A 48,981-nucleotide genomic window follows, 5' to 3' on the forward strand; every position below is an offset into this window, starting at 1 on the left:
TCCCCCGCCTCTCCCACGTCCTCCCTGGCCCCGCTGACCGACCTGCTCGCCGAGCGGCTGCTGGTGGCCGACAAGGTCGCCGCGGCCAAGTACGGCACCGACAGGCCGATCGACGATCCGGTGCGCGAGCAGCAGATCCTGGACGATGTCTCCGCGCGGGCCGTCGGGCTCGGGCTCGACCCGGTGGCGGTGGCCGCCGTGTTCCGGGACCAGATCGAGGCGAACAAGCTGGTCCAGCGTGGGCTGTACGCCCGCTGGGACGCGCATCCCGAGCTGCGGCCGACCGAGCGGCCCGATCTGGTCAAGGAGGTTCGGCCGATCCTGGATCGGATCACCACCGAGTTGCTGGACGCGCTGAAGGAGACGGAGGGGGTTCGGGCCGGGTACGGGTGCGAGCCTCGGCTGCTGGCTGCCGCGGGGCGCTCCGCTTATGGGTTCCGATTGGACGGGTTGCACTTGGAGGGGCTCGGGCGGGCTGTCCGGTCTGTGTGCTGACCGTTCAGCCGTCTGAGCGGTTCGCTTGTTCTATCGCCTCGGCCAGCCGGCCGACCGCCTTGTCCTCGGTCTTGTCCGCCAACTCGTCGGCCTTGTGCGCCAGTTCGCTCAGGGACGGGGCGCCGGGAAGCCTGGTCCAGTGGTCGTCGCCCCTGCGCAGGGCGTCGGCGAAGTAGGCGGCCACCGCGGTGACCTGGAGGCGGGGCGGGGCGTCCCAGAGGGCTTTGTCGACCGACTCCGCCTCCAACTGGCCTGATTCCTCGTGGGGTTGGCGGGTCTTGGGGTCGAGCCAGCGGACCGTTGCCGTGGCCAGGTGGCCCGAGGCGGACTGCTTGGTGCGGACGGCGTAGAGCGCGGTGACCGTGTGGCCGGGGCCCACTTCTCCCCCGTCCACGCGGTCGTCGCGGAAGTCGTCGTCGGCGACGCGGCGGTTGTCGTAGCCGATCAGACGGAACTCGGCGACCGTCTGCGGGTCGAAGGCGACCTGGGCCTTCGCGTCGCGGGCCGTGAGGTCGATGTTGCGAGGGAGCTGCTCGCAGAAGACCTTGCGGGCGTCGGCCTCGTTCGAGACGTAGGTGGTGTTGCCGTCGCCCTTGTCGGCGAGCTGTTCCATCAGGGCGTCGCCGTAGTCGCTGCCGACGCCGACGCCGAAGAGGGTGATGCCGTGTTCGCGGCGGGCGTCGGAGATACGGTCGAGGATCGAGTCGGCTTCGGTGTCACCGGTGTTGGCCAACGCGTCCGAGACGAGCACGACCCGGTTGGTGGCGCCCTCGCGCAGGCCTTCGACGGCGGTGGCGTAGCCGGTGCTCACCCCTGCGCCGAGGTTGGTCGAGTCGGTCGGTTCCAGTTCGTCGATCGCGTCGTGGACCCGGTCGCGGTCGCGGTCGTCGTCGAGGCGGGTCATCGGCAGGACCGTCTCGGCCTCGTCGCTGAAGGTGACGATCGCTACCGAGTCGTCGTCGCGCAGCTGGTCCGTCATCACGCCGAGGGAGTCCTTGGCGAGGTCGAGGCGGCCGGGTTCGGCCATGGAACCAGAAATGTCGATGACGAAGGTGAGGGCGGCCGGAGGGCGTTCGCCCTTCTGCCCGGCGGTGCGGGTGGCGAGGCCGACGCGCACCAGGGACCAGTCCTCGCGGTCGGTGCGGGCGCCGTCGACGGTGACCGAGAAGCCGTTGCCGTCGGGGCGTTCGTAGTCCTGGCGGAAGCTGTTGACGAATTCCTCCGGCCGGATCGTCGACGGGTCGGGGCGGTGGCCGTCGGCGAGGGTGCGGCGCGCATAGCCGTACGAGGCGGTGTCGACGTCGAGGGCGAAGGTGGAGAGGAAGTCGGGGGGTGGGGCGAAGTCCCTTTCGCCTTCTCCTTCCCCTTCACCTTCCGTCTCGCGTTCGCCCTGTTCGCCGTCCCACTGTTCTCCGGAGCCGTTGCCCTCGGCGGGCGCGGGTGCGTAGCCCGAGCCGCCGCCGGAGTTCTGGCGACTGTCCGCTTTGCTGCTCTGGCCGCTGCCGCCGCTGTCTCCGCTGCATCCGGTGAGCAGCAGGCCGGTCGCGGCCGTCAGCGCGATCAGCGTGCCCCGCAGGTGTCGTACTCGGTGGATCCGGGTCGTCCGCTCCATCTGCCGTGCCCCCTCCGTCCGTTGACGTCGGACGACGTCAACTTCTGTGACTGTGACGGCGGAGAGAGCCGGAATGTGCGGTACGGGGTGTTGCGGATGGATCTCGAAGTGGCCACAGCGGGCGGTCGTCGAGACCGGTAGGTGATCTTCCGGTGACCTAGGAGACGACGTCCTTGCGGGCGAAACCCCGGAAGGCCAGGGCGAACAGGACCAGGGCGTACGTTATGGAGACGGCTGTCCCCTGGATCATGCCGCCCCACTCCGGGCGGGGCTGGATGGCGTCGGCCCAGGCGAACTGCCAGTGCGCGGGCAGGAAGTCGCGCCAGTCGCCGAGGGCGGTCACGGCGTCCAGGACGTTGCCGACGATGGTCAGGCCGACGGCGCCGCCGACCGCTCCGAGGGGGGCGTCCGTCTTCGTCGACAGCCAGAACGCCAGGCCGGCGGTGACCAGTTGGGACACGAAGAGGTATCCCACGACGACCACGAGTCTCTGGGCGGCCGTGCCCGCGGCGAGCGAACCGCCGGTGGGGATCTCCAGTGGTCCCCAGCCGTAGGCCGCCGTGCCGACCGCGAGGGCCACGACCGGCAGCAGGATCATCGCGGCCAGGCTCGTGCCGAGGGCGACGGCCAGTTTGGACCAGAGGAGGCGGGCGCGTGGCACGGGCGCCGCGAGCAGATAGCGCAGGGAGGACCAGCTCGCCTCCGAGGCGACCGTGTCCCCGCAGAACAGGGCGACGGGGATGACGAGCAGGAAGCCCGCGGAGACGAAGAGGTTGACGGCGACGAAGTTGGCGCCGGACGCGGTGGCCGTGTCCATCAGGGTGACCTGGCCGTTGCGCGCGCCGGGGTCGCCGCCGATCGCGAAGGCGACGACGAGGACGAACGGCAGCGCGGCGAGGATGCCGCCCATGACGAGCGTACGGCGGCGCTTGAGCTGGCGGGCCAGCTCGACGCGCAGCGGCAGTGTCCGCCGGGCGCGGTACCCGTCGGCGGTCTCCGCCCGCTCCACGAGCGCACTGGCCGTGTTCGTCGCGTCTGTCGTGCCCTGCGTGGTCATGCGGATCCTCCGATCAGGGTGAGGAAGGCGTCTTCGAGGCGTCGGTGGGGGCCCACCGACTCCACGGGCACTTCGAGGCGGACGAGTTCGACGACGAGGCGCTGGGCGCTGCCGTCCTCGGGGGCGAGGCGGATCAGGAGGCCGTCGTCGGCGCGTACGGCGGATTCGACGCCGGGCAGGGCGGCGATCTTCTCGACGACCGGTTCCTCCACCGGGGTGGTGGTGCCGACGAGCAGGGTGTCGCCCGAGCCGATGATCTCGCTGACCGGGCCCGCCTGGACGAGCTTGCCCCGGTCCATGACGACGAGGTGGGTGCAGGACTGCTCGACCTCGGCCAGGAGATGGCTGGAGACGATGACCGTGCGGCCGGCCGCCGCGTACCGGATCATGACCTCGCGCATCTCGCGGATCTGGGGCGGGTCGAGGCCGTTGGTCGGTTCGTCGAGGATGAGGAGGTCGGGCAGGCCGAGCATGGCCTGGGCGATGGCGAGGCGCTGGCGCATGCCCTGGGAGTACGTGCGGACGGCGCGCGCGAGTGCGTCGCCGAGGCCGGCGATCTCCAGGGCCTCGGCCATGTGGGCGTCCTCGGCCGGGCGGCCCGTGGCCTGCCAGTACAGCTCCAGGTTCTCGCGTCCGGAGAGGTGCGGGAGGAAGCCGGCGCCCTCGACGAAGGCGCCGACGCGGGAGAGGACGGGGGCGCCGGGGCGGATGGCGTGCCCGAAGACGCGGATCTCGCCGCCGTCGGGCTTGATGAGGCCCATCAGCATGCGCAGGGTGGTGGTCTTGCCCGCGCCGTTGGGGCCGAGGAGTCCGAGGACCTGGCCTTTCTCGACGCGGAACGACAGGTCCCGTACGGCGTACCGGTCGGCGGACTTGGCGTACCGCTTGCTCAGGTCGGTGATCTGGAGCGGGACTTCGGCCAGTTCGGGGTCGGGGGCGGCCGGTGCGGCCGTACGCCTGCGTCCGCTGAGCAGCAGGGCCAGGGCGGTCGCGGCGCCCGCGAGGGGCAGCCACCACACCCAGGCGGGCAGCCCGGCCGAGGCCGTGGTGACGCCGGGGGCGGTGGGGATCGTCAGGTCGCTCTTGACCGAGACGGTGTACGTGGCCGGGGCGACCGGGGAGGCGTAGCCGAGGTCCGTGGAGGCGAGGACCAGGCGGAGGCGGTGGCCCTGTTCGACCTCGTGGTCGATGGCCGGGAGGGTGATGGTGACGTCCTTGCCCTCCTTGGCGCCCTCGACGCGGAGGGGGGTGACGAGCTGGCCGGGCAGGACCTGCTGTCTGCCGTTGGCCGAGACGTCGTACAGCTTGGCGAAGAGGACGGCGTCGTCGCTGGTCGACTTGACGTGGACGGTGACCGTGGGGGCCCCGGTGATCCATACATCGTCAATGACCGGCGCCGATTCGAAGCGGGCGTTCTGGCCCGGGAAGTCGAGCGAGAGGCCGACGCCGAAGGAGGAGAGCTGGGACAGGCCGCCGCCCGCCGCGCCCAGACCGGGCAGGGCGGAGACGGCGGGCGGGGCGGCGCCGGCCGGGTTGTCGAACGACTGTTCCTTGCCGGTCAGGCGGAGTGCGTACTGTCCGCTCTCCAGTCCCGGGTAGGCGTTGGAGGTGGCGCCGCGCAGGGTCGTCGTCCCGTTGGTGGAGTCGATGCCGCCGACGCGGGTGACCCGGAAGGCGGGCCCGGTGTCGGCGCTCTTGTCGCCCTTCAGATACCGGTCGAACCAGGAGGCGACCCGGGACTGGACCCGGCCGGTCTCCAGGTCGCCACCGTCATGGCCGCCCGCGATCCAGTCGACGTCCACGGGGGCGCCGTTGGCCCGGATCGCCTTCGCGGCGGCGTCGGCCTGGCCGAGCGGGAAGAGGGAGTCGGTCTGGCCCTGGATGAGGAGGGTGGGCACCTTGATGCGGGCGCCGACGGCGGACGGTGACCTCGCGGTGAGGAGTTCGGTGGCCGCCGGGTCCGGCTTACCGGCCTCGGCGACCCGGTCGTACATCCGGCAGAGCGTGGGCTCGAACCGGTCGCAGCCGCCGCCGGTGTTGATGAAGATGCCGGCCCACTGTTTCTTGAAGACGCCGCCCGGGAACAGGGCGTCCGCGAGGTTCCAGTAGGTGATCGCGGGTGCGATGGCGTCGACGCGGTGGTCGTATCCGGCGGCCAGGAGGGAGATCGCCCCGCCGTAGGACCCGCCGGCCATGCCCACGCGCGGGTCACCCTTCTTGTCGAGCTGGACCTCGGGACGGGTGGCAAGCCAGTCGATGAGTCTCGAAACGTCGGCGACCTCGGCCTTGGGGTCGTTCAGCCCGATCTTCCCGGTCGAGCGGCCGAAGCCACGCGCGGACCAGGTCAGCACCGCGTACCCGTCGCGGGCGAGGTCTTGTGCCTGGGCCCGTACGTCGTCCTTGCTGCCTCCGAAGCCGTGGGCGAGGAGGACGGCGGGGCGGCGGTGGGATGCGGGACCGGAGGTGAAGTACGAGGTGTCGACGCGCACCCCGCCCCCCATGTCCATGACCCGGTCGACGCGGTGCACCGAGGGCGCGTCGTCGGAGGCGACGGCCGACCACGTACCGGCACCGGCGAGCAGGACGACGGCGGCCACGACGGCGATCAGCCACCGTGGCCGCCGGAGCCGCGCTCCCCTCGTTCCGGTCAGCCCGGGCGTTCGAAGATCCATGTGTCAACGGTACGGGCCACCACTGACATCCGGGGCAGCCGCTGGTCGGAACCTGCGGCCATCCTGGCGGAGTAGGGCACGGGGGCGACGTACAGCAGGCGCGGTAGGAGCGGGCCCTATGGGTGTGTTGAGAGTTCGGTCAAAGGTACGAAAACCATTCGCACTGATGTCAGTACTTCGACCTACAGTTCAGTAATTCCATGTCTACAAGGGACATAAATCACTGGGTGGGGACAAATGAAGCTGCGGTACACCGCTGCCTGGGTAGGGTTCACGGCGGTGACACTGGTCTCGGCCTCCGCGTGCGGCACACAGACCGTCAAGCACGCCGCCGCCAACAAGGTGGACGACAACGGCACGATCGCGGCGGCGCTGGCCCGGGCGACCGACCGGACCGAGAAACTGGGGTCCGCCGAGATCTCCGCGAGCACCGACCTGGGCACGGGCCCGATTCGCATGGAGGGCACGTTCTCCTGGGACCACGGGTTCACGTACGACGTCGAGATGGCCACCAAGGGCACGCAGATGCAACTGGTCGCGCACAGCCCGACCGTCCACGCGCTGCTCGTGGGCGGTGCCTACTACTACAGCGTCGGCCCACGGGCCTCCGGCCCCTTCAAGGGCAAGCACTGGCTGAAGATCGACGGGTCGGTCCTGCTCGGCAAGAAGGGCGCCCAGGCGATGAGCGGGGTCGAGAGTGGCGACCCGTCGGCCGTCATGGGCAGCCTCAAGTACGCGCAGGACACGAAGAACCTCGGTGAGCAGACCCTGAACGGCCGGCGCACGACCCACTACCGGGCCGTGATCGACACCGCCCGGCTGGGCAAGCTGAAGGACGTCTACGGCGACAAGGACAGCCTCCTCAACTCGATGTCCGGCGGCGCGACCTCCATCGACGTGGATCTCTGGATCGGCGCCGACGACCTGCCGGTCCGGGTCAAACAGGTGATCGGGAAGGCGACGGTCACCATGGACTTCCGGAAGTACGGAACCGCGGTCAAGGTCACACCGCCGCCGGTGGCGGAGGTCGCGGACTTGAGTGCGCTGATCAAGCGGAGGGCGGGCGGGCAGCACTGAATGAAGAAGACGGTCTTCGGACTCCGCACCTCACCGCTGCCACCGCGACGTACGAGTGCCTCGGTCTCGCTCCAGTCCCGATGAAGCCGTGCACCGTGCCGCCGGAGGTTAGCTCGTCGAGTCCCCGAGTCTCCCTCGGCTGACGTCGCGGCTCTCGCTGCGCCGCAACAGACGCTCAAGATCTCAAAAAGTGCGCATCTTAACGGTCACTTACCAGGTAGTAACTCAGGTCAGAGACAACACCCTCGAAAGAGAAGTGCCGCTTGGTCTGCCCTCGCCCAGACGACTACCAACGAAAGCAGGACGGCCTCGGCCGGTGTTTCGAATGCCGACCGAAGCCCGTTGCCATACCTTTCGGGCCAAGGAGCAAGACCGTGACACAGAACCACATCTCCACCACGACGGCCGTTGACGACGGTGCCTGTGAGAGCAACGAGCAGCCACTCACCGCTGCCCGGCGCGGCCCCGAGTGGATGACCTACTGGGGCTGCACCCCATGGTGCGTCGAAGACCACACCGACCCCGTCGCAGCGGAGTGGCACACCAGCATTCCGGTCGAAACGGAAATACGGGCCGCGAACCTCGACTCCAACAGCTACACCGCCAAAGACAACGACCTGCCGTGGCTGGCCGCGCGGATCGTCGTCTCGAACTACCTGCCTCAAGCCTACGGCCGAAAAACCCAGGTGTGGTTGGACTACGGCAAGCAAATAGCCGAGTTGTCCCCGGCCCAGGCACGGAAAGCCCTGACCGAGATGCAAGGCTTCGTTGCCCAACTGCAGGCTGTGGTCGAGCAGGCAGAGGGAATCGCGGCTGACGACTTCGAAGGTGACCCCGAGATCGCCCGCCTCGACCGTGAGGCGAGCGACCGCCGGTTCAAAGCCCGCACCGCCGAACTACGCACCGCCAAGGCGTAGGCACAACGCAGCCCCCGGGTCGGCGTCACCAATGCTGACCCGGGATCGCGATGGGTGCTCCCCGGGGACGCGATCCCCTCTTCCCGGGGTTGGCGGTGGAGGTGAGCGCCTGCCCCGAGCTCATGTGCGTCTACGCCGAGCTTCCTTGTACGCCTGCCAGAGCTCGGTTGCCTGCTCGCACTGGAACTGCCCGTACCCACAGTCCGCGCACCCCGTCAGGTGTCGCATGAAGGTCCCGTACGCCTCCTCCCCGGGAAGATGGTCGGGGACCATAAACCGCTGCGGGCGACGGATGCTGGTGCCGGAGCTGCCGCGCTTCCCCGGCTCGTTGTTCGTCATGACGCGCCGTCGCGGTGGTTGGGGTGGCGGCGCATCTCGACCTCGAACATGGTGGCGCGTCGGGTGTCCGCGGCCTCCTCCGCTTGAGCGCGCTGCCTGTCGAGGGCTGCACACACGTCACAGCCGGACGCGGGCCGTGGCGGCCTGGTCGGGTCGGGCAGTGTGATGGGCGGCCCAGGTGTCGTCTGCTGAGGTCTCATGCCCTCAGACTCCCGGACGTGCCCTGCCGCACATCAGGACAGAAGCACGGCAGTTACCGACAGCGGACAGGACAGTTTGACCGGACGGGCCACAACGGTAGGACTACCGTCGAGGGCACGCGCACGAGGGGGCACGGCCATGCCGAAGCAGCGGAACACCGTTTTGGAGTCTCTGCTCAGCGAGTTCGGCTACACGCACGAGCAACTCGCCTACGAGGTCAACCGCATCGCCCTCGACAAGTTCGGCACATCCGCGAACTGCACCGACCGGCATGTGCGCCGGTGGATCGCAGGCGAGGTGCGGTGGCCTTGGGCCAGGTACCTTCGCCCGCTCCAGGAGATCTTCGGTCGCGCCCCGGAGGCCATGGGGTTCGTTCCGCGCAAGAACACGCAGAGCACCGGCACAACTCGTCGGCCGGAACCTGCCGAGGAACACCATGCCGTGCAGCGCCGCACCTTCATCGCCGGTGCCCTCATCGCCGCGCTCGGCACCGACCAGGCGCCCCAGCGGGGGCGCCTGGGCATGGCCGACGTCGACCGGGTCCAGGGCACCATCACTCGACTCGACGCCCACTTCAACGGGCTCGGCGGCGGAGCGCTCTTCGAGGTCGCCACCGACTATCTGGTCCGGCTCCAACGCGCCCTGGATCGCTGCACGTTCGGCGAGCGCGTCGAGCGTGCCCTGTTGAAGGCCGTGGCCGACGTGGCGGCTTGCGCCGGATGGTCGGCCCACGACTGCGGGGACTACGCGAAGGCAGCGCAACTGCGCAACCAAGCCCTGCAAGCCGCCCTGTTGGCACGCGATCCGGTCGCCGTGACCCGCGCCTGGTCCGACCTCGCCGCGCAGGCCGGGCATTCCGGACGCGCAGCCGAGGCCGCACGGATCAACAAGGCCGCGCTGTCCGAGCGCCACCTGCGCACTCAGCCTCTGATCTCCGCGCTCCTCCACGCACGGCTGGCCGACTGCCTCGCGCAGATCGACGACCGGTCGGGCATGGGCCGTCAACTCGCCGCCGCCGAACGTGTCTACGACCGCGCGGACCCCGAAGGCGCCCCGAGCTGGCTGGCGTTCCTGACACCGGCGGAGCTGTCCGGACTCGGCGCGATCGCCCACCGGAGCGCCGGTCAATACACCCGCGCGGAATCACAGACAGCGCAGGCTCTCAGCCTCCTCGACGGCCGTTTCAGCCGAAATCGCGTCTACTACACGGTGCTCCTGGCCGAACTGCAACTCGCACAGGGCGACATCGAGAGGACCGCGGCGACTGTCGCGGCCGTGCCCGCGTCCGGGGTGGCGAGCAGCCGTATCGCCGCCCGTCTCGACCGGGTGGCCCAAGCGGCCCGGCAGCAGGAAGGAAACCTGTGACCACACCCACCCGACTCGGCCTCCAGAAGTACGGCCACGCGGACGCACCCGAGATCCGTGAACTTCTCCTCGACATCCACGACGAGGTGTACGAGGGCTTGGACGACCCGCTCGCCGGACGGGACGCTTTCGCCAGGTTTGTCGACCATTGGTCCGCACACCCCGGCTTCGTCTGTCTCGTCGCCTACGACGAGGGCCGGCCTGTCGGCTACGCCTACGGCGCGCCCTTGGGCCCGGCAACGACGTGGTGGGCCAAGGTGGTTCCAGCCCTGCCCCGGGCGTTCACCGAGGAGACCGGCGGAGCACGCACTTTCGCCCTGTCCGAGCTGATGGTCCGGACGCCTTGGCGGCGCACGGGGGCCTCGCGCCGGATCCACGATGCGCTGTTGGACGGCCGCCCCGAGGACCGGGTGACGCTGCTGGTGCACAAGGAACACGGCAAGGTGCGTGCGCTGTACGAGGATTGGGGCTATCGGACGGTCGGTGAGGCTGTGCCGTTCGACGGCGCCCCTGAGCTGTGCGCCATGGTGTTGGACCTGGCGTCGAAGCGCTGATCGGGTCTCCGCGGCACTCACAGGCCGCAAGAACCACCGAGGGCCCTCCGGCTCCGCAACTATCCGATTATCGGCCGCCGTTTCGTTTGCGCTCGCTGCGGCGCAGTTCGCGACGCTGTTTTCCCGGCAGTGTTGCGGCCAACTCGCCCACCAGGGAGACGTCGTGGAAAATGCCGCCCTGGCCGCCTCGGCACCACCACACCGGTGGGCCGGCGTCGTCCGGTGGGTCCTCGTAGAAGTCGGCGGTGGCCGCTGGCCAACGAACGTGCGTCCCGGTCTTGTGTTCCCAGCAGACCGGCCAGGCCTGCCAGAGCAGTTCCATGATGGTCGACTGCGCCGCGTCCGCGACCGTGGCCAGGACTGTCTCCGCGTCGTGCGGCTCCGGCGGGTCGTCCTCTTCCGGGTCCCACACGTTCACCTGATTGCCGTGCCAGCGGCCGTCGGGCATGGCCACGTAGACCTGACCCCGGTCGATTCCGCCCGGGGGCGAATGCTGCCCAGGAGGGACAACCATCAGTATCAGCGCGTCCTGGCCCGGCAGGGTCGCCATCACGTCACGGTTGACCACCGCGAGCGCGGCCTCCAGCTTCGGCCACTGGCCGGGCTCTGCCGGCCGGGGCTCCGGGTGATGGTGCCGGTCGCGACCAGGGCCGGTACTGAAATACGAAGAGTGGTTCACGGGAGCATCATTCCAGCCAACGAAGGCGTGGCTGTATCGACGAGTTGCTCCGCAACATCGCCGACGACAAGGTGGGGGGCATCCTGATCAGCGACACCGGGATGCGGCGCGTCCACCACCCCTACGACGGTGGCGCCGACGTCTTCCTCACCACGTCCGAGGAGCGGGACCGGATGCGCGATCGGCATGCCGACTGGCTTTCCCGTCATCCGTCGGGTCTCTGACCGGTGTCGGATCGCTGACTGGTTCGGATCACCGCTCCACGTTGGAGCCTTCAGGGGGACGGGAATCGCCATGGACATGAACAAGGCCGCCAGGACCGAGTGGTGGGAGAACCTGCCTGCCGGGATCCGCGACGAGATAGACGGATACGTCCTCCAGGACTCCCTGCTCATGGCGGTGAAGGTCATCACCGACATTGGCCGCGTTCCTCACGGCATTGGGGTCGGCACCGCTCAGCTGATCGCCAACGAGCGCTATGTCCACTACGGGGATCAGATTGCCCGCGCACCGGAGAGCCCTCTCGACCTCGAGTCTCTGGCGTATCGGGCGGCCGGGTGCGGGGGTCGCATCGTGGCGGTCGAGGCGATCTGGGACGGTGACACCGTCCACGACTGGTTTGTGCAGCTGCTGGCCGTCACCGCCGACCGGCCGGGAGAGGTTCAGCTGGCCACCGTCTATTGGTCGACGGCTCAGCGATATCTAGGTGAGGAAGAGACTCGCGACCCGCGCCACCCCGTAGCGGTGGCCGCCGAGCGGGCTGGTCGGGCGCTTGCCGACCATCTCTCAGTACCCTTCCACTTCGCGAGTCCTGACACCCCCGATGACGAGGCCCCGCGCTGGCAGCCCTGAGCGACGATGAGTGGCCGCCGTCTCACCCTGCGCCGCACAGCAATGCCCGCCGACCAGGAAAGTCCAGGTCAGCGGGCACGCCTAGGGGATTCTCAGTGGTTGCGCGGGAAGCCCAGGTCCACGCCCGACGGGCCGTCCGCCGGGTCGGGCCAGCGGGTCGTGATGACCTTGCCGCGGGTGTAGAAGTGGGTGCCGTCGTTGCCGTAGATGTGGTGGTCGCCGAACAACGAGTCCTTCCAGCCGCCGAAGGAGTGGTAGCCCACCGGGACGGGGATCGGGACGTTGACGCCGACCATGCCGGCCTCGATCTCCAGCTGGAAGCGGCGGGCGGCGCCGCCGTCACGGGTGAAGATCGCCGTGCCGTTGCCGAAGGGGGAGCCGTTGATCAGCGCCACGCCCTCGTCGTACGTGTCCACGCGGAGCACGCACAGCACCGGGCCGAAGATCTCGTCCTGGTAGGCCTTCGCCGACGTGGGCACCTTGTCGAGGAGCGAGATGCCGATCCAGTGGCCGTCCTCGAAGCCGTCGACCGTGTAGCCGCTGCCGTCGAGGACGACCTCCGCGCCCTCGGCCGCCGCGCCCGTGACGTACGACGCCACCTTGTCGCGGTGGGCGGCAGTGATCAGCGGGCCCATCTCCGACGTCGGGTCGTTGCCGGGGCCGATCTTGATCTTTTCCGCGCGCTCGCGGATCTTCTCCACCAGCTCGTCGCCGATCGCGCCCACCGCGACCACGGCCGAGATCGCCATGCAGCGCTCGCCCGCCGAGCCGTAGGCGGCGGAGACGGCGGCGTCGGCCGCCGCGTCCAGGTCCGCGTCCGGGAGGACCAGCATGTGGTTCTTGGCGCCGCCCAGGGCCTGGACGCGCTTGCCGTTCGCCGAGGCCGTGGTGTGGATGTAGCGGGCGATGGGAGTTGAGCCGACGAATGAGACCGCCTTTACGTCCGGGTGGTCGAGAAGGCGGTCGACCGCCACCTTGTCGCCGTGGACGATGTTGAAGACGCCGTCCGGCAGTCCCGCCTCGGCGAGCAGCTCGGCGAGCTTCATGGCCGCCGACGGGTCCTTCTCGGACGGCTTCAGCACGAAGGTGTTGCCGCACGCGATGGCCAGCGGGAACATCCACATCGGGACCATCGCCGGGAAGTTGAACGGCGTGATGCCCGCGACGACACCGAGGGGCTGGCGGATCGACGAGACGTCGACGCGCCCCGCCACCTCCGTCGACAGCTCGCCCTTCAGCTGCACGGTGATACCGCACGCCAGTTCTACGATCTCCAGGCCTCGGGCTACTTCACCCAGCGCGTCGCTGTGCACCTTGCCGTGCTCCGCCGTGATCAGCTCGGCGATCGCGTCGCGGTTGGCGTCGAGCAGCGCGCGGAACTTGAAGAGGATGGTGCTCCGCTTGGCGAGCGACGAGGTGCCCCAGGTCGCGTACGCGTCCTTGGCCGCGGCCACCGCCGCGTCGACCTCGTCGACCGTCGCGAAGGCGACCTTCGTGGTGACCGCGCCGGTCGCGGGGTCGGTGACCGGCCCGTACGTGCCCGACGCGCCCTCGACGGTCTTGCCGCCGATCCAGTGGTTGACGATCTTCGTCATGCCCAGGTTCTCCTTCACAGATGGCGGCGTCGGGTAGAGACGTGCCGTTCGTACAGCTCACGTGCCTTGACCGCCGACGGGCGGGTCGCGGTCTCGGCCACAGGAACATCCCACCAGGCCTGCGCCGGGGGCGCGCCCGACACTGTGTCTGCCGTTTGCGTCTCGACGTAGACACAAGTGGGAGTGTCGGCGGCACGGGCCTCGGCGAGCGCCGCCCGCAGCTCCCGTACCGTCTTCGCGCGCAGGACGCGCATGCCCAGGCTCGCCACGTTGGCGGCCAGGTCCACGGGCAGTGGGGCACCCGTGTACGTACCGTCGTCGGCCTGGTAGCGGTAGGCGGTGCCGAAGCGCTCGCCGCCGACCGATTCCGACAGGCCGCCGATGGACGCGTAGCCGTGGTTCTGGATGAGGAGGAGCTTGATCGCGATCCCCTCCTGTACGGCCGTCACGATCTCCGTCGGCATCATCAGGTACGTGCCGTCGCCCACCAGCGCCCATACGTGACGCTCCGGCGCCGCCAGTTTCACACCGATCGCGGCCGGTATCTCGTATCCCATGCAGGAATAACCGTATTCGAGGTGGTACTGGTCCTGCGACCTCGCACGCCAGAGTTTGTGCAGGTCACCGGGGAGGGAACCGGCCGCGTTGATGACGATGTCCGACTCGTCGGCGATCGCGTCCAGCGCGCCCAGCACCTGCGGCTGCGTCGGGCGTACGTCCGGCTCGTCGGCCTCGTAGGCGGCGTCGACGCGCTGCTCCCAGCTGTCCTTGTCCACGGCGTACTCGGCCGCGTACGTGTCCGTGACCCGGTGGTCGTGGAGAGCCAGGGCCTCAGTCAGTTGTTCCAGGGCGCTGCGGGCGTCCGCGATCAGCGGGGTGGCGGACAGCTTGTGGCCGTCGTACGGGGCGATGTTGAGGTTCAGGAAACGGACGTCCGGCGTCTCGAACAGGGTGTTGGAGGCGGTGGTGAAGTCCGTGTAGCGGGTGCCGATGCCGATCACCAGATCTGCCAGGCGGGCGAGTTCGTCGGCTGTCGCCGTTCCCGTGTGGCCTATGCCGCCCACGTCCTGGGGGTGCAGGTAGTGGAGGGAGCCCTTGCCCGCCTGGGTGGAGGCCACCGGGATACCGGTCGCCGTCGCGAACTCCGCCAACGCCTCCTCGGCTCGGCTGTGGTGGACTCCGCCGCCCGCGACGATCAGGGGGCGGCGGGCGGTACGGATCGCCCGTACGGCTTCCGCGAGTTCGTCGGGGTCGGCGGCCGGGCGGCGTACGTGCCAGACGCGGTCGGCGAAGAACTCGTCCGGCCAGTCGTACGCCTCCGCCTGAACGTCCTGCGGGAGAGCGAGAGTCACGGCACCTGTCTCGACCGGGTCGGCGAGGATTCTCATCGCTTGCAGCGCCGCCGGGATCAGGGCCTCGGGGCGCGTCACGCGGTCGAAGTATCGCGACACCGGGCGCAGACAGTCGTTGACCGACACGTCACCGGCGTACGGGACTTCGAGCTGCTGGAGGACCGGGTCCGCCGAACGGGTCGCGAAGGTGTCGCCGGGCAGGAGCAGCACCGGGAGGTGGTTGATCGTGGCGAGCGCGGCGCCGGTGACGAGGTTGGTCGCACCCGGGCCGATCGACGTCGTCACGGCGTGTGTGGAGAGCCGGTTGGACTGGCGGGCGTAACCGACTGCCGCGTGGACCATGGACTGTTCGTTGCGGCCCTGGTGGAACGGCATGTCGTCGGCGTACTCGACGAGCGCCTGGCCGAGCCCGGCGACGTTCCCGTGGCCGAAGATGCCCCAGGTCGCCTCGATCAACCGGCGGCGGACGCCGTCCCGTTCGGTGTACTGGGCGGCCAGGAAGCGTACGAGCGCCTGCGCGACCGTGAGCCTCGTCATCGGATCCCCCGTGCGGTGCGTACGTCGGCCAGGTGAACCTCCGGCGCGGGGCCGTAGCGAGCGGGGAGTCGTCGCCCGCACCTCGCTCCTGCCAGGGCGAAGCGGTCTCCCGCGCCGGAGGGGATCGGTGCCCGGGCGGTCAAGGGTGCGTGCGCGGGGTCGGTGACCGACGCGAACACCCCTTTCCTGCCCAGGAGTTGGAACTTGTCGTGCGTCGACACCGTGCCGTGTTCCGTCTGTACGCCGCTGCCGTATGCCTCGTTCATCGCGCGCCTCACAGCAGTCCGACGGCGGTGTCCACGGCGGCGGACACATCGCCGTCCGCCGGGTAGAGCAGCGAGCGGCCGACCACCAGGCCCTGGACGGTGGGGAGTTGGAGAGCGCCGCGCCACTTCTCGTACGCGCCCTCCTGGTCGTCCCCGACTTCGCCGCCGAGCAGTACGGCGGGCAGGGTCGAGGTCTGCATGACCTCGGCCATGTCGTCCGGGTTCTCGGTGACGGGCACCTTGAGCCAGGTGTACGCCGAACTGCCGCCCAGGCCCGACGCGATGGCGATGGACCTGGTGACGGCCTCGGCGGAGAGGTCGTTGCGGACCTTGCCGTCGGGGCCGCGCCGGCTGATGAACGGCTCGACGAAGAGCGGGAGTCGGCGCTCCGCCATCGCGTCTATCGCGTGGGCCGTGGACTCCATGGTGTCGAGGGAGCCCGGGTCGTCGTAGTCGATGCGCAGGAGCAGCTTGCCGGCGTCGAAGCCGAGGCGGGCGATGTCCTGGGGGCGGTGGCCGGTGAAGCGGTCGTCGAGTTCGAAGCGGGCGCCGGAGATACCGCCGCGGTTCATCGACCCCATGACGACCTTGCCGTCGAGTGCGCCGAGGAGCAGCAGGTCGTCCAGGATGTCGGCGGTCGCGAGGACACCGTCCACACCGGGGCGGGAGAGGGCGAGGCACAGGCGTTCGAGCAGGTCGGCGCGGTTGGCCATGGCCAGCCTGCGGTTGCCGACGCCGAGGGCGCCACGGGCCGGGTGGTCGGCGGCGACGATCATCAGCCGGCCGGAGTCGCCGAGGAGGGGGCGCCGGGTCCGGCGGGCGGCGGCCTCGGCGATGGCCTCGGGGTGACGGGCGCGGGTGGTGGCGAGGGCGGCCAGGTCCACGGGGGCGAGGGGGCTGATGCCGCTCCCATCGATGCCGATGGAGGTCGCGGCGGCGGATCTCATCGGACCGCTCCCGCCGCGAGGGCCGCCTCGACCTCGGCCGGGGTGGGCATCGCCGACGAGCACTCCAGCCGGGAGGCGACGATCGCGCCGGCGGCGTTGGCGTGCCGCATGATCCGCTCCAGGTCCCAGCCTTCGAGGAGGCCGTGACAGAGGGAGCCGCCGAAGGCGTCACCGGCGCCGAGGCCGTTGAGGACGTTCACCGGGAGCGGGGGCACCTCGGCGCTCTCGCCCTTGCTGTTGACGGCGAGGACACCCTTCGGCCCCTGCTTGACGACCGCCAGTTCGACTCCGGCGTCGAGAAGTGCGCGGGCGGCGGCGTGCGGCTCGCGTACGCCGGTCGCCACCTCCACCTCGTCCAGGTTGCCGACGGCGACGGTGGTGTGGCGCAGGGCCTCGGCGTAGAAGGGGCGCGCGGACTCGGGGTCCTTCCAGAACATGGGGCGCCAGTCGAGGTCGAAGACGGTCGTACCGGACTTGGCGCGGTGGGCGAGGGCGGCCAGGGTCGCCGTACGGCTGGGCTCCTCGCTCAGGCCGGTGCCCGTGACCCAGAAGATGCTCGCCTCGCCGATCGCGCCCAGGTCCAGATCGTGGGCGTCGATCTCAAGATCCGGCGCCTTGGGCTGCCGGTAGAAGTACAGGGGGAAGTCGTCCGGCGGGAACACCTCGCAGAACGTGACCGGGGTGTTGAGGCCGGGGACCGGCGTGACCCAGCGGTCGTCGACGCCGAAGTCGCGCAGGGCGTCGTGCACATAGCGTCCGAAGGCGTCGTCACCGGTCCGCGTGATCACCGCGGTGCTGCGCCCGAGGCGGGACGCGGCGACCGCGACGTTCGTCGCCGAGCCGCCGAGGAACTTCCCGAAGGACGCCACCTGGGTGAGCGGCACACCGGTCTGCAGTGGATACATGTCCACTCCGATCCGCCCCATGGTGATCAGGTCGTACGCCATCGACTTCCCTTCGCGTTTCTACGGGCGTTTCTCCGGGTCAAGCGGCCCATGCGGCTCGTCCGGCGGTCGGTACAGCGGTCCGCACAGCGGTCGGCGTGCCCCGTCCGTACGCCCGTCGGCACAGCAGCTCGCAGTCAGGTCTAGCCCGCCTCGCGGAGCCCTGTCAATACTTTGTCCGGACATTCGGACCAGACCTTGACACGTGTCCCGGCGTCGGCTGAAGCTGACGCCCATGACTACGTCGTCCCCTTCCTCCCCGTCGGGTTCCCCGCTGTCACGTATCCGGATCGGCTCAGCGCCCGACTCCTGGGGCGTGTGGTTCCCCGACGACCCCCAGCAGGTGCCCTGGCAGCGCTTCCTCGACGAGGTCTCGCAGTCCGGGTACGAGTGGATCGAGCTGGGCCCGTACGGGTACCTGCCGACCGATCCGGCCGTCCTCACCGAGGAGACGGCCAGGCGTGGGCTGAAGGTGTCCGCCGGCACGGTGTTCACCGGGCTGCACCACGGTGAGTCCGTCTGGGAGAAGACCTGGGCGCACGTCGCGGACAACGCGGTGCTCGCGCAGGCCATGGGCGCGTCCCACCTGGTGGTCATCCCGTCCTTCTGGCGGGACGACAAGACGGGCGAGGTGCTGGAGCCGGACACCCTGACGCCCGAGCAGTGGCGCAACCTGACCACGCTGACCGAGCGGCTCGGCCATGAGGTGCGGGAGCGGTACGGCCTCCGGATCGTCGTCCACCCGCACGCCGACACGCACATCGACAGCGAGGAGAACGTCACCCGTTTCCTCGACGGCACCGACTCGTCGCTCGTCTCGCTGTGCCTGGACACGGGCCACTACGCGTACTGCGGCGGCGACAGCGTCAAGCTGATCGAGACCTACGGCGAGCGGATCGGCTACCTCCACCTCAAGCAGGTCGACCCCGGGATCCTCGCGGACGTACGGGCGAACGAGGTCCCGTTCGGCCCCGCGGTCGCCCGTGGCGTCATGTGCGAACCCCCGTCCGGCGTACCGGAACTGGCCCCCGTCCTGGCCGCCGCCCAGAAGCTGGACGTGGACCTGTTCGCGATCGTCGAGCAGGACATGTACCCGTGCGAGCCGGACAAGCCGCTGCCCATCGCGCAGCGGACGCGGGCGTTCCTTCGCTCCTGCGGGGCGTGACGCTTCGCTGGATCGGCGGTTCTTTGTCTGCGGGCCGGTGGGGGCTTGTCGCGCAGTTCCTCGCGCCCCTGTCGGGGGCGTCGCCTAACGGCGTACGCCCCTTCGGTCAATTGGACACGCCGGTCCGCTGGCGTGCGCCTTTGCGTTGCTTGTGTCACAAACACTCCCCTCCTGTCACACATGTCGCGTGTACGTGGGTTCCGCGTCACACAGTGTCAACAGGCCTCGACCCAGGGTCACCTTCGGTCGTTCAGCGGGCAAAGGCTTTGTGATCGCCAAGCGCAGCGCCCGGCTCCCCCGACGGCCGACCCTGGCCGACCCCGTGACGCACGCGCAGGGAGGTGCACCCATGACCGACCGACGGCTCTGGTCGTACAAAGAGATCGCCGCGCACATCCGCGTCCAGCCGGACACCGTGCGCTCGTACCGCAAGCACGGTCTGCTGCCCGCACCCGACCACGTGGAGAGCGGAAAGCCCTACTGGTACGCCGACACCGTACGGGCGTGGGTCGCGGCCCGGCCGGGGAACCGGGGCCGCCGGGACGACTGACGCCCGACGCCCGCTCGACACCTCACCCCTCCGCTGTGCCCCACACCCCCGTGGGGCACAGTTCTTCACGGGCGGGCCGGCCTCAGCGCCACGGCTCGATGACCGTGACCCCCGCCCCCGGCGCCTTCCCCATCGCCGCCAGTGCGGCCGGGGACTCCGTCAGGGGGATCGTCGATGTCACCAGGAGGTCCGGGCGCAGGATTCCCGCCGCCACCAACTCCAGCATCGGCGGGTAGGTGTGGGCGGCCATGCCGTGGCTGCCCAGGAGTTGGAGTTCCAAGGCGACAACTCTGGCCATTGGGGCGGGTGTTGTGCCGTCCGGCGAGGGGAGCAGGCCCACCTGGACGTGGCGGCCTCTGCGGCGCAGGCCGTTCACCGAGGCCGCGCAGGTCGTCGGGGAGCCCAGCGCGTCCAGGGACAAGTGGGCGCCGCCTGACGTCAGTTCGCGTACCGCCGCTGCCGTGTCGTCGGTCGTGGCCGCGTTCACGCACTCCGCCGCGCCGAACTTCCGCGCCAGTTCCAGTGCGCCGGGGGATACGTCCACCGCCACGACCCGGGCTCCGGAAGCCGCCGCGATCATCACCGCCGACAGGCCCACCCCGCCGCATCCGTGCACGGCGACCCACTCCCCCGCCGCCACCCGGCCCTGCTGGACCACCGCCCGGTACGCCGTCGCGAACCGGCAGCCCAGGGAGGCCGCCGTGCCGTACGACATCCCCTCCGGGACAGCCACCAGGTTCACGTCCGCGTGGTCCAGTGCCACGAACTCCGCGAACGAACCCCAGTGCGTGAACCCCGGCTGGGTCTGGCGCTCGCACACCTGCTGGTCACCGGCCGCACAGGACGGGCAGCTCCCGCAGGCGCAGACGAAGGGGACCGTCACCCGGTCCCCGGCCCGCCAGGCGCTCACACCCGCGCCGACCCCCTCCACGACACCCGCCAGCTCGTGGCCCGGCACGTGCGGCAGCGCGATGTCGGGGTCGTGGCCCATCCAGCCGTGCCAGTCGCTGCGGCACAGCCCGGTGGCCTCCACACGCACCACGACCCCGTGCGGCGCGGGCACCGGGTCCGGCACCTCCCGCACCTCGGCCGGCTGCCCGTACCGCTCGAACACCACCGCACGCATGCGCCCTCACCCTCACCCTCGTCGTCCGCGTTCTCAGCGCGGTCACGGTCACAGTCGCAGTCACAGTCGCGATCGCCGCCACGGCCTTGTCGGAGATCTTGCCATTGGCACTGGATGAGTACCCCCCAGGGGTATAGTAGAGTGAAACTCACAGGGCACGTGCGCCACCGACCCGGGCGGACGAGGGCCCTTGACGACGCCTCGAAGAGGAGCAACGACATGACCGCCCAGACCGACACCCCCGGCTCCGTCACCGCCGTCTACCAGGTGACCGGCATGAGCTGCGGGCACTGCGAAGGTTCGGTTTCGAGTGAGATCACCGAGCTGGCCGGGGTCATCTCCGTGACGGCCGTCGCCGGCACCGGTGAGGTCACCGTGGTGTCCGAGGCCCCGCTCGACGAGGCCGCCGTGCGCGCCGCCGTGGACGAGGCGGGCTTCGAGCTGGCCGGCCGGGCCTGACCCCAGGGACGCGGCGACCATGACCAGTACCAGCACCGAGACCCCGGCGGTCACGCCTCATGAGGTCGAGCTGACCATCGGCGGGATGACGTGCGCGAGCTGCGCGGCCCGCGTCGAGAAGAAGCTCAACCGCATGGACGGCGTCTTCGCCACCGTCAACTACGCGACGGAGAAGGCGAAGATCGCGTACGCCGACGGGGTCGCGGTCGACGACCTCATAGCCACCGTCGTGAAGACCGGGTACACCGCCGAGGAACCGCCCCCGCCGGTCATCACGGAGAGGGATGCGCCCGCGGTCGAGCGGGACTCCGATCCCGAGTTGGCCGGGCTGCGGCAGCGGCTCCTCGTCTCCGTGCTGCTTGCCGCGCCCGTCGTCCTGATGTCCATGATTCCCGCGCTCCAGTTCGACAACTGGCGGTGGCTCGCGCTGACGCTGGCCTCGCCGGTCGTCGTCTGGGGCGGGCTGCCGTTCCACCGGGCCGCGTTCACCAACGCGCGGCACGGCGCGGCCACCATGGACACCCTGGTGTCGGTCGGCACGCTCGCCGCGTACGGCTGGTCCCTGTGGGCGCTGTTCTGGGGCGACGCGGGCCGGCCCGTGGCGCCGGGGATGCCGGGCATGGAGGGGATGGGGGTGCGGGAGAGTTTCTCGTTCACCGCCTCCCGTACGGGCGGCACCTCGGAGATCTATCTCGAGGTCGCCGCCGGAGTCGTCGCGTTCATCCTCCTCGGGCGCTATCTGGAGGCCCGCGCCAAGCGGCGCTCGGGTGCGGCGCTGCGGGCGCTCATGGAGTTGGGGGCCAAGGACGTCTGCGTGCTGCGTGGCGGGCGAGAGGTTCGGGTGTCCGTCGGCGAGTTGGTGATCGGGGACCGGTTCGTCGTACGGCCCGGGGAGAAGATCGCCACCGACGGAACCGTCGTCGAGGGGGTCTCGGCGGTCGACGCCTCGATGCTGACCGGCGAGTCCGTACCGGTCGATGTCGGCGTCGGGGACGCCGTCACGGGCGCGACCGTGAACGCCGGGGGCCGGCTGGTCGTCGAGGCCACCCGGGTCGGCGCGGACACCCAGCTCGCGCGGATGGCCCGGCTGGTGGAGGACGCGCAGAACGGCAAGGCCGAGGTGCAGCGGCTCGCCGACCGGATCTCCGGGGTCTTCGTCCCCGTGGTGCTGTTGATCGCGCTCGGGACGTTCGGGGCCTGGCTCGCTCTCACGGGTGACGCCGTCGCCGCGTTCACCGCCGCCGTCGCCGTGCTGATCATCGCCTGCCCCTGCGCGCTGGGGCTCGCCACGCCGACCGCTCTGATGGTCGGCACCGGGCGGGGGGCGCAGCTCGGCATCCTGATCAAGGGTCCCGAGGTACTGGAGTCCACGCGCCGCGTCGACACGATCGTCCTGGACAAGACGGGCACGGTGACGACGGGCCGTATGACCCTCCAGGAGGTGTACGTCGCCGAGGGCGCCGACGAGAAGCAGGTGCTGCGGCTCGCGGGCGCCCTCGAACACGCCTCCGAACATCCGGTCGCCCGGGCGATCGCGGCGGGGGCCGAGGAACGCGTCGGGCCGCTGCCGGCGGCCGAGTCCTTCGAGAACGTGCCCGGACGGGGCGTACGCGGGCGGGTGGACGGGCGCGAGGTGGCCGTGGGACGGCTCGTGGACGGGCTGTCGGGGCCGCTGCCGGAGGAACTGGCCCATGCGAAGGCGGAGGCCGAGAGCGGCGGACGTACGGCCGTGGTGGTCGCCTGGGACGGGGAGGCGCGCGGTGTCCTCACCGTCGCCGACGCGGTCCGGGAGACCAGCGCCGAGGCCGTGCGCGAGCTGCGCGCGCTGGGGCTCACTCCGGTGCTGCTGACCGGGGACAACCGGGCGGTCGCGGAGGCGGTCGCACGGGCCGTCGGGATCGAGCAGGTGATCTCCGAGGTGCTGCCGGAGGAAAAGGTCGAGGCTGTAAGGCGGCTTCAGGGTGAGGGGCGGACCGTCGCGATGGTCGGCGACGGGGTCAACGACGCGGCCGCCCTGGCCACCGCCGATCTGGGTCTGGCCATGGGCACGGGCACCGACGCGGCGATCGAGGCGAGCGACCTGACACTGGTGCGCGGGGATCTACGGGTGGCCGCCGATGCCATCCGGCTGTCCCGGAGGACGCTCTCGACCATCAAGGGCAACCTGGTGTGGGCCTTCGGCTACAACGTGGCCGCGCTGCCGCTGGCCGCCGCCGGACTGCTGAACCCGATGATCGCGGGGGCCGCGATGGCCTTCTCCTCGGTGTTCGTGGTGACGAACAGCCTCCGTCTGCGCACGTTCCGCTGAGATCATCCCGGGACCGGACGAAAGTTACCGGCAGTACGCACAAGTCGGTGTCATAGTCCCTATGGAGTCCAACGCCAGCCTCACATAAACTCTTCACAAGCCTCGCGCATCATCCTTACGCTTGGGCCCCGGTCGCGACAACCGGGATTCCGCGCACCTAAAGGACATATGCAAGAGACGCGGATCACAGTGCTGCGAACGTAACCATCGAAGGGCTTCGAAGGTCTAAGTTGGCGATGTCAGAGAGCGTCTTGGGGGGCGCCGACTGACATCTGAGGATGTCTTGGGGGACGTCCTCGGAGATGCGTTGCCGGGACACGTACACCGGGAAGCTTGAGCGGCCCACCCCAGCGTGCGCGTCCCGGCAGACCGCACCGAGCAGGAGTGCGACGAGTTTTGCTCGTTCTGCTCAAGAGCCGTCACTATGGCGGTAGCACGACCCGCACAACAACGGCCGCCCCGGCGGCCCGCACACCAGCGATAGCGAATTCAGGCGCTGTCCTCCAAACGCCCGGCCGGATCCCGTGGGGGGAATCCGCACCGGGACATGGGAAGGCGCCCTGTACGCCGGCCCGTGGGGGGACCGTCGGCAGGGCGCCTTCCGCTTTTCCGCCGAACAACTCCGGGATGTGTGGGATGGGCGCGGTCCCACCGCGCCCCCGAAGGGGCGCGGGGAACTGCGCGACCAGCCACGACGAACCCGCAGGTTCAGAACAACCGCCTACCCAGCGGAGCGTTACCGCTGCTCGACCGGCACGAAGTCCCGCTCGACGACACCCGTGTAGATCTGGCGCGGGCGGCCGATGCGCGAACCCGGCTCCTTGATCATCTCGTGCCACTGGGCGATCCAGCCCGGGAGGCGGCCCAGCGCGAACAGGACCGTGAACATCTCGGTCGGGAAGCCCATCGCGCGGTAGATGAGGCCCGTGTAGAAGTCGACGTTCGGGTAGAGGTTGCGCGAGACGAAGTAGTCGTCGGAGAGCGCGTGCTCCTCCAGCTTCAGCGCGATGTCCAGCAGCTCGTCGGACTTGCCGAGGGCCGAGAGGACGTCGTGCGCGGCAGCCTTGATGATCTTCGCGCGCGGGTCGAAGGACTTGTACACCCGGTGGCCGAAGCCCATCAGGCGGACGCCGTCCTCCTTGTTCTTCACCTTGCGGATGAAGGAGTCGACGTCGCCGCCGTTGGCCTGGATGCCCTCCAGCATCTCCAGGACGGACTGGTTGGCGCCGCCGTGCAGCGGGCCCCAGAGCGCGGAGATGCCGGCCGAGATCGACGCGAACATGTTGGCCTGCGAGGAGCCGACCAGCCGGACCGTCGACGTCGAACAGTTCTGCTCGTGGTCGGCGTGCAGGATCAGCAGCTTGTCCAGGGCGGAGACGACGACCGGGTCGAGGTCGTACTCCTGGGCCGGCACCGAGAACGTCATGCGGAGGAAGTTCTCGACGTAGCCGAGGTCGTTGCGCGGGTAGACGAACGGGTGACCGATCGACTTCTTGTACGCGTACGCGGCGATCGTCGGAAGCTTGGCGAGCAGCCGGATCGTCGAGAGGTTGCGCTGCTTCTCGTCGAACGGGTTGTGGCTGTCCTGGTAGAAGGTCGACAGCGCCGAGACGACCGACGACAGCATCGCCATCGGGTGCGCGTCACGCGGGAAGCCGCGGTAGAAGTTCTTGACGTCCTCGTGCAGCAGGGTGTGCTGCGTGATCTCGTTCTTGAAGACGGAGAGCTCGTCCACGGTCGGAAGCTCACCGTTGATCAGCAGGAACGCCACCTCAAGGAAGGTGGAGCGCTCGGCGAGCTGCTCGATGGGGTACCCGCGGTAGCGGAGGATGCCCTGCTCACCATCGAGGTAGGTGACTGCGGATTTATATGCGGCCGTGTTTCCGTAGCCGCTGTCCAATGTGACCAGACCGGTCTGAGCGCGGAGCTTCCCGATGTCGAAGCCCTTGTCGCCGACGGTGCTGTCGATCACCGGGTAGGTGTACTCGCCGTCGCCGAACCGCAGTACTACAGCGTTGTTGGTGTGCTCGCTCACGTCATCCCTCACCGACGTTGTGCCTCTTCTTCGAGGTGCCCTGACTGTCTCTACCATCCCCCATTTGGCGCAGGAGAGTGCACTCGGGGTCGACCATTGGGCCTATTGGCGGCACTGAGTGCCGCCAAGCTACTCATCCTGCCCCTCTACGCCCTGGTTCCGGAAGTGCCCTGTGACCTTTGTGACTCATTTGATCGATCATTTTTCACGACTGTTGTGACGGCCGTCACGGGAGTGACGCCCGGCGCACCGGTCCGCCGCGACGGCCACGGGCTACGAGCGCAGCCTGAAGTCCAGTGCCGTGCAGCGCCGTCCGGCCGACACCGTGCGCACCGCCTGGCCTATCGCCTTGCGTGAACCGACCAGGACGACGAGCTTCTTGGCGCGCGTGACGGCCGTATACAAAAGATTGCGCTGAAGCATCATCCACGCACCCGTGGTGACCGGGACGACCACCGCCGGGTACTCGCTGCCCTGGGAGCGGTGGATGGTCACGGCGTAGGCGTGGGCGAGTTCGTCCAGCTCATCGAAGTCGTACGGCACTTCCTCGTCCTCGTCCGTCAACACGGTGAGGCGCTGTTCCACCTCATCGAGGGAAGTGACGACGCCGACGGTGCCGTTGAAGACGCCGTTCTCGCCCTTGTCGTAGTTGTTCCGGATCTGCGTGACCTTGTCGCCGATCCGGAAGACCCGGCCGCCGAACCGCTTCTCGGGGAGGTCGGGGCGGCCCGGGGTGATCGCCTGCTGGAGCAGCCCGTTGAGGTTTCCGGCGCCCGCCGGGCCCCGGTGCATCGGCGCGAGCACCTGGATGTCGCGCCGGGGATCGAGGCCGAACTTGGCCGGAATTCGCCGTGCGGCCACGTCCACGGTGAGCCGGCCGGCCTCCTCCGTGTCGTCCTCGACGAAGAGGAAGAAGTCCTTCATGCCGTCGGTGACCGGATGCTGCCCGGAGTTGATCCGGTGCGCGTTCGTCACGACGCCCGACTGCTGGGCCTGCCGGAAGACCTTGGTGAGCCGGACGGCCGGGACCGGGCTGCCGTCGGCCAGCATGTCCCGCAGGACCTCTCCGGCGCCGACGCTGGGGAGTTGGTCCACATCCCCGACGAACAGCAGGTGCGCGCCCGGCGCGACCGCCTTCGCCAGCTTGTTGGCGAGCAGCAGGTCCAGCATCGAGGCCTCGTCCACCACCACCAGGTCGGCGTCGAGGGGGCGGTCCCGGTCGTAGGCCGCGTCTCCGCCGGGCTTCAGTTCGAGGAGGCGGTGGACGGTGGAGGCCTCGGCGCCGGTGAGTTCGGCGAGGCGCTTGGCGGCGCGGCCGGTCGGGGCGGCGAGGACCACCTTGGCCTTCTTCGCGCGCGCCAGTTCCACGATCGAGCGGACCGTGAAGGACTTGCCGCAGCCCGGCCCGCCGGTGAGGACGGCGACCTTCTCCGTCAGCGCGAGCCGCACGGCCGCCTCCTGCTCGGGGGCCAACTCGGCCCCCGTACGCCCCTGGAGCCAGCTCAGCGCCTTGTCCCAGGCCACGTCGTGGAAGGCGGGCATCCGGTCCTCCCCGGTGCGCAGGAGGCGCAACAGCTGGGCGGAGAGGGAGAGTTCCGCCCGGTGGAAGGGGACCAGGTAGACGGCCGTCACCGGTTCCGGGTCGCCGTCGGGGCCGGGGACCTTCTCCCGTACGACACCGGGGTCCTCGCCCTCCTCCGGGGGCGCCGCGAGTTCGGCGAGGCACTCGATGACGAGGCCGGTGTCGACCTGGAGGAGCTTCACCGCGTCCGCGATCAGGCGTTCCTCGGGGAGGTAGCAGTGACCCTGGTCGGTGGACTGCGAAAGGGCGTACTGGAGGCCCGCCTTGACGCGCTCGGGGCTGTCGTGCGGGATGCCTACGGACTGGGCGATCTTGTCGGCGGTGAGGAAACCGATGCCCCAGACGTCGGAGGCGAGGCGGTAGGGCTGGTTCTTCACGACGGAGATCGAGGCGTCGCCGTACTTCTTGTAGATGCGCACGGCGATGGACGTGGAGACCTCGACGCTCTGGAGGAAGAGCATGACCTCCTTGATCGCCTTCTGCTCCTCCCAGGCGTCGGCGATCTTCTTCGTGCGCTTGGGGCCGAGGCCCGGCACCTCGATGAGCCGCTTGGGCTCCTCCTCGATGATCCGGAGGGTGTCCAGACCGAAGTGCTGGGTGATGCGGTCGGCGAAGATCGGGCCGATGCCCTTGACCAGACCGGAACCGAGGTAGCGGCGGATGCCCTGGACGGTGGCGGGCAGGACGGTCGTGTAGTTCTCGACGGTGAACTGCTTGCCGTACTGCTGATGGGAGCCCCAGCGGCCCTCCATCCGCAGCGACTCGCCGACCTGGGCGCCGAGCAGCGCGCCCACGACGGTGAGCAGGTCACCGGCGCCCCGGCCGGTGTCGACGCGGGCGACCGTGTAGCCGTTGTCCTCGTTGGCGTACGTGATGCGTTCGAGCACACCTTCGAGGACGGCGAGTCGCCGCTCGCCCGTGGGGTTCCCCGCCTGTTGAGCCATGATCCGACGGTACCGGTGAGGTGTGACAACGGGCCGGGGGTGTGGGGAGAGCTGACGTCCGGGCATCACAATCCGGTCTCGGGACCGGGGTGAAGTCTTGATTAATCCGCTTGTAATCGATTCCAATCAGTCGCACGCAGGGATGTAATCGATTCCATGAACGAACCACAAGGAGGTGGTCCGGCGATGGCGAGCATCAAGGATGTCGCCGCCGAGGCGGGCGTGTCCGTCGCCACGGTGTCGCGGGTCCTGAACGACCATCCGTCCGTCAGCGCGGACGCACGCGCACGCGTGCTGGCCGCTGTCGAGGCACTGGGCTACCGCCCGAACGCCGTCGCCCGTTCCCTGCGCACCGACCAGACCCGCACCCTCGGCCTGGTCATCAGCGATGTGCTGAACCCGTACTTCACGACCCTGGCCCGCTCGGTCGAGGAGGAGGCCCGCGCCCTCGGCTACAGCGTGATCATCGGCAACGCCGACGAACAGCCCGACCTCCAGGACCACCACGTACGGAGCCTGCTGGACCGTCGTATCGACGGCCTCCTGGTCTCCCCCACCGACGGCGGCTCCCCGCTGATGCTGGACACCGCGCGCGGGGGCACCCCGATGGTCTTCGTGGACCGCTGGATCCCGGGCGTGGACGTACCGGTCGTACGGGCGGACGGGCGCGCCGCCGTCCGGGATCTCGTCGCGCACCTGTACGGGCTCGGTCACCGGCGGCTCGCGATCGTCGCGGGCCCGGCGGCCACCACCACCGGCAGCGAGCGCGTCGAGGCCTTCAGGGAGGCCCTCGCCGAGTACGGACTGCCGCTCCCGGACGCCTACATAGGGCAGGGCGATTTCCAGGCCGAGAGCGGGCGCCGTGTGACGGACACGTTCCTCGACCTGGCCGAGCCGCCCGAGGTCGTGTTCGCGGCCGACAACCTGATGGCGCTGGGCGCGCTGGACGCCGTACGCGCGCGCGGGATGCGGGTTCCGGGCGACATCGCGCTCGCGGCCTTCGACGACATCCCGTGGTTCGTGCACACCGATCCGCCGGTCACGGCCATCGCACAGCCGACCGGGGAGCTGGGGCGGGCCGCCGTCCGGGCCCTGGTCGACATGATCGAGGGCCGCCCGCCGCAGTCCGTGACGCTGGCCGCACGGCTCGTCGTACGGCGGTCGTGCGGGGAGCCCGCCGCGCCCACAGCCACCTCCGCACAGCCCCCCGTGACGAACAGGAGTACGTCGTGAGCAACCAGGACGAGTTGCTGCGCATCGAAGGCATACGGAAGTCCTTCCCCGGTGTGGTCGCGCTCGACGGCGTCGACTTCGAGCTGCGCCGGGGTGAGGTGCACGTACTGCTCGGCGAGAACGGAGCGGGCAAGAGCACCCTCATCAAGATGCTCTCCGGCGCCTATCGCCCCGATGCCGGCCGCGTCCTCGTCGACGGCGAGGAGACCCGTATCCACGGGGCGCAGGACTCCGAGCGTCTCGGGATCGCCACCATCTACCAGGAGTTCAACCTGGTCCCCGATCTGACGGTCGCCGAGAACATCTTCCTGGGGCGCCAGCCGCGCCGCTACGGGATGATCGACCGCAAGCGGATGGAGGCCGAGGCCGCCGGGCTGCTGGAGCGGGTCGGGGTGAACGTGTCGCCACGCGCGCGTGTGCGTGAACTCGGGATCGCGCGGCTCCAGATGGTCGAGATCGCGAAGGCGCTGAGCCTGAACGCGCGCGTGCTGATCATGGACGAGCCGACCGCCGTGCTCACCTCGGAGGAGGTCGAGAAGCTGTTCGTCATCGTGCGCAAGCTGCGCGAGGACGGCGTCGGGATCGTCTTCATCACCCATCACCTGGACGAGATCGCCGCCCTGGGGGATCGGGTGACGGTTATTCGCGACGGGAAGAGTGTCGGGCGGGTGCCTGCCAATACACCCGAGGACGAGCTCGTACGGCTCATGGTCGGGCGGTCGATCGAACAGCAGTACCCGAGGGAGGCAGTCGAGGCCGGTGGCGCGTTGCTCAAGGTGGAGGGGCTCACCCGGGACGGTGTCTTTCACGACGTGAGTTTCGAGGTGCGGGCCGGTGAGGTCGTCGGCATCGCGGGGCTGGTCGGGGCGGGGCGTACGGAGGTGGCGCGTGCCGTCTTCGGCGCCGATCCCTACGACCGGGGTTCCGTGTCCGTCGCGGGCGCCGGCGTGCGTGGCAACGATGTCGGGGCCGCCATGGCCGCCGGGATCGGGCTCGTGCCCGAGGACCGCAAGGGGCAGGGGCTGGTGCTGGACGCCTCCGTCAAGGAGAACCTCGGCCTGGTCACCCTGCGGGCCGCGACCAAGGGCGGTCTCGTCGACCTCAAGGGGCAGCGGGCCGCCGCCGCGAAGGTCGCCGAGCAGTTGGGCGTACGGATGACCGGGCTCGGCCAGCAGGTGCGCACCCTCTCCGGGGGCAATCAGCAGAAGGTCGTCATCGGCAAGTGGCTGCTCGCCGACACCAGGGTGCTGATCCTCGACGAGCCGACGCGCGGTATCGACGTCGGGGCCAAGGTCGAGATCTACCAGCTGATCAACGAACTGACGGCCGCCGGTGCCGCCGTACTGATGATCTCCAGCGATCTGCCCGAGGTGCTCGGGATGAGCGACCGGGTGCTGGTGATGGCACAGGGCCGGATCGCCGGTGAACTCACGGCCGCCGAGGCCACCCAGGACTCCGTGATGGCGCTCGCCGTCAGCACGAACATCGGCACGAATGCCAGTACGAACAATGGAACTACCGCTGTGGAGGGCTCCCGTGGCCACTGACACGCTCAAGAGCAACGCGGGCGCGAGTGGCGCCACGAGCGGCCTGCGCCGCGTGCTGCTCGACAACGGCGCGCTGAGCGCGCTCATCGTCCTCGTCATCGCGATGTCGGCGCTGTCCGGCGACTTCCTGACGACCGACAACCTGCTCAACGTGGGCGTCCAGGCGGCCGTGACCGCCGTTCTCGCCTTCGGTGTCACCTTCGTCATCGTCTCGGCGGGCATCGACCTGTCGGTGGGTTCCGTCGCCGCGCTGTCGGCCACCGTCCTTGCCTGGGCGGCGACTTCGGAGGGCATACCGGTCGCGACAGCGGTCGTCCTGGCCGTCGTCACCGGCATCGCGTGCGGGCTCGTCAACGGTTTCCTGATCTCGTACGGCAAACTGCCGCCGTTCATCGCGACGCTCGCCATGCTGTCGGTGGGGCGCGGTCTGTCGCTGGTGATCTCGCAGGGTTCGCCGATCGCGTTCCCCGACTCGGTCTCGCACCTCGGTGACACGCTGGGCGGCTGGCTGCCGGTGCCCGTGCTGGTGATGGTGGCCATGGGGCTCGTCACCGCGTTCATCCTCGCCCGTACCTACCTGGGCCGTGCCATGTACGCGATCGGCGGCAACGAGGAGGCGGCCCGGCTGTCCGGGCTGCGGGTCAAGAGGCAGAAGCTGGCGATCTACGCGCTGTCCGGGCTGTTCGCCGCGGCGGCGGGCATCGTGCTCGCGTCGCGGCTGTCCTCCGCGCAGCCGCAGGCCGCACAGGGGTACGAGCTGGACGCCATCGCGGCCGTCGTGATTGGTGGGGCGAGTCTGGCGGGTGGTACCGGTAAGGCGTCCGGGACTCTGATCGGCGCGCTGATCCTCGCCGTGCTCAGGAACGGCCTCAACCTGCTCTCCGTGTCCGCGTTCTGGCAGCAGGTCGTCATCGGTGTCGTGATCGCGCTGGCGGTGCTGCTCGACTCGGCGCGGCGGAAGAGCGGGGCCTCGGTGACGTCCGCCGGGGCGGCCGGTGGCGGGGACCGGCGCAGGCAGGTGCTGACGTACGGGCTTGCCGCCGTGGTCGCGGTGGCCGTCGTGGGGGCCACCTCGCTGCTGCACGGCGGCTCGTCGGCCGCTACGACCCAGAAGGTGGGGCTGTCCCTGTCGACGCTCAACAACCCCTTCTTCGTGCAGATCCGGGCCGGTGCCCAGGCCGAGGCGGAGAAGCTCGGCGTGGACCTGACCGTCACGGACGCCCAGAACGACGCCTCCCAGCAGGCCAACCAGTTGCAGAACTTCACCAGTTCGGGCCTCGGCGCGATCATCGTCAACCCGGTGGACTCGGACGCGACGGGTCCTGCCGCGCGGGCCGTGAACAAGTCCGGGATCCCGCTCGTCGCGGTCGACCGGTCGGTCAACAACGCGGACACCGCCACGCTCGTCGCCTCCGACAACACGGCGGGCGGCAGGCAGGCCGCGAAGGCGCTCGCCGAGAAGCTGGGCGGCAACGGCACGATCGTCGTCCTCCAGGGCCAGGCGGGCACCTCCGCGAGCCGTGAGCGCGGCGCGGGCTTCGCCGAGGGGCTGAAGGCCTACCCGGGCATCAAGGTCGTCGCCAAGCAGCCCGCCGACTGGGACCGCACCAAGGGCCTCGACGTCATGACCAACCTCCTCCAGGCCAACCCCGGCATCAGCGGAGTCTTCGCCGAGAACGACGAGATGGCGCTCGGCGCGATCAAGGCGCTCGGCGCCAAGGCCGGCAGGTCGGTGCAGGTGATCGGCTTCGACGGCACGCCGGACGGGCTGAAGGCGGTCGCGGACGGCTCGCTGTACGCGTCGGTCGCCCAGCAGCCCAAGGAGCTCGGGCGGATCGCGGTGGAGAACGCTCTGCGGGTCGCCGAGGGCAAGGGTGTCGAGAAGGCGGTGATGGTGCCGGTGAAGGTGGTCACGAAGGAGAACGTGGCGGCGTTCGGCGGCTGAGCCGATCCCTCCGAGCGGAGCTCCCCGAAGAGCTCCCGGAAGAGCTCCCGGAAGAGCTCTCCGAACGGGGAGAGCGAGCGGGAGGAGCGAGCGGGTACGGCCGGGCGCGCCTCCAGTCGGGGCCGCCCGGCCCTGTCCGCCGCAGGAGCCGGTCACAGGGCCGGTGACGGGGCCAAGTCACGGGACCGGGTGACAGAAGCGGACAATCGGCCGACTGCCCGGCTGTCGGCCGGTACAACTGATCTGTATGGGGAGAATGTTCATGCACGACTACGACCTGCTGGTCGTGGGATCGGCCAACGCCGACCTGGTGACCGTGGTCGAGCGACGGCCCGCCGCCGGTGAGACGGTGCTCGGCTCCGACCTGGTCGTCCACCCGGGGGGCAAGGGCGCCAACCAGGCTGTCGCGGCTGCCCGGTTGGGTGCCCGTACGGCGTTGCTCGCGCGGGTCGGGAACGACGGCCACGGCCGCCTGCTGCTCGACTCGCTGCGGGACGCCGGCGTCGACACGGTGGGCGTCCTGGTGGGCGGGGCGCCCACGGGGGTCGCGCTGATCACGGTGGACCCGTCGGGCGACAACAGCATCGTGGTGTCGCCGGGCGCCAACGGGCGGCTGTCGCCGGAGGACATCCGGGCGGCGGGGAGCCTGTTCCAGGCCGCGCGGGTGGTGTCGGCGCAACTGGAGATTCCGCTGGAGTCGATCGTGGAGACGGTACGGAACCTGTCTCCCGAGAGCCGGTTCGTCCTCAACCCGTCCCCGCCCCGCCCGTTGCCGCGTGAAGTCCTGGCCGCCTGCGACCCGTTGATCGTGAACGAGCACGAGGCCCGCGTGATCGCCGGTACGGACGCCGAGTTGGGCGATTCGCCGGAGGACTGGGCGAAGGCGCTGCTGGCGCTGGGGCCGCGCTCGGTCGTCATCACCCTGGGCGCGGAGGGCGCGCTGGTCGCCGTACGGGCCGGGGAGCGGACACGGGTGCCGTCGGTGAAGGTGGACGCCGTGGACACGACGGGGGCGGGCGACGCGTTCACCGCCGCGCTGGCGTGGCGGCTGGGTGCGGGCGAGTCGCCGGTCCAGGCCGCGGCGTACGCGGCCCGGGTGGGCGCGGTGGCGGTGACGCGGGCCGGGGCCCAGAAGTCCTTCCCGACCGCCGAGGAGGTCGAGGCGCTGTGCGGTGCCCTCCCCGGGGACAACCCCCGGACCCCCGGCCGGGAAACCGGGCCGGGAGACGCGCCCGACGACACCGTGCGAGGTGCGGTCCGGTGAGGCGGGGCGGCGTCCTGAACCGTCATCTCGCGGGCGCGCCGGCCGAGTTGAGGCATGGGCACGGGGTGCTGGTGTGCGACGCCAGGATGCCGGTCCCGGCCGGGGCGCGCGTCGTGGACCTGGCCTTCCGGGCCGGGGTGCCGTCCGGAGCTGTCGGCGGGCGCGCGGCTCGTCGTACGGACGGGTGAGGCCCGTCCGTACGCGAACGTGCTGCTGCGCTGCGGGGTGTTCTTCTAGCCCTTACGGGTTCATGGATCTACGGGTTGTACGGGGTGTAGGTGATCGAGGAGACCTTCAGGTACCTCGCGCCGTCCCCCGTGGCCCAGGTCGAGGCGTCCGGGTTGCCCGGCCAGTCGCCGCCGACGGCGGTGTTGACGATGAAGCGCATCCCGACGCCCCGGGGCGTGGTGTACCACTTGGTACCGGTGACGGTGCCGTCCACGGCGAAGTCGATGTGGTCCGGGAACCAGGTGAACGAGTACTGGTGGTAGGTGTTGGTCCAGCCGGCGGAGTTCGTCTTCGAGAACTGGGTCTGGGCGTTGTTGACGTCGTGGGAGGTCTGGTAGACCGTGTTCGGGTTCTGGCCGACGATCTCGGCGGCGTCGAACTCGGGCAGCCACGGGTTCAGATAGGCCGCCCAGACCGCGGGCAGCAGGCCCCGGCCGTTGGGCATGTTCGCGGTGAAGCTGTAAGTCCCGTAGCCGTAGAGCGCCTTGGACTCCACGCGGCCCGAGAAGTATGAGTTGCCCGACTTGTAGGTCTTGATGACGAGGGTGCTTCCCTCGTACCAGACGCAGCCGGGGACGTAGGTCTCCAGCTCGTTGTTGGCGGTCCACCGCGCGTTGATGGTGTTCCACGAGTTGACGGCCTGGGGGGATCCCCAGGACGCCGCATGGGCTCGTGGCTGTCCCAGGAGAAGCAGGGACAGCGCCACCAGGGCGACAGCTGTCAGGCGTACATGTCTGAGAAGTACGGAAGACATCGCGGCTCCATTGCTCGGATGACTTGAGGGGGGGAAGGGAGCGGCCCCCACACACTCCCTCTTCGCCGGACTGTAGGAGTCCGTTCAAGTTCTGACAAGAGGTGTGTTACGAAGTCGTTTCCTGGCTTCTGTAGTTGGAGACGCCGGATGCCGCACACCGGCCATGTCGTGACATGAACTCCCTTCGGGGTAACGGCACTTGACTGCTTGTCACAGAACCGAGTGCCGAGGGGAGAAAAACTGCGTGCCCGTGACTAGTGAAGGTTTTTGATCGCCGCGACCATAAGCGCTCATCGGGGCCACACCAGTGGGTCGCGGGTCGGCAGGGGCTTCCTCTCCAGCTCTGGGCTGAGCCGGGCCCGAGATGGAGAGGGGCACAGTTGAGCCAGGTATTCGGCCCGTCCGCGAGACGGCGAACGAAGGTGGCGGCTGCCACCGGAATCGCGTTGCTGGGCAGCCTGTTGTCGGTCACCGCACACGCCGCACCGAACCCGGTCGGCACCGCTGATCAGCGGGAACAGCGGCGGCAGATCGCACAGTACGACTACGACAGCCGCGCCGCCCTGGGTGACGGGGGCGGTCTGCCCGTGGCCTTCGGGCGCTCCGCCAACGCGGGGCCACGCCCGGCCGTCATACGGAAGCTGCGGGAGAAGCTCGGGGTGCAGGGCATCGTCGACATCGACAACGCCACCGGCACTCCGCGCCGGGTCGCCCGCACCGACGGGTTCCTGACCGCCGCCAGCAGGCGGAAGCCGGTCGCCGTCGCGCTCGACTACGTCCGCGCGCACGCCGACGTCTTCGGCCTGACCGCGCAGGCCGTCGCCGGTCTGACCCTGCGCCGGGACTACGTCGACATCGAGGGCACCCACCACCTCAGCTTCGTACAGACCGTCGACGGCGTGCCCGTCTTCGGCAACGGCCTCAAGGCGCATGTGGCGAAGGACGGCCGGCTGATCCAGGTGGACGGCGCACCCGTCAAGCACCTCCCGGCGGCCCTGGGCAGCGCCCGGCTCTCCGCCACCGCCGCCCGCGACATCGCTGTCAAGGACGTCGCCGGAACCCCGGCGAAGGTCTCGAAGGCGGCGCGGGGACCGCAGCGCACGACCGGGTTCAGCGACGGCGGCTACGTCAAACAGGTGTGGTTCCAGACCGCGACCGGGCCCCGGCTCGCCTGGGAGACGCTCCTGCTCCGCGACGGCTTCATCCACGTCATCGAGGCGAGCAGCGGCCGGGTCCTGTACCGGCAGAACATCGTGGAGAACGACGTCGGCCGGGCGTTCCCCAACTATCCGGGCGCTGCCATCGGCGGCAAGCAGCGGTGGGTGGATCTGAGCGACTGGCTGCCGGACAACTCCCCACGCCTGGACGGCTACAACGCGCACGTCTACTCCGACGTCAACGACAATGGCACCGCCGACCCGTCGGAGGAGGTGGCCCCGACCACGAACGGCACCTTCGACTACCCGTTCACCGACTTCAACAGTGCTGTCGGCGCTCCCTGTTCGGCAACCCTGAAGTGCTCGTGGGATCCGAAGACGCCCAACTCCTGGCAGGTCAACCGGGGCCAGAACGCGGTCCAGATGTTCACCTTCATGGGCAACATGCACGACCACCTGCTGGCCGATCCGATCGGCTTCACCCGTGCCGCCGGCAACTTCGACGCGGCCGACGGGGACGCCGTACAGGGCGAGTCGGACGACGGCGCGGACAAGGCCAACGGACTGCCCGACGGGGATCACGTCAACAACGCGAGCATGCACACGCCGCCGGACGGCACCCCGCCGCGCCTCCAGATGTATCTCCTCAAGCCGTCCACGGCGGTCCCCGCGGGCAACTCCGGCGACTCGGCGGACACGGTGTATCACGAGTACACGCACGGCCTGTCCAACCGGCTCGTGACCGACCCGGGCGGCATCTCCACCCTCCGTGGTGTGCAGCCCAGCTCGATGGGCGAGGGGTGGAGCGACTGGTACGCGGAGGACTACATGGTCTCCCAGGGCCTGGAGAAGGACACGCCGGCCAGCGGTGACGTGAAGGTCGGCAAGTACTGGAACAACGGCAACACGATCCGCACGGAGCCGCTCGACTGCACTGTCGGTGCCCCCGCCGACGTCTGCCCCGGTACCTCGTTCGTCGGCCCCGGCGGCTACACGTACGGCGACTTCGGCCGCATCAGCGGCTACATCGAACCGCACGACGGCGGCGAGATCTGGGGCCAGACCCTGTGGGACCTGCGCAGGGCCATCGGCAGCGAGCAGGCCGAGTCGCTGGTCACCCGGGCCATGGAACTGTCCCCGGACAACCCGTCCTTCCTCGACGAACGCAACTCGATCCTCCAGGCCGACCTCGTGGTCAACGGCGGCAAGTCGCAGAAGAAGATCTGGAAGGTCTTCGCCCACCGAGGCATGGGCTACTTCGCCGCGGCGACCGGCGGCGACGACGGCTCGCCGGTCGAGGACTTCTCGATGCCGCCGGCGGCGGACACCCCGCGCGGCACGCTCACCGGCACGGTCACGGACAAGGACAGCGGCGCGCCGGCCGGCGGCCTCACGATCTCCTTCGGCGGTCACGATTCCGGCTTCGGCGGCGGCCTGGTCGCCACCACGGCCACGGACGGCACCTACACGATCTCCGGGATCCTGCCCGGCGTCTACGCGAAGGTGTCGGCCCGCGGAGCGGGGTACGAGCCCGAGCAGAAGACGCTGGCCATACCGTCGCACGAGATGAGCCAGGACTGGACGGTCCGCCGGAACTACGCGGCGGCGGCCGGCGGCGGCTCGGTGGTCAGCTTCACCGGGACCGACTTCAGCCCGCGCTGCGGCCCGGACAAGATGATCGACCAGTCGAGCGAGGTGGGCTGGCTGTCGACGCCCGCGCCCGAAGGACGGAACGCCGTGTTCAAGCTGGCGACAAAGATCGACATCACCCAACTGGTGATCGACCCGACGCCGAGCTGCATCCCGTATCCCACCGTCGCGACCGGCCACTACCGGGTGGAGACCTCCGCGGACGGTACGACATGGACCACCGCCGCCACGGGCGCCTTCCCCTTCAGCACGATGGCGCCCACCCCGGTCACGCTGGACGCGGGCACCGGCAACGGCGTCAGGTACATCCGGTACACGATGCTCACCACCCAGGGCGACGACATCGGGCTCTGCTACCCCGGCTCGCTCGACCTCGGCTGCTACGTGATGGCCAGCGCCGAGCTGTCGGTCTACGGAAAGTTGGCGTAGGCACAGGCCCCACCGAGAGCGGCCATGGCCCGGGACCCCGCTCGGTCCCGCGCCATGGCCGCCAGGCCCCCCGCTCCGATATTTCCGTGAGGGACGCCCCGCCCCCGGGCCGTAAAGACTGATGAGAATGTCTCAGTCCAGGCTCGGGGGCCTTTTTTGGATGCCAGGAATCTCTTCCACACCAGAACCACGTCCCGGCTCGCCCGGCTTGAGTGGTCGGTCGCTCTCGTCATTTCCTCCGCCGCCGCCCTGACGCATCTTTCCGAGATCCGCTGGTGGCTTTTCGTCGCCCTGTTTCTCGTCATCGATGTCGTCGGATACATCCCGGGCGCCATCGCCCACCGGAGAAGTCCCGACGGACGCGTGGGGCGCGGTTATTACGTCGCCTACAACGTCATGCACTCGCTCGTCACCTGGGCGGTGTTCGCCGGCCTGTGGAGCTGGCTGGCCGGCGCTGAATGGGCGTTGCTGGCGCTGCCGATCCATCTCATGGGCGACCGGGCTCTCTTCGGCAACTCCCTCAAACCGTTCGGTATCCCCTTCGAGCCCGCCACCCACCCCGATTTCGCGGAATTCCAGCGGGCCTACGACGGGAAGGGGCACGATGCCGTCCGCGTTTGACCTGGTGTCGGCGCACGCCGACAATCCCAGCGCGTTCCTCGCCCTCAACAGCGGGAACGAGTTCTTTCTCGACGAGCGCCACGACGGCGTCTGCGCCTTCCGTCCGGCGGGGCGCCATCTCCTCCAGCTCGGCGGCCCCTTCGCCGCCCCCGGCGACCGCGCCGGTCTGCTGGACGCGTTCCTCGACCAGGCCACGGCCCAGCGCCGGCGCGTCATCGCCGTACAACTCCAGGCCGATGACGCCCAGTTGTACGCCTCGCGCGGGTTCACCGTGAACCAGATGGGCGCTTCGTACGCCGTCGAGCTGGCGCGGTTCACGCTGCGCGGGTCGCCGTTCGTGCGGCTGCGCAACAAGATCTCCCGGGCCCGGCGGGCCGGGGTGGAGGTCACCGAGACCAGCCCCTCGGACAATTCCGGCGAACTCGATCTCCTCGACCGTGAATGGCTGCGCGGAAAAGGGCGGGGAACGAAAGAACTGCGGTTCCTGGTCGGGGAACGCGACGGGCCCGAGCGGAAACACCAGCGCCTCTTCACCGGCACCGTCGACGGGCGAACAGTGGGATACATCAGCTACTCCCCCGCCTTCGGCAGCCGTCCGGGCTGGCTGCACGATCTCAGCCGGCGCCGGTCCGACGCCCCGCCCGGCACCATGGAACTCCTCAACTCGACCGCGATCGAGCGAATGACCGGCGAAGACGACGGACAGTGGCTGCACTTCGGATTCACGCCGTTCGTCGGACTCGATCCGGCCCTCGAAGTGCCGGGCGCCAGTGGAACGGTGGCACGCGTTCTGCGTTTTCTCGGCGAGCACGGCGAGCGTGTCTATCCCGCCGCCGCTCAGCTCGACTACAAGGAGAAATGGGCGCCGCATGTCGTGCTGCCCGAGTACATCGCTTTCCAGGGGCGGGTAAGGCCGGGCGCGCTGTGGCGGCTCGGGCGCGAGACCAACGCCTTTTGATCACCTCAGTAACCCACAAAAAAAGGGGGGAATTACTCATGCGTGAAGTAATCGTCCAGGTGGTCGCCGAGGAGCGTACGGCCCGTCAGGCGTACGAACTGATCTGCGACTTCCGGCGCTATCCCGAACTGACCGACAAGGTGGACGAGGTCGTGGTGCACCCGCCGGAGGCCGACGGGTCGCTCCGGTCGGACTGGAGTGTCGTCTTCCGCAACGGGCTGATGCGGTGGAGCGAACTCGACCGCTTCGTCCCGGAGACCCTCACCGTCGAGTTCGAGCAGACCAAGGGCGACTTCGAGGTCTTCCACGGCTCCTGGGTGTGCGAGGAACGGGACGGGGAAGTGGACGACGAGGGTGCGGCGGCGGTCACAGTCGTCACCTTCCGGTCCGATTTCGACCTCGGGATCCCCTCCCTCGCGGACATTCTCGACCCCGTCGCCGAGAGCACCCTGCGGGACAACATCCTGCGCATCCTCGAAGGGCTTCTGGGCCGGGTGACCCCCATGACCCCCCTGGACCTCACCGCCTCCCGGCATGGCTGACCCCGTGTCGTCCCTGGCGATGCGACCCGGTGTCGCCCAATGCCTGGACATGTACGCCAAGTTGGCGTCCGGCGTGTGCGTCGTGACCACCCGGGGCGCGTCCGGGCGCCCGGTCTGTGCCACGGTCTCCTCGGCGGCGGCCGTCTCCGCGTCCCCGGCCCTGATGTCGCTCTGCCTGGCCAACTCCTCCCGTACCCTCGCCGCCCTCCGCCACCACGGCTCCTTCGCCCTCCACGTCCTCGACGAACGGCACCGCCCCTGGGCCGAGCGCTGCGCCGACCCGCTCGCCACCGCCGCCGAGCGGTTCGGCGAGGAACCCGCCCAGTACGTCCATGACGTGCCCGTCCGCCCCGACGTCCTCGCCTGGTCCGTCTGCGCGGTGACGGACGTACGGGCGTACGGCGACCACCACCTGGTCGTCGGCGAGGTCCTCGCCGCCCACACCGGCACCGGGCATCCGCTGCTCTGGTACGACCGCGGCTTTCACGGCAGGCCCGGGATGCGCCATGGGTGAGCGACCGCAGCCGTACGGGGCCGTGGAAACGCCGGTGACGGTGGCCCCGCCGTGGCGGGGCGGACGGCCCGAGGATCACCGACTCCCGTCCGTACGAGGCCTGTCGAGCGCCGATTTCACCGTGGTCGGCGCCGGCCTGGCCGGCCTCTCCACCGCCTACCATCTGCTGCGCTACGCACCCGGCGCCGATGTCGCCGTGGTCGACGCGGGCCATCCGGCGGCCGGCGCCAGCGGCCACGGCACCGGCCTGCTCGGACCCCGGGCAGGCCCGCCCGTGGACCGCGCGATCCGCCGCCACGGCCCGGACGCGGCCCGCAGGATGCACCGGGCCAGCGAGGACGCGGTGGCCGCCGCCCTGGACCTGTGCCGCGCCCTGGACGTGCCGGTGCGCACCGGCGAGCAGCTGGTCGTGGCCCGCTCGCCGGAGGGCCTGGCGCGGCTGTCCCGACAGGCGGCGGCCTACCGCGCCCTCGGCCTGGACGTACCGCCGCTATCGGCGGCCGGGGTCCGCGAGCGCATCGACGTGCCCTGCCAGGCGGGGCTGCTCCACCGGCGGGCGGCCACCCTGGACCCCGCCCGGCTCACCGCCGCGCTCGCCCGGGCCTGCGCGGCGGGCGGTGTCCGGCTGTACGGGCGGTCACCCGTCCTCGGTCACCGGGCCGACGGCACCGGCGGCACCGGCGGCACCCGGCTGGTCCTCCCGGGCGGTGAACTCCGTACCGGCGCCGGGGTGTTCGCGGTCAACGGCGGGGCCGGTGCCCTCGGCCTCCCGGTGGGCACGGTGGTCCCGCTGGAGGTGCACGCCATCGCCACCGAGCCGTTGAAACCGGCGGTGCGCGAGGCGCTCGGGGAGGCGTCGGGGGCCGCGTGGGTCGATGCGGCGCCGCTGGCCCCGTACTTCCGGCTGACGCCGGAGGGGCGCCTGGTGCTGGGCGGCGGCCGGGCCTCGCTGCCGGGTCCGCCGGGCAGCGCCGGGGCCCGGCGGGACGACAGGGCGCGTGTGGCGACCTGGCGGTGGCTGGCGGAGCGGATGCGGGCCCTGCACCCGCTGCTCGCCGATGCCACCGTCACCCACCGCTGGACCGGCCGGATCGGCGTCACCCTCGACGATCTGCCCGTCGTGGGTCCGCTGGCGGGAGTTCCGGGGATGTGGTTCATCGGTGGCTGCGGCGGACACGGGCTCGCCCTGTCGATCGCCCACGGGGCCTACGTCGCCCGGCAGTTGGCGGACGGCCGAGGGGTGGTGGACAGCGGTCGGGCGCCGCTGCCCTGGCACCGTTCGGCCACTCCACGGCTGCCGCTCGGCGGGCCGGGGCGGCTGCTGCTGCGGCGCCACCTCGACCGCCTGGACCGCCGGGTACGTGGCGCGGAGTGAGCGCCGAACTCTGACACTTCCGGCCAAGTGCGCGCGAATCCACGCGAGGGACACCCGCGCGGTGGATCGTAAGACCTGGTGGAGACCGAGAGAACCGAGAGAGAAGGGAAGCCCATGCCTGGTGCGAACGCGGTGACCAGAGGTCCCTACCGTCTGTTGCAGGAGAACTTCCGTCGCCCGGCGGGCGCGCCGGGTGCCCTGGTCGGGCATCTGATGACCGTGCAGCACCGGGGGCTCACCCGGTGGTCGACGGAACATCTGGACGTCCGCCGGAGCCATCATGTGCTCGACCTCGGCTGCGGCAGCGGAATGGCCGTGGAACTGCTGGCCCGGCGGGCCGGGTCGGGCTTCGTCGCCGGGCTCGACTACTCGCCCACGATGGTCCGCCAGGCCGTACGTCGCAACGCCGACGCCGTCGGCCGGGGCCAGGTGGCGATCCGGCGGGGCGATGTCGGGCAACTGCCGTACGAGGACAACACGTTCGACCGGGTCAGCGCGATCGAGACGTTCTACTTCTGGCCGGACCCGGCGCGCGGACTCGCCGAGGCGTACCGGGTACTGAAACCCGGCGGGCGGCTGGCCGTCACCCTGGAGATGAGCCGGGAGGCGTCGGCCGTACCGACGCTCACCCAACTGCTCTTCGGGCGGCGCTTCACCGAGCGGTCCGAGCGGGACGGGCTGCGCATCCTGTCCGGCGCCGAACTGGTGGCGATGCTCGACGTCGCCGGTTTCAAGGACACCCGGTTCGTCGCCGAGCCCCGCCGTTCGCTGGGCTGGGTCTGCGCCCTGGGCAGCAAGTGAGCAGCCAGGTGGGCGATCGGGCGGACAATCGGGCCGACAGTCGGGTGAGTGACCGGGCAACCAGCCGGATGAGCGCCCGAGTTGGTGCTCCGCTCAGTGGCCGGGCCGCTCCCGAAGTGGCCGGGCTGCCCGTGCTCGGCAGTGTGCTCGACTTCCGGAGGGACATCCTCGCCACGATGCGCGAGGGCTGGCGGGAGGGCGGCGACCTCGTCCGCTACCGGCTCGGCCCGGTGTCCGTGCACGGTGTGTCCGGCCCGGAGCTGGCCGGGGAGGTGCTGACCGACAGCGCCGTCTACGGCAAGCTCGGCGCCGACAACCCGCTGCGGCTGGTGCTCGGCGAGGGGCTGCTGACGGGCGACGACCACGAGAGCTGGCTGACCAACCGCCGCATGATGCAGCCGATCTACAGCAAACAGGCCCTCACCTCGATGTTCCGTACGATGTCCGCCTCGGTCGAGGACCAGCTCGCCCACATGGCGGCCACCTACCGCACCGGTGACGCCGTCGATCTGCACACCGAGCTGATGCGGGTGACGCTCGACATCGTCAGCCGGTGCATGTTCAGCACCGACATCACCGAGGGCCTCGGCGAACTCGGCCCGGACGCGGTGGAGGTGGCGATCAACTTCGCCTTCGACCGCCTCCAGAACCCCTTCAGCCCGCCCACGAACTGGCCGACCCCGCGCAACCGGCGCTTCCGCGAGGTGATGGACGGGATCGACGCCCTGATCTGCCGCATCATCCGCGAACGCCGGGCCGAGGCTGAGTCGGACCTCGCGCATGTCCGGCGCGGCGACCTGCTGGACATGCTGCTCGACGCCCGGGACGAGGACACCGGCGCGGGCATGGACGACCGCCAGTTGCGCGACGAGGTGATCACCACGTTCGCCGCCGGGCACGAGACGACCGCGGTCACCCTGAGCTGGACCTTCTACCTCCTCTCCCGCCACCGTGACGTCCTGGCGGCGGTACAGCGCGAGGTCGACGGGGCCCTCGGCGGACGGCTGCCCACCGTCGACGACCTGCGGGCCATGCCGTACACGCTCCAGGTCTTCGAGGAGTCGCTGCGGATGTACCCGTCGGCACCGATCGTGCCCCGACTGACCCTGAAGGACACCGAGTTGGGCGGCCACCGGGTCCCGGCGGGCTCCCGCGTCCTGGTCAACCTGCACAACATCCACCGCCATCCCGCCCACTGGCCCGACCCGGAACGCTTCGACCCCGACCGCTTCCGCACCGGGGAGGGCAGGGCCCCCGGGAAACGGCACCGGTTCGCCTACCTCCCCTTCGGCGCGGGGCCGCACCTGTGCATCGGCAAGCATTTCGCGCTCATGGAGGCGCACCTGCTTCTCGCCGCGCTGCTCCAGCGCTACGAGTTCCGGCACGTCCCGTCCCACCGGGTCGTCGACCACGCCACGATCACCCTGCGCCCCCGCTACGGCATGGTGATGACCCTGCACGACCGCCGACCACGCCCACGCCACTGACCGGCCGCCAACCCGAACCCGCCCGCTGAACTCCCGCCCATCGCAATGCATTTGGAGCCCTTGATGGTGACGCGCCAGGACGATCCGCACACCCTGCCGCTCAACACGGTCCAGTACGACCCGGCCCGGCCACAGGGCCACTACGAGAGTTTCTACCAGCGCGGAAACCATCCGACGGAGCCGCGCGCCTTCTGGATCCGGTACACCGTCTTCAGCCCGGCGGGGATGCCGGAGTCGGCCATCGGCGAGCTGTGGGCGGTGTACTTCGACGGGGTGACCGGCCGGCACGTGGTCGCCAAGGAGGAGTACCCGATCGCCGAGTGCGACTTCCGGCGCGGGACGTTCGGCGCGCGGGTCGGCGACCGCGTCCTGGAACCGGGCCGCCTGAAGGGCGAGGCGACGGGCCCGAACGGCTCCATCGGCTGGGACCTGACGTACGGGGGCACCGAACCGCCCCTGTTCCTGCTGCCGCAGAAGATGTACGAGGGCGGCTTCCCCAAGGCCAAGAGCCTGGTCGGGATGCCGCTGGCCCGCTTCGACGGCTCCCTCACGGTCGACGGCGAGTCGGTCGACGTGGACGGCTGGACGGGCAGCCAGAACCACAACTGGGGCAGCCAGCACACCGATTACTACGCCTTCGGGCAGGTCGCCGGGTTCGACGACGCCCCGGACAGCTTCCTGGAGATCGTCACCGCGCGGGCGAAGATCGGCCCGGTACGGACACCGATGGCGACCTTCCTCGTCCTGCGCCACGACGAACGCGAGTACCAACTCGTCTCGATGCGCCGGGCGTTGACGGCGAAGGCCCAATTCGGCTACTTCCACTGGGACTTCAGCACGAGCGACGACACCGTCACCGTCGTCGGCCGGTTCCTGGCGGAGAAGGAGCAGTTCGTCGGGCTCAATTACTACAACCCGCCCGGCGGTATCAAGCACTGCCTCAACACCAAGATCACCAGTTGCGAGCTGGAGATCCGCAACAAGGTCACCGGCAGGGTCGACCGGCTGCGCACCGAACACCGCGCCCTGATGGAGATCCTCACCGACGACCGCTCGCACGGCGTCGAGATCCGCGCCTGAGCACCTTGGCGACAGCGGAACCGTCCGTACCCGGCGCATCACCGGGTACGGACGGGCTGGTACGAACGGCTACGCCACGTGCTCCACGAACCGCGCCGCCGTCTCCGCGAGCACCTCGCGCCCGTCCCGGGCCCACAGAGCGTCGTTGAACAGCTCGACCTCGATGGGACCGGTGTAACCGGCCGCCTCGACGTACGCCTTCCACTCCCGCATGTCGATCGAGCCGTCCCCGATCTGCCCCCGGCCGTTGAGGACGCCTTCGGGCAACGGGGTGGTCCAGTCGGCGAGTTGGAAGCTGTGGATACGGCCACCGACGCCGGCCCGGGCGATCTGCGCGGGCGCGTGGTCGTCCCACCAGATGTGGTACGTGTCCACCGTGACGCCGACCTGGTGGGAGGGGAAGCGTTCCGCGAGGTCGAGGGCCTGGGTGAGCGTCGAGACCACGCAGCGGTCGGCGGCGTACATCGGGTGCAGCGGCTCGATGGCCAGACGGACGCCGTGCGACTCGGCGTACGGGCCCAGCTCGGCGAGCGCGTCGGCGATGCGCTCCCGGGCGCCGTACAGGTCCTTGGAACCGGCCGGGAGGCCGCCCGACACCAGGACGAGGGTGTCCGTGCCGAGCGTGGCCGCCTCGTCGACGGCCCTGCGGTTGTCGGCGACGGCCTCCGCGCGCTCCGCCGGGTCGGTCGCGGTGAGGAAGCCGCCCCGGCAGAGGGTGGTGACCGCGAGGCCCGCGTCGCGGATCAGCTTCGCCGTGGCCTCGACGCCGTACTCCTGGACGGGCGCCCGCCACAGCCCCACTCCAGGGACGCCCAACTCCAGACAGGCATCGACCAGTTCGGGCAGCGAGAGCTGCTTCACGGTCATCTGGTTGATGCTGAAGCGCGAGAGATCCCCGCCACTGGTGGCACTGGTGCTGCTGCTGGTGGTGCTCACTGGTTCACTCCGTACAGGGACAGCAGGTTCCTCATCCGCTCCTCCGCGAGCTTCGGGTCCGGGAACAGGCCCAGTCCGTCGGCGAGTCGGTAGGCGCGCGCGAAGTGCGGCAGGGAGCGGGCCGACTGGAGCCCGCCGACCATGGTGAAGTGCGACTGGTGGCCGGCCAGCCAGGCCAGGAAGACCACGCCCGTCTTGTAGAAGCGGGTGGGCGTCTGGAAGAGATGGCGGGACAACTCGACCGTGGGATCGAGGAGTTCGCGGAAGCCCGCCGTGTCACCCGTGTCGAGGACGCGCACCGCCTCTCCCGCCAGCGGGCCGAGCGGGTCGAAGATGCCGAGGAGGGCGTGGCTGAAGCCCTGCTCGTCGCCCGCGATCAGCTCGGGGTAGTTGAAGTCGTCGCCCGTGTAGCAGCGCACGCCGCGCGGGAGTCGGCGGCGGATGTCGATCTCGCGCTGGGCGTCGAGGAGCGAAACCTTGATGCCGTCGACCTTGTCGGGGTGGGCGGCGATGACGTCGAGGAAGGTCTCGGTGGCCGCGTCGAGGTCGGCCGACCCCCAGTACCCCTCCAGCGCCGGGTCGAACATCGGGCCGAGCCAGTGCAGGATCACCGGCTCGGCGGACTGGCGCAGCAGATGGCCGTAGACGTCGAGGTAGTCCTCGGGGCCCTGCGCGGCGGCGGCCAGCGCGCGGGACGCCATCAGGATCGTCCTGGCGCCCGCCTCCTCGACGAGGGCGAGCTGCTCCTCGTACGCCTCGCGGATGTCCGCCAGGGAGGCGCCGGGGGTGGTGAGCTGGTCGGTGCCGACGCCGCAGGCGATGAGCCCGCCGACCGACTTCGCCTCGGCGGCGGACCGGCGGATCAGCTCCGCGGCGCCGGCCCAGTCCAGGCCCATGCCGCGCTGGGCGGTGTCCATGGCCTCCGCGACACCGAGGCCGTGGGACCAGAGGTGGCGGCGGAAGGCGAGCGTCGAGTCCCAGTCGACGGCGGCCGGGGAGTCCGGGGACACGTCGGCGTACGGGTCGGCGACGACATGGGCCGCCGAGTAGACCGTACGGGAGGTGAAGGGGGTGCCGGGAGTGAGGGCGAGGGGTGTCGAGCGCGGTTCGTACGCGCTCAACACACCGCTGGAGTCCGGGAGTTGGATGGTCACAGCGTGATCTCCGGCACGTCGAGACGGACGCCCTCCGCCGAGGACTTCAGGCCCAGTTCGGCGAGCTGGACACCACGGGCGCCGGCCAGCAGGTCCCACTGGTAGGGCGCGTCGGCGTAGACGTGCTTGAGGAACAGCTCCCACTGGGCCTTGAAGCCGTTGTCGAACTCGGCGTTGTCCGGGATCTCCTGCCACTGGTCGCGGAAGGAGTAGGTCGCCGGGATGTCCGGGTTCCAGACCGGCTTGGGCGTCGAACTGCGGTGCTGGACACGGCAGTTGCGCAGCCCAGCGACGGCGGACCCCTCGGTCCCGTCGACCTGGAACTCCACCAGCTCGTCGCGGTTGACGCGCACGGCCCAGGAGGAGTTGATCTGGGCGATGGCGCCGCCCTCGAGTTCGAAGATGCCGTAGGCGGAGTCGTCGGCGGTGGCCTCGTACGGCTTGTCGTTCTCGTCCCAGCGCTGCGGGATGTGGGTGGCGGTGAGGGCCTGGACGGACTTCACCCGGCCGAACAGCTCGTGGAGCACGTACTCCCAGTGCGGGAACATGTCGACGACGATGCCGCCGCCGTCCTCGGAGCGGTAGTTCCAGGACGGGCGCTGGGCGGTCTGCCAGTCGCCCTCGAAGACCCAGTAGCCGAACTCGCCCCGGATCGAGAGGATGCGGCCGAAGAAGCCGCCGTCGATGAGGCGCTTGAGCTTGAGCAGGCCGGGGAGGAACAGCTTGTCCTGGACGACGCCGTGGCGCACACCGGCCGCGTTCGCCAGGCGGGCCAGTTCCAGCGCGCCGTCGAGGCCGGTGGCGGTGGGCTTCTCCGTGTAGATGTGCTTGCCGGCCGCGATCGCCTTCCGGATCGACTCCTCGCGCGCGGAGGTGACCTGCGCGTCGAAGTAGATGTCGACGGTCGGGTCGGCGAGGACCTCGTCGACGTCTGTGGAGACGTTCTCGGGGTCCAGGCCGTGCTGCTCGGCGAGCGCCTTCAGCACGTGCTCCCGGCGGCCGACCAGGATCGGTTCCGGCCACAGCACGGTGCCGTCGCCGAGGTCGAGACCGCCCTGTTCGCGCAGGGCGAGGATCGAGCGGACCAGGTGCTGGCGGTAGCCCATGCGTCCGGTCACGCCGTTCATGGCGATACGCACCGTCTTGCGTGTCACGTCTTTCCCTTCATCGGTGCCACAGAGGCCTCGGCTTCATAGGTGCGCAGCAAGCGCTTTCTATACAGGAAGAAGCTAGCCTCTCTCCAGCGGTCCGGACAAGAGCACAGAGAGGCCGATTTGTTCGAGGGGACGAACCGCGGGGGCCGTAGGTCATAAGGTCTACAGGGCCTGCACAGGTATGGACCTGAATACGCAAAGTGCGACAACTTACAGCGACGCAACGCAACGCGGCAGACGACAGGTCGCGTGACCGGAGGACGACGAGATGACGGTGACCCTGGCGGACGTGGCGGCCCGCGCCCAGGTCTCGCCCGCGACGGTGTCGCGCGTACTGAACGGGAACTATCCCGTGGCCGCGTCCACCCGTGAGCGGGTGCTGCGCGCCGTGGACGACCTGGACTACGTGCTCAACGGGCCCGCGAGCGCGCTCGCCGCGGCCACGTCCGACCTGGTCGGGATCCTCGTCAACGACATCGCCGACCCCTTCTTCGGGATCATGGCGAGCGCGCTCGCGGGCCC

At 70.0% G+C, this 48,981-nt stretch carries 39 protein-coding genes and 3 pseudogenes; 26 read left to right on the plus strand and 16 right to left on the minus strand.

Annotation, left to right across the window (positions count from 1 at the left end; translation table 11 throughout):
* Positions 1–495, plus strand: a 495-nt coding sequence (gene aroQ, locus AOK08_RS13060) for a gamma subclass chorismate mutase AroQ (RefSeq protein ID WP_055525690.1), incomplete at its 5' end; no start/stop codon positions are given.
* Between the two features lie 4 nt (positions 496–499).
* Here aroQ and AOK08_RS13065 read toward each other — a convergent pair.
* The 3 genes from AOK08_RS13065 to AOK08_RS13075 form a co-directional block, all read right to left on the minus strand.
* Positions 500–2,107 (minus strand): vWA domain-containing protein, encoded by a 1,608-nt coding sequence (locus AOK08_RS13065; RefSeq protein ID WP_055525691.1) that lies wholly within the window; start codon positions 2,105–2,107, stop codon positions 500–502.
* A gap of 157 nt (positions 2,108–2,264) precedes the next feature.
* The gene (locus tag AOK08_RS13070; protein WP_055525692.1) at positions 2,265–3,164 is read right to left on the minus strand and encodes an ABC transporter permease; all 900 of its coding nucleotides are present in this window, start codon (positions 3,162–3,164) and stop codon (positions 2,265–2,267) included.
* Positions 3,161–5,836 carry an alpha/beta fold hydrolase gene (locus tag AOK08_RS13075; RefSeq protein ID WP_055525693.1) on the minus strand — a complete coding sequence of 892 codons (2,676 nt, stop codon included), beginning with the start codon at positions 5,834–5,836 and terminating at the stop codon, positions 3,161–3,163. Before AOK08_RS13075 ends, AOK08_RS13070 begins: the two co-directional genes overlap by 4 nt.
* 237 nt (positions 5,837–6,073) lie before the next feature.
* On the opposite strand from AOK08_RS13075, the gene AOK08_RS13080 reads away from it, so the two are divergent.
* The 4 genes from AOK08_RS13080 (at position 6,074) to AOK08_RS13100 (ending at position 10,289) form a co-directional block, all read left to right on the plus strand.
* Positions 6,074–6,913 (plus strand): SCO4651 family lipoprotein, encoded by an 840-nt coding sequence (locus tag AOK08_RS13080; protein WP_055525694.1) that lies wholly within the window; start codon positions 6,074–6,076, stop codon positions 6,911–6,913.
* 374 nt (positions 6,914–7,287) lie between these two features.
* Entirely contained in the window at positions 7,288–7,830 is a 543-nt protein-coding gene (locus tag AOK08_RS13085; protein ID WP_055525695.1) for a DUF6907 domain-containing protein, read from the plus strand.
* Between the two features lie 678 nt (positions 7,831–8,508).
* Positions 8,509–9,735: an NsdA family TPR-like regulatory protein gene (locus AOK08_RS13095; RefSeq protein WP_055525697.1), complete on the plus strand. Its 1,227-nt coding sequence runs from the start codon at positions 8,509–8,511 to the stop codon at positions 9,733–9,735.
* On the plus strand, positions 9,732–10,289 hold the full coding sequence (locus AOK08_RS13100) for a GNAT family N-acetyltransferase (RefSeq protein ID WP_055525698.1): 558 nt from the start codon (positions 9,732–9,734) through the stop codon (positions 10,287–10,289). Before AOK08_RS13095 ends, AOK08_RS13100 begins: the two co-directional genes overlap by 4 nt.
* A gap of 67 nt (positions 10,290–10,356) precedes the next feature.
* Here AOK08_RS13100 and AOK08_RS13105 read toward each other — a convergent pair whose 3' ends face one another.
* Positions 10,357–10,968, minus strand: coding sequence for a hypothetical protein (locus AOK08_RS13105; RefSeq protein WP_055525699.1), 612 nt, complete (start codon positions 10,966–10,968; stop codon positions 10,357–10,359).
* Positions 10,969–10,997: 29 nt separating this feature from the next.
* On the opposite strand from AOK08_RS13105, the pseudogene AOK08_RS13110 reads away from it, so the two are divergent.
* Both AOK08_RS13110 and AOK08_RS13115 read left to right on the plus strand, forming a co-directional pair.
* Positions 10,998–11,192: pseudogene (locus AOK08_RS13110) on the plus strand (DUF3885 domain-containing protein); the annotation flags it as partial.
* A 70-nt stretch (positions 11,193–11,262) separates the two neighbouring features.
* On the plus strand, positions 11,263–11,820 hold the full coding sequence (locus AOK08_RS13115; protein ID WP_198539257.1) for a hypothetical protein: 558 nt from the start codon (positions 11,263–11,265) through the stop codon (positions 11,818–11,820).
* Positions 11,821–11,912: 92 nt separating this feature from the next.
* Here AOK08_RS13115 and mmsA read toward each other — a convergent pair whose 3' ends face one another.
* From mmsA to iolC, 5 genes and pseudogenes are all read right to left on the minus strand, one after another.
* Positions 11,913–13,415: a CoA-acylating methylmalonate-semialdehyde dehydrogenase gene (gene mmsA / locus AOK08_RS13120; protein ID WP_055525700.1), complete on the minus strand. Its 1,503-nt coding sequence runs from the start codon at positions 13,413–13,415 to the stop codon at positions 11,913–11,915.
* 14 nt (positions 13,416–13,429) lie between these two features.
* A complete protein-coding gene (gene iolD / locus AOK08_RS13125) occupies positions 13,430–15,304 on the minus strand; it encodes a 3D-(3,5/4)-trihydroxycyclohexane-1,2-dione acylhydrolase (decyclizing) (protein ID WP_055525701.1) in 1,875 nt (624 codons plus the stop codon).
* 35 nt (positions 15,305–15,339) lie between these two features.
* A pseudogene (locus AOK08_RS13130) lies at positions 15,340–15,513 on the minus strand (5-deoxy-glucuronate isomerase); the annotation flags it as partial.
* Between the two features lie 65 nt (positions 15,514–15,578).
* Positions 15,579–16,517, minus strand: coding sequence for a Cgl0159 family (beta/alpha)8-fold protein (locus tag AOK08_RS13135; RefSeq protein ID WP_241826934.1), 939 nt, complete (start codon positions 16,515–16,517; stop codon positions 15,579–15,581).
* Complete coding sequence (iolC, locus tag AOK08_RS13140) at positions 16,514–17,464, minus strand: 5-dehydro-2-deoxygluconokinase (RefSeq protein WP_055525703.1); 951 nt, start codon at positions 17,462–17,464, stop codon at positions 16,514–16,516. The genes AOK08_RS13135 and iolC overlap by 4 nt, the downstream gene beginning before the upstream one ends.
* Before the next feature lie 232 nt (positions 17,465–17,696).
* Here iolC and AOK08_RS13145 point away from each other — a divergent pair, with 232 nt between their 5' ends.
* Complete coding sequence (locus AOK08_RS13145; RefSeq protein WP_055525704.1) at positions 17,697–18,626, plus strand: sugar phosphate isomerase/epimerase family protein; 930 nt, start codon at positions 17,697–17,699, stop codon at positions 18,624–18,626.
* A gap of 349 nt (positions 18,627–18,975) precedes the next feature.
* Positions 18,976–19,176: a helix-turn-helix transcriptional regulator gene (locus tag AOK08_RS13150; RefSeq protein WP_055525705.1), complete on the plus strand. Its 201-nt coding sequence runs from the start codon at positions 18,976–18,978 to the stop codon at positions 19,174–19,176.
* Between the two features lie 82 nt (positions 19,177–19,258).
* Here the strand turns inward: AOK08_RS13150 and AOK08_RS13155 are convergent, their stop codons facing one another.
* A complete protein-coding gene (locus AOK08_RS13155) occupies positions 19,259–20,302 on the minus strand; it encodes a zinc-dependent alcohol dehydrogenase family protein (RefSeq protein WP_055525706.1) in 1,044 nt (347 codons plus the stop codon).
* 219 nt (positions 20,303–20,521) lie between these two features.
* Between AOK08_RS13155 and AOK08_RS13160 the strand changes: the two genes are divergently transcribed.
* Positions 20,522–20,761: a heavy-metal-associated domain-containing protein gene (locus AOK08_RS13160; RefSeq protein ID WP_055525707.1), complete on the plus strand. Its 240-nt coding sequence runs from the start codon at positions 20,522–20,524 to the stop codon at positions 20,759–20,761.
* Positions 20,762–20,780: 19 nt separating this feature from the next.
* Positions 20,781–23,069, plus strand: coding sequence for a heavy metal translocating P-type ATPase (locus tag AOK08_RS13165; protein WP_055525708.1), 2,289 nt, complete (start codon positions 20,781–20,783; stop codon positions 23,067–23,069).
* Positions 23,070–23,805: 736 nt separating this feature from the next.
* Here the strand turns inward: AOK08_RS13165 and AOK08_RS13170 are convergent.
* Positions 23,806–25,104: a citrate synthase gene (locus AOK08_RS13170; RefSeq protein ID WP_055525709.1), complete on the minus strand. Its 1,299-nt coding sequence runs from the start codon at positions 25,102–25,104 to the stop codon at positions 23,806–23,808.
* A gap of 273 nt (positions 25,105–25,377) precedes the next feature.
* Positions 25,378–27,630, minus strand: a complete 2,253-nt coding sequence (gene recD2 / locus AOK08_RS13175; RefSeq protein ID WP_055525710.1) for an SF1B family DNA helicase RecD2 — start codon at positions 27,628–27,630, stop codon at positions 25,378–25,380.
* A gap of 186 nt (positions 27,631–27,816) precedes the next feature.
* On the opposite strand from recD2, the gene AOK08_RS13180 reads away from it, so the two are divergent.
* The 5 genes and pseudogenes from AOK08_RS13180 (at position 27,817) to AOK08_RS13200 (ending at position 33,856) form a co-directional block, all read left to right on the plus strand.
* Positions 27,817–28,863: a LacI family DNA-binding transcriptional regulator gene (locus AOK08_RS13180; RefSeq protein WP_055525711.1), complete on the plus strand. Its 1,047-nt coding sequence runs from the start codon at positions 27,817–27,819 to the stop codon at positions 28,861–28,863.
* The gene (locus AOK08_RS13185; RefSeq protein ID WP_055525712.1) at positions 28,860–30,410 is read left to right on the plus strand and encodes a sugar ABC transporter ATP-binding protein; all 1,551 of its coding nucleotides are present in this window, start codon (positions 28,860–28,862) and stop codon (positions 30,408–30,410) included. The genes AOK08_RS13180 and AOK08_RS13185 overlap by 4 nt, the downstream gene beginning before the upstream one ends.
* A complete protein-coding gene (locus AOK08_RS13190; protein ID WP_055525713.1) occupies positions 30,400–32,355 on the plus strand; it encodes an ABC transporter permease/substrate-binding protein in 1,956 nt (651 codons plus the stop codon). The genes AOK08_RS13185 and AOK08_RS13190 overlap by 11 nt, the downstream gene beginning before the upstream one ends.
* Positions 32,356–32,617: 262 nt before the next feature.
* Entirely contained in the window at positions 32,618–33,619 is a 1,002-nt protein-coding gene (locus tag AOK08_RS13195) for a ribokinase (protein WP_055525728.1), read from the plus strand.
* Positions 33,616–33,856 (plus strand): annotated as a pseudogene (locus AOK08_RS13200) (RbsD/FucU domain-containing protein). The gene AOK08_RS13195 and the pseudogene AOK08_RS13200 overlap by 4 nt, the downstream one beginning before the upstream one ends.
* Positions 33,857–33,875: 19 nt before the next feature.
* Here the strand turns inward: AOK08_RS13200 and AOK08_RS13205 are convergent.
* Positions 33,876–34,601 carry a glycoside hydrolase family 16 protein gene (locus tag AOK08_RS13205; protein WP_055525714.1) on the minus strand — a complete coding sequence of 242 codons (726 nt, stop codon included), beginning with the start codon at positions 34,599–34,601 and terminating at the stop codon, positions 33,876–33,878.
* Positions 34,602–34,981: 380 nt separating this feature from the next.
* Here AOK08_RS13205 and AOK08_RS13210 point away from each other — a divergent pair, with 380 nt between their 5' ends.
* The 9 genes from AOK08_RS13210 to AOK08_RS13250 all read left to right on the plus strand — a co-directional run bounded on the left by AOK08_RS13210 (position 34,982) and on the right by AOK08_RS13250 (position 45,215).
* A complete protein-coding gene (locus AOK08_RS13210; RefSeq protein ID WP_241826935.1) occupies positions 34,982–37,837 on the plus strand; it encodes a M36 family metallopeptidase in 2,856 nt (951 codons plus the stop codon).
* A 156-nt stretch (positions 37,838–37,993) separates the two neighbouring features.
* The gene (locus tag AOK08_RS13215) at positions 37,994–38,458 is read left to right on the plus strand and encodes a hypothetical protein (RefSeq protein ID WP_055525716.1); all 465 of its coding nucleotides are present in this window, start codon (positions 37,994–37,996) and stop codon (positions 38,456–38,458) included.
* Positions 38,442–39,416 carry a bifunctional lysylphosphatidylglycerol flippase/synthetase MprF gene (locus AOK08_RS13220; protein WP_055525717.1) on the plus strand — a complete coding sequence of 325 codons (975 nt, stop codon included), beginning with the start codon at positions 38,442–38,444 and terminating at the stop codon, positions 39,414–39,416. The genes AOK08_RS13215 and AOK08_RS13220 overlap by 17 nt, the downstream gene beginning before the upstream one ends.
* A 38-nt stretch (positions 39,417–39,454) precedes the next feature.
* Positions 39,455–39,958, plus strand: a complete 504-nt coding sequence (locus AOK08_RS13225; RefSeq protein WP_055525718.1) for an SRPBCC family protein — start codon at positions 39,455–39,457, stop codon at positions 39,956–39,958.
* Positions 39,951–40,472 carry a flavin reductase family protein gene (locus tag AOK08_RS13230; protein ID WP_055525719.1) on the plus strand — a complete coding sequence of 174 codons (522 nt, stop codon included), beginning with the start codon at positions 39,951–39,953 and terminating at the stop codon, positions 40,470–40,472. Before AOK08_RS13225 ends, AOK08_RS13230 begins: the two co-directional genes overlap by 8 nt.
* Positions 40,465–41,847, plus strand: a complete 1,383-nt coding sequence (locus AOK08_RS13235) for an NAD(P)/FAD-dependent oxidoreductase (RefSeq protein WP_079053999.1) — start codon at positions 40,465–40,467, stop codon at positions 41,845–41,847. Before AOK08_RS13230 ends, AOK08_RS13235 begins: the two co-directional genes overlap by 8 nt.
* Positions 41,848–41,961: 114 nt before the next feature.
* Positions 41,962–42,648 carry a class I SAM-dependent methyltransferase gene (locus AOK08_RS13240; protein WP_055525721.1) on the plus strand — a complete coding sequence of 229 codons (687 nt, stop codon included), beginning with the start codon at positions 41,962–41,964 and terminating at the stop codon, positions 42,646–42,648.
* Between the two features lie 68 nt (positions 42,649–42,716).
* On the plus strand, positions 42,717–44,135 hold the full coding sequence (locus tag AOK08_RS13245) for a cytochrome P450 (protein WP_055525722.1): 1,419 nt from the start codon (positions 42,717–42,719) through the stop codon (positions 44,133–44,135).
* A 63-nt stretch (positions 44,136–44,198) separates the two neighbouring features.
* A complete protein-coding gene (locus tag AOK08_RS13250; protein WP_055525723.1) occupies positions 44,199–45,215 on the plus strand; it encodes a hypothetical protein in 1,017 nt (338 codons plus the stop codon).
* Positions 45,216–45,284: 69 nt separating this feature from the next.
* Here AOK08_RS13250 and AOK08_RS13255 read toward each other — a convergent pair whose 3' ends face one another.
* From AOK08_RS13255 to AOK08_RS13265, 3 genes are all read right to left on the minus strand, one after another.
* Positions 45,285–46,082 (minus strand): sugar phosphate isomerase/epimerase family protein, encoded by a 798-nt coding sequence (locus tag AOK08_RS13255; protein ID WP_055525729.1) that lies wholly within the window; start codon positions 46,080–46,082, stop codon positions 45,285–45,287.
* A 65-nt stretch (positions 46,083–46,147) separates the two neighbouring features.
* Positions 46,148–47,305, minus strand: a complete 1,158-nt coding sequence (locus tag AOK08_RS13260) for a dihydrodipicolinate synthase family protein (RefSeq protein WP_055525724.1) — start codon at positions 47,303–47,305, stop codon at positions 46,148–46,150.
* Positions 47,302–48,459, minus strand: a complete 1,158-nt coding sequence (locus AOK08_RS13265; RefSeq protein WP_055525725.1) for a Gfo/Idh/MocA family protein — start codon at positions 48,457–48,459, stop codon at positions 47,302–47,304. Before AOK08_RS13265 ends, AOK08_RS13260 begins: the two co-directional genes overlap by 4 nt.
* A gap of 268 nt (positions 48,460–48,727) precedes the next feature.
* On the opposite strand from AOK08_RS13265, the gene AOK08_RS13270 reads away from it, so the two are divergent.
* Positions 48,728–48,981: LacI family DNA-binding transcriptional regulator (locus tag AOK08_RS13270; RefSeq protein WP_157876661.1), on the plus strand; the 254-nt coding region annotated here is incomplete at its 3' end.

Origin of the sequence: Streptomyces graminilatus, assembly GCF_001418565.1 — a bacterium.
Taxonomy (GTDB): domain Bacteria; phylum Actinomycetota; class Actinomycetes; order Streptomycetales; family Streptomycetaceae; genus Streptomyces; species Streptomyces graminilatus.

Bases quoted from the DNA above. Each gene is read 5' to 3' on its own strand.
- AOK08_RS13150 (WP_055525705.1), top strand. From the start codon at position 18,976: ATGACCGACCGACGGCTCTGGTCGTACAAAGAGATCGCCGCGCACATC.
- AOK08_RS13065 (WP_055525691.1), bottom strand. From the start codon at position 2,107: ATGGAGCGGACGACCCGGATCCACCGAGTACGACACCTGCGGGGCACG.
- AOK08_RS13245 (WP_055525722.1), top strand. From the start codon at position 42,717: ATGAGCGCCCGAGTTGGTGCTCCGCTCAGTGGCCGGGCCGCTCCCGAA.
- AOK08_RS13230 (WP_055525719.1), top strand. From the start codon at position 39,951: ATGGCTGACCCCGTGTCGTCCCTGGCGATGCGACCCGGTGTCGCCCAA.
- AOK08_RS13155 (WP_055525706.1), bottom strand. From the start codon at position 20,302: ATGCGTGCGGTGGTGTTCGAGCGGTACGGGCAGCCGGCCGAGGTGCGG.
- recD2 (WP_055525710.1), bottom strand. From the start codon at position 27,630: ATGGCTCAACAGGCGGGGAACCCCACGGGCGAGCGGCGACTCGCCGTC.
- AOK08_RS13160 (WP_055525707.1), top strand. From the start codon at position 20,522: ATGACCGCCCAGACCGACACCCCCGGCTCCGTCACCGCCGTCTACCAG.
- AOK08_RS13250 (WP_055525723.1), top strand. From the start codon at position 44,199: ATGGTGACGCGCCAGGACGATCCGCACACCCTGCCGCTCAACACGGTC.
- AOK08_RS13080 (WP_055525694.1), top strand. From the start codon at position 6,074: ATGAAGCTGCGGTACACCGCTGCCTGGGTAGGGTTCACGGCGGTGACA.
- AOK08_RS13225 (WP_055525718.1), top strand. From the start codon at position 39,455: ATGCGTGAAGTAATCGTCCAGGTGGTCGCCGAGGAGCGTACGGCCCGT.
- AOK08_RS13205 (WP_055525714.1), bottom strand. From the start codon at position 34,601: ATGTCTTCCGTACTTCTCAGACATGTACGCCTGACAGCTGTCGCCCTG.
- iolC (WP_055525703.1), bottom strand. From the start codon at position 17,464: ATGGCGTACGACCTGATCACCATGGGGCGGATCGGAGTGGACATGTAT.
- AOK08_RS13070 (WP_055525692.1), bottom strand. From the start codon at position 3,164: ATGACCACGCAGGGCACGACAGACGCGACGAACACGGCCAGTGCGCTC.
- AOK08_RS13235 (WP_079053999.1), top strand. From the start codon at position 40,465: ATGGGTGAGCGACCGCAGCCGTACGGGGCCGTGGAAACGCCGGTGACG.
- AOK08_RS13145 (WP_055525704.1), top strand. From the start codon at position 17,697: ATGACTACGTCGTCCCCTTCCTCCCCGTCGGGTTCCCCGCTGTCACGT.
- AOK08_RS13135 (WP_241826934.1), bottom strand. From the start codon at position 16,517: ATGAGATCCGCCGCCGCGACCTCCATCGGCATCGATGGGAGCGGCATC.
- AOK08_RS13220 (WP_055525717.1), top strand. From the start codon at position 38,442: ATGCCGTCCGCGTTTGACCTGGTGTCGGCGCACGCCGACAATCCCAGC.
- AOK08_RS13180 (WP_055525711.1), top strand. From the start codon at position 27,817: ATGGCGAGCATCAAGGATGTCGCCGCCGAGGCGGGCGTGTCCGTCGCC.
- AOK08_RS13095 (WP_055525697.1), top strand. From the start codon at position 8,509: ATGCCGAAGCAGCGGAACACCGTTTTGGAGTCTCTGCTCAGCGAGTTC.
- iolD (WP_055525701.1), bottom strand. From the start codon at position 15,304: ATGACGAGGCTCACGGTCGCGCAGGCGCTCGTACGCTTCCTGGCCGCC.
- AOK08_RS13195 (WP_055525728.1), top strand. From the start codon at position 32,618: ATGCACGACTACGACCTGCTGGTCGTGGGATCGGCCAACGCCGACCTG.
- AOK08_RS13165 (WP_055525708.1), top strand. From the start codon at position 20,781: ATGACCAGTACCAGCACCGAGACCCCGGCGGTCACGCCTCATGAGGTC.
- AOK08_RS13115 (WP_198539257.1), top strand. From the start codon at position 11,263: ATGGACATGAACAAGGCCGCCAGGACCGAGTGGTGGGAGAACCTGCCT.
- AOK08_RS13255 (WP_055525729.1), bottom strand. From the start codon at position 46,082: ATGACCGTGAAGCAGCTCTCGCTGCCCGAACTGGTCGATGCCTGTCTG.
- AOK08_RS13240 (WP_055525721.1), top strand. From the start codon at position 41,962: ATGCCTGGTGCGAACGCGGTGACCAGAGGTCCCTACCGTCTGTTGCAG.
- mmsA (WP_055525700.1), bottom strand. From the start codon at position 13,415: ATGACGAAGATCGTCAACCACTGGATCGGCGGCAAGACCGTCGAGGGC.
- AOK08_RS13075 (WP_055525693.1), bottom strand. From the start codon at position 5,836: ATGGATCTTCGAACGCCCGGGCTGACCGGAACGAGGGGAGCGCGGCTC.